Genomic DNA, 56,304 nt, shown 5'->3' with positions numbered 1-56,304 from the left:
CGCCGGACCCTCCGACCTATGACGTGACGAGTTTCGTGCAGGCACACTTGTCCCCGTGATTCGGACGCAGGGGCTCACGCACGTCCACCTGATCGTGGGCGACCTGGAATGGTCGCTGCGCTTCTACCGGGACGCGTTCAGCATGGAGGAGCAGTTTCGAGACGGGCCGTCCCTCGTGTTCTTGCGGACACCCGGCGCAGCGGACTCCATCACCTTGAACGAGCAACCGAACGATCCGCGCATCGGGTCGGGTGGCGTCGATCACTTCGGATTTCGTCGTGCCGATGGCCAGGATCTGGACGACGCCGTGCGCCAGGTTGAGGCGGCGGGCGGTCAGCTCGTCGAGCGCGGTGAGCATCAACCCGGGGTGCCGTACGCGTACGTCGCAGATCCGGACGGCTACATGATCGAGCTGTAACTAGGCGGTCACTTCGTCGATGATTCGGCGGGCCTCGTTGGCGTTGCGGGCTGCGCAGTCGATGCGGGCATCGGAGCCTCCTACTGCTGTCTGCACTCGTTGTACGTCAGTCCGGGCAAGATGACACGCGTACACGAGCCGACCTGAGGGGTGGAGATGGCGGACGACCAAGCTTGGGCGATTCGGTTGCGGATGTTGGGGATCTGGACCTTCGGGTTGGGATGGGTTGCCACGATCATCGTCGCCTCAGGTGCCGACTCGTTTCGCGACGGACTCGCCGTCGTGATCGCGTTAGGTGCGAGCGTGTCGCTCGCCGCGGCGGCCATCTTTGGCGTCGGCGCCTACGTCGGCAGGTCAGCCCACCACGACCTATAGAGAGCGAGTCACGCGCCATGCGTTCCGCACGGATGGAGGACGGCGCCCCGTCGTCCCGGCGGTGAACAGACCGCGCGACGAACGCTGAACTTCGTCAGTCGTCGATGGCGGGGTGCTCGACGGCGTGTTGGATGCCGCGCACGATGGCTCGGCCGACGTCACCGGCTCGGGCCACGAGGGTGCGCATCGCCTCGACATCGTCGTCGGGGACCACGTCGACGACTACCGCGGTCATGTGCGTCTCGCGCAGCGCGCCGTAGGCCCGGCCGCATACGCCAGCATCGGTGGGCAGGATCGGGGCGAGGGCCTCGTGGATCGCGGTGGCGATGGCGAAGCCGGCTTCGGAACGGAAGTCGCCGGTGGAGAAGTAGGCGCAACGGCACAAGGCGTCACCGGTGCGCAGCGTGAGGAAGAGGTCGGCGCCGAAGCGGTTCGCCTCGTCGGCGATCACCGCGTCGTCCTCCCCTGAGGAGTCGAGCACGGCGTCGGCGCCGGCGTCGACGAGGGTCTTCGCCACCTGCTCGGCCAGCGCGCCCAACCCAGGGGCCGCGGCCACGTAGACCCGCCGCCCCGCCAGGTGGCGCGGCCCGGCGAGGAGCCGCTCGCGCTCTCGGATCGACGCGGCGGAGCCGTCAGCGAAGGAGCCAACCCGCTCGAGCGCCGCGAGTGTCGTCGACCCGCAGATGCCATCCGGCCGGAGGCCCGACGCGCGCTGGAACTCGACGAGCGCTTCGTACGTCTCGGCGCCGAGGATCCCGTCCTCGCGGCTGGCGTCGAAGCCGAGCGCGTTCAGGCGGCGTTGGAGCCCGGCCACGTCGTCGCCGCGGAGCATCGGGCGGCGGAAGTAGAGGAGGCGGTCACCGAGCGCGAAACCACTCTCGACGAGCGTGTTCCACGTCTGGCGCCCGACGATGCCATCGACGCGCAGCCGCCGCGCCGCTTGGAACGCGCGGACCGCGGCCGCGGTGCCGTCGCCGAAGTCGCCGGGATCGTCCGGTCCGATGTCGTGGCCGAGCGCGACGAGCCGCGCTTGGAGGTCTCGGACCGCCTCGCCGCGGCTCGCGTGCCGGAGCTCAGCGGGCATGGGGACTCCTTACCCGGAAGGGTTACCCCACGTACTCGGCGAGCTCCTGGAGCAGCTGGCCCTTGCCCTTGGCGCCCACGAGGCGCTTCACGGGCTCGCCATCCTTGAACACCAGGAGGGTGGGGATGCTCATCACGTTGTACTTCATCGCTGTGCTCGGGTTGTCGTCGACGTTGAGCTTGGCGATGTTCAGCTTGTCGCCCTGCTCCGTGGCGATCTCCTCGAGCACCGGGGCGATCATCTTGCATGGACCGCACCACTCCGCCCAGAAGTCCACGAGGACCGGCTTCTCGGCGGCGCCGACGGTCTCGTCGAACGTGGCGTCGCTGAGGGTCTGGATGTTGGCTCCCACGGGGCTTCCTTTCGGGGCAGGGCGGTGAAGTGTACCGACGGGTCGAACCCCGACTCGGCTCTCGGGATTCCTGCTCTTCGGGAGTTGCGGTTACCCGTGTTCTCGGGCTGCGAGCCAACGCTCGGCCTCGATGGCGGCCATGCAGCCGCTCCCCGCGGCCGTGACGGCCTGACGGAACACGTGGTCTTGGACGTCGCCGGCTGCGAAGACGCCGTCGACCGATGTGGCGGTCGAGTCGGGGGACGTGATCACGTAGCCCGCATCGTCGAGGTCGATCTGACCCTTGACGAGGTCGGTGTTCGGGGTGTGGCCGATCGCCACGAACAGCCCGTCGAGATCGAGGCGCGACTCCTTGCCCGACTCCGTGTCGCTGAGGCGGACGCCCTCGACGCGCTGGTCGCCGAGCACCTCTTCGACGGTGGAGTTCCACTTGAAGTCGATCTTGTCGTTGGCGAAGGCGCGCTCGGCCATGATCTTCGACGCCCGCAGCTCGTCGCGCCGGTGGATCACGGTCACGTTCGTGGCGAACTTGGTGAGGAACAGCGCCTCTTCGACCGCCGAGTCGCCGCCGCCGACCACACCGATCGGCTTGCCCCGAAAGAAGAACCCGTCGCACGTCGCGCACGTGGATACGCCCTTCGCGAGGAGGCGCTGCTCCGACTCCAGGCCGAGCATCTGTGCGCTCGCGCCCGTAGAGAGGATGACGGCGTCGCCGCGGTATTCGGTGGAGCCGACCCAGGCCCCGAACGGCGGTTCGGAGAGATCGACCCGGTCGGCGTCGGCGGTCACGAACTCGGCTCCGAAGCGCACGGCCTGCTCGCGCAGCTTGGTCATGAGATCGGGCCCCATGACCCCGTCGGGGAAGCCGGGATAGTTCTCGACGTCGGTGGTGAGCATGAGTTGCCCGCCGGCTTCGATGCCCTCGATGACGACCGGCTCGAGCAGCGCGCGGGCCGCGTAGATCGCCGCGGTGAGGCCGGCGGGACCGGACCCCAGGATCACGACCTTGCGGTCCTCGCTCACGATTCGTCCTCGTCCTCGTCGTCGTCCTTGGAGGGGCGCGCGCGCCTCGACCAGCAGAACGCGCCGGCGAGCACCAAGATTCCTCCGCAGATCCCGTAGGCGCCCCACACCTCACCGGTGAGGATCACGAGCCCGCGGAACGCGCCGATCACCAGGAGCGTGAGCGCGGTCCCGATGAAGAAGGTGGCGAGCAGGCCGTAGACGACGGCCTTGGTGGCCTTCTGCGCCGGAACGACCGTCTTGTCACGGACCGCACCGACGACACGTTCGATCGTGTCTGCGGCTTGTTTCGGCCAGTCGTCCGCCATAGGACGGGGAGCGTACCTGGCGCCTGATCCGTGTCCCCAGGCTGGCGTGGTCAGGTCGAGCAGGGGGGAACGATGAGCGCGTCGGTCCCGCCCGGCACGTCGTCGCCCCGGGCCTCGTCGCCCGCGCGGCGCTCGTAGAGGTGCATGCCGCGCACCTCGAGGAGGAAGCAGTAGTCGGCTTCGATGCGGGTCGCGAGGCTCGGATACCGGCGTATCGGGGCCAGCCCGGCGTCCTTGAGGTCGGCGGGCGCGGTGTCGAGCACGAGCTGGGGCGGGTGGGCGTCGAAGTCGGCGACGAAGTCGTCCCAGTTCTCACGGTTGGCCCGCTCCGGCCGCGCGCGGGTGTCATCGCGGCTCGGCTGGACACCGGCGAGGAACGACATCGTGGTCACGAAGCGCGTTGCGGGCAGGCGGTCGGCTTCCCAATACACCTCCGGCGCGAGCCCCCAGACGAGCAGACGGTCGTCAGGCTCCGAATGGCCGCGTACCGCGCGCGCCGCGGCCCGGGAGATCTCGGGGCGGATGAGGTCGGCGGGGTCGGCAACGAAGCCCACGATCGCGCAGCCGACCGCGATGGCGCCGGTCGCGGCGAGCGCCGCGACGCGGATCGCCGTGGCCCGGCGTGCGAGTGCGCCCGCGATGAGCAGGGCCGCGGCCGGGGCGAGCTGGAGGAAGTAGTGGCCGTAGAAGCGCCACCCGACCGACAAGCTGATGACGCCGGCGAGGAGCCAGAGCCACAGGTCGGTGTCCCGATTGGGCGCCTCGCGCTCGCGACGGTGGTCCCGCCACGCAACCACGAGCAGCAGCACGATCGGCGCGTTGAGGCCGATCCAGATCCCCCACTGCTCGAAGAAGACCTGGACTGCCTCGCCGATCGGGGGCGGCGACGCGAAGTCTCCGTTGCCGAGCACGTTCCAGCGCAGGTACTCGCCCACGCCGACGAGCAACGCGGTGATCGCGATCGGCACCGCGAACCCCGCGCCGACGAGCGCGACCGAGCGCAGCCGTTGCCGCCCGCGATCGCGGAGCGCGAGATACGCGATCGGGAGGAGGATCGTCCCCCCGGTCTGCTTCACCAGCACGGCGAGCGCGGCCGCGACGCCCGATCCGACCCACCGCGCGCGCCGAGCGAGCATCACTGCGGCCACGGTCGCCGGCAGCATGAAAAGCTCGAAGTTGGCGGCCTGCGCGTCGCCGGGAAGGAATGCGACGCTCGCGAACAGGCAGAGCACGCCAGCAGCCCGCCCCGCCCGCTCGCCCCAGCGCGCGCGCCCCTCCAGGTAGGTCAGGAACGCGGTCAGTGCGAGCGCGAGGATCGCCAAGACGCGCGGACCCTCGACGGTGCCGTCACCGCCCACCTCGAACGCGCCGGCATAGAGGTAGGGCACGATCGGTGCCTTGCGGTCAGTGGTGTCGTCGTAGACGGACCCGCCGTCGAGGATGACGCGGCCCTGGGTTCCGAGGAAGGCTTCGTCGGGGTTGAAGAGATCGACCGCGAAGGCCGCGGCGTGGAGCGCCACCGCGAGCAGCAGCAGGAGTCCGAAGCGGCGGGCCGCCTCCAGCTTCGAGGGCCCGGTCACGCGCAGGATGCTGGCACAGGCGTCGCAACGACCCCGGCCAGCGGTGGTCGGTGGGTCAGCCCTTCGGCAGCCGCACGTTCGCCAGCACGCCGCACGTGTCGGCTTGCACCACGACGGCGAGCGCCTCGCCGGCCGGTGATGTCCCGATCACGACCGTGACCGCGACGCCGTTGTAGGTCCCGATCCCCAATGCGCTCGGTGCAACCAAGCCGAACGTCTCGGGTGCGTTCGCCGCGCAGGGGTAGCCGATGATCGTGCTGTCCTCGGTCGGACCCGCGGAGCGCTGGAACCCGACGTCGACGGCATCGCGCAGATCGGCCGGCTTGGTCACGTCACCGAGGTCGCCGAGCGGGGTGACGGGGATCGCGCTCGACTCCGCCGCCCCGGCCGGCGTCAGCCTCTCGGCCTCGGCCTCGGCGTCGGGGCTGACGCTGGGCGTGGGCGCCCGCTGCGCGGTCGTGGCGTCGGGCTGCTCGGGCGCGGTCACCAGCACAGCCCCGACCAGAGCTCCGATCGCGATCGCCGCCGCGACCGACGCGACGCCAATGAGGCGTGAAGGACGCGGCAGGGGGCGATCCAGGGCCTCGCGGACCATGCGACGCCGCGTGACGTCGTCGAGCGGCGGCACGGTGAGGAGCTCGGCGAGAGCTTCGTCGCGCTCGTCGGTCTCGGCGGGGTCGTGGGGTTCGTTCATGATCCTTCGCTTGGACGCTCGGCGGGGGTGGTGGAGTTCCCGAGCAGCTCGGCGAGCGCGGCGCGGCCCCGTGCGATCCGTGAGCGCACCGTCCCGGGTGGCACATCGAGCACGTCGGCGATCTCCGCGTAGTCGAGGTCGCACAGGTCGCGCAGCACGACGGCCACTCGGAACTCCTCGGGTAGTCGAGCGAGCGCCGCGTCTACGTCGAGGCGGGCGCCGACGCGATCGTCGATCGCCGAGCCACCACCCACCGGCTCGGGGAGGTCTTCGACAGGCATCGGCCGGCGCCGCCGCCGGCGCAGCTCGTCGAGCGCGGCATTCGTCGCGACGCGGTAGAGCCAGGTCGTGAAGGCTGACCGTCCGTCGAACCGGCTGATGCCACGCGTGATGGAGACCAGCGCCTCCTGGGTCGCGTCGAGCGCGTCTTCGCGGTGCCCGATGACGCGGCGGCAGATCGCGTGCACGCGGTCCGCGTGCCGGTCCAGCAGGATCTCGAGCGACCGGCGGTCACCGCGCGCCGCGGCCCGGGCGAGCACGTTGTCCTCGACGACCGCCGCCGCACCACCGGCCCGGACGCCCGCCCGGGGCGCGCCCGCCGAGGCCGTGGGGTCAGCCAACCCGAACCTCGAGCACGTCGAGACGATTCGGGTTGCTTGGGACGCGGGTGATCCACAGCAGGATCGCGCCCACGTCGCCGACAGCGTCGAAGTCGAAGACGGCCGTCGCACCAAGACCTTCCAGCGACGCGACCGATGAACCCCACCCCCCGAGGGTGGATGCCGGACTGGTGGCGACGTAGATCTCGGCGCTCCAGTCCGTGCCACCCGCGGTCACCTCGACCGAGGACACCTCCGCCAGGCCCGAGAGCTCGATGACGAGACCGACGCCTTCCTTCCCGCCGAGCTCCTGCGACGAGTACGTCTCGGTGGTCCAGGCGGTGTCCGAGTTGCCGTCGATCGCGTTCCCGGCTTCGTCGGAGTGCTCGCCGTCGCCGCCCAACGGGTCGAAGTCGTCGGCCCCCACGATCTGCACGACCGTGTCGCTGCTGCCGCCCTTGTTCTTCGTGAGGTCCTGCACGAGCAGGTAGCCACCGCCGGCGCCGCCGCCGAGCAAGATGGCGCCGAGGATCGCCCACGGCCAGGCCGCGCGCTGGCGCTGCGGCCGGGGACGCGGTTGATGTGCACGCGCAGGTGATGCCTCCGCCGGCTGCGGTGGCGGCGCGAGCGATGCGCGCGACGCGGTGTGGTCGGTCTCGACCGGGAGCTCGTTCCCTCGGAGCGCGGCGTCCAGGGCTGCGGCGAGGGCGTGCGCACTCGGCCATCGCTCACTCGGGTGGATCTCCAGGCTGCGCGCCACGATCGACTGCACCACGGGTGGCACCGCGTCGGGCAACGGATCGGGCGCAACGCTGAGCCGCGCGAGCGCGGCACTCATCTCCGTGTCGCCGTGGAACGGGAGCGACCCCGCGAGCATCTCGTGCAGCAGAAGGCCGACGGCGTACACGTCGGCCCGGCCGTCGGCTGGCTCGCCGCGCACTTGCTCGGGCGCCAGGTAGCGGGCCGTCCCGATGATCGTCCCCGCGCTTGTGAGGTCACCAGTGCCGGAGGCCTTCGCAATGCCGAAGTCGGTCACCTTGACCGGGCCGTCGGGCGGGACGAGCACGTTCGCCGGCTTGATGTCACGGTGCACGATCCCGTTTCGGTGCGCTTCCTCGAGCGCCGCGGCGACGCCCCGGGCGATGCGCAGCGCGCCCGGAACCGGCAGCGGACCACGCTCGTCGAGCAGCGTCCGCAGGTTCGGACCGTTGACGAGCTCCATCACGATGTACGCGGTGCCGTCATCCTCGCCGGTGTCGTACGTGGTCACGATGCCGGGATGGGCGAGCCCCGCCGCCGACACGGCTTCGTTGCGGAAGCGCGCTCGAACGGCCTCGTCGACCGAGAGCTCGGGATGCAGCGTCTTCACCGCGACCTTGCGGGCGAGGAGCGTGTCCTCGGCCACCCACACCGTCGCCATTCCGCCACGCGCCAACCGGTCCACCAACCGATACCGATTGTTCAGCACCCGTCCAGGCGCGGCAGCACTCGACACCCGCTCACGCTACCGGCCGTCACCACCATTTGACGCTTCGCCCCGTTGCGCGGGGCACCCACTCAGCCTGCAGGAACCGCCGTGCTCCGCAGCCGGTTCTTGCGCGCGTTCGGTTCCGGCCCCAGGACGCCGGCGCCCGCTGCACAGCAAGGGCCTAACTTCGGGCGAGCCCCTGCTCCCGCCGTCCGCCAAGGCGGACCGGCGTTCGGGTCTTCGACCCGGGTCTCGCCCGATCGGCCTCACATGCTGCGCATCGGGAACCGACCCTCGGACCTCATGCGCGCCGGCGAGTGAGTGATGTCTGGCACGGCTCCCGCAGGCAGTGCTGAACGCGCGCGCCAACGTGCGCGAAGTCGTGTGTGTGCGCGGGTGCGCTACGAGTTGGCTTCTTGGAAGGTGACGCCGATTACTCCTGGGCCGGCGTGGGTGCCGATGACCGGGCCTACGACGCTGATGACGATGTCGTCGCGGGGGACGATCGGGTCGAGCAGCTCGACGAGCTCGTCGACGTCGTCCGCTTGTCCGTGCAGGACGGACACGGAGTCGACCGGCTGCGCGCTCACCTTGTCGGCCAACAGGCGAAGGGCCTTGGAGCGGGTGCGGACGCGGCCGGACTCCTCGACGGCGCCATCACGCACCTCGACGACCGGCTTGATGGAGAGCATCGTGCCGAGCAGCGCGCGTGCATTCCCGATGCGCCCGCCGCGCTTGATGAACTCGAGGGTGTCGAGGCTGCCGAACAGACGGGTTCGGTCGCGGCGGTCGATCACGTCGGCGACGATCTCATCGATCGGGTCACCGGCGGCGCCGCGCCGCGCCGCTGTCAGGACGAGGCTTCCGAGCCCGAGCGAGCACGTCATCGAGTCGATGACGTGGATCGGGCATTCGCCGCCGACCGCGCTTGCGGCGAGTTGCGCGGCCTGCATCGTCGCCGAGAGCCGTGACGAGAGGTTGACGCACACGATGCCGGTCGCGCCGTCTTTGATGAGGTCTCGAAAGCGCGCTTCGAAGGCTCCTGCGGACGGCGCCGACGTCTCGGGGAGCGCCTCGGTGACGCGCAGCCGGCTCCAGAAGTCGTCGACGCTCAACTCGTCGCGGTCGACGAACTCCTCAGCGCCGAAGCGGATAGTGAGCGGGACGATCTCGATGCCGAGCGGTCCCACCAGGTCCGGTGGTAGATCGCACGCGCTGTCGGTGACCACCCGCACGCCCATGCGCTCATCATGCCTTGTCCGGCGCCGGCGGCGGAGGGGACGAGCGCCCGCGGCTGCGGCGTCTCCGTCGGAATCGCCGGAGCACCAGGTCGAGCACCTCCGAGAACTCCTCGACGCGCAGCGCGAGGAGCCCACCGATCGTGATGGCACCAGCCACGCCCAGACCGAGCAGCGTCGACACCAGCGCTTGACCGGACGTGTCCCACCCGTTGGCCTTGCCGATGACCCACGCCGCGGTCCCGGCCACGACCGCAACCGCGATGACGCGAATGCCGACCAGCTCGATCCCACGTCCGCGAAGGCTTCCGATGCGTCGGCTGAGCGCGAACAAGGTGACCCCAGCCCCGACGGCGTACGCGCCCGAGTGCGCGAACGACAACCCGGGGATGCTCAACCAGTCGAAGAGCGCGATCGCCAGCACGATGTTCAACGCGTTCTGGAGGCAGCCGAAGAAGAACGGACGCTTCGTGTCGTCAAGCGAATAGAAGGCTCGCAGCGTGAACAGGTAGGTGGAGAAGAACGGCAAGCCAACCGCAAACCCGACGAGCGTGTCCGCGACGACGTCGGCGTCGGCGCTCGTGAACGCACCACGTTGGAAGAGCGCGGTGACGATGGGGCGAGCGAGCGCCACCGCTACCGCGGACGCGGGGATCAGCACCGTGAGCGTGAGCCGCAACGTTCGAGCGAAGCGGTGCCGCAAGGCCGGACGGTCGACGCGTCGGCCCGCGGCGGCAAGCTCCGGCGCGATCGCCGTCATGATCGGGAACCCGAGCAAGCCGTACGGCAGCACGAACAGCAGGTATGCGTTGAAGTACACGAACGCGCCGCCATGACCGGTCGCGAGCTCGACGCCGTTCGCCAGCACGATCACCGTCCACAGCGCGACCTGGTTGGCTGCGACGTACCCAATCGTCCACCCCGAAAGCCGCATGACGCGCCGAACCGCGTCGTTGCGCCAGTCGGCGAGGAAGCGGAGCCGTACCCCGGCCGAGCGCAGCGCAGGGATGAGGACCAACCCCATCGCGGCGATGCCGGCGGTCGTGCCAAGTCCGATGAAGAGCAACAGCCCGTCGTCCTCGAGAATGCGACGCACGGTGAACGGGCCGTCGACGACGCGTGGCAACGCGAAGAAGATCCCGATCACCACGATGTTGTTGAGCATCGGTGCGAGCGCGGCCGCTGCGAACCGCCGTCGGGCCTGGAGGATCGCGGTCGCCAGCGCCGTCAGGCCGTAGAAGAGCATCTGGGGCATGAAGACGCGCACGAACGCCGTACCGAGCTCCTGCTGGTCGGCGCGGATCCGGCCGGGCACTTGGAGGAGATAGACGCGCACGATCAGCGGTGCCGCCACGACGCCGATGATCGTGATCGCCAGCAGACCGAGCATCGACACGGTGAAGACCGCGCTCGTTGCGTCGTCGTCGCGATCGTCGAGGTGACGCACGAACTGCGGCACGAGTGTGGCGGTCAGCACGCCTCCGAGCAGCAGCTCGTACACGATGTTCGGCGTCTCGTTCGACCAGGCGTACACGCCCGCAAGCGAGGTTGCCCCGAGCGCGTAGCTGATCGCGCTGACGCGCACGACGCCGGTCACGCGTGACAGCGCGGTGCCGAGCCCGACGATTGCCCCCGAGCGGAGCAGCTTGGCCGTGTCGTGGCGACCCTGCTCGGGCCTGGCTTCGGTCATTCGGCGTCAGCCGTTGTGTGCACGAGACGGCGAGCGCGATCGCGGCGGATGTGGATGATCCACCAGAGCGCCAGGAAGCCGGCGGCACTGATGATCAGCACCAAGCCGACGGTGCTCACTTCGGTGGCCTGCACCTCGAGCTGCGCCTGCGCGATCGTGAGCACACCGTTCGGCGAACGTACGGTGACGCGCAATGGAAACGAGCCCGAGGTGCGGGCCTCGACCGCAAGCCGCACGGTGGTGTTCTCCGGCGCGAGCTGGACGATCTGTTCCAGGCCGTCGGGGAACGAGAGCTTCGGGCTCTCGAGATCGATGCGGACGTTCACCGTCTCGCCGGTGCCGTTCCGGAAGGTGAGCGGGATGTCGCCTGAGCGATCGGTGAGCGTGATCGTCGAGGCATTCGGAACATCGATGCGGGCGAGGAAGGCGTTGATCGCCGCGTCCACGCTCGCGAGCTCCAACGCCGCGCGCTCGGCGCCGCCCGGACCGCTCCATGCCGACGATACGGAGGAGAGGAGCGAGTAGTCGGCGACCTCACCTCCGGGTGCGCCCGGCGCAGACTCCCGGAAGGACGCCAGTCGCAAGCGAACGTCGTCGTAGGCGGCTGCGCTCACCGGAGGTGCGGGTGGGTCGTACGGGTTGAGCTCACGCGTGACGTTGGTGCCGTCGTCGTTCGTCTCCGTTGGGATCTGCTCGAACACGTCGTTCACCGTCACGGGACGCAAGAGTGGGTGCGCGCGCAGGCCCGAGAGGACCGCGTCGATGAGCTCGTCCGGTGGATCGAGCGTGGCCGAGTTGAGGATCGCGACCGCTCGAGCCTGGTCCGAGTCTTGGAACGCGACGACCGAGAGGCCTGCGAGCAGTCGCTGAGCGCGCAACGCTGGCGCAAGGTCTGCCGCGAGCAATCGGGCCAAACCGGAGTCGGCGGCGATCGCGGACACCGTCGTTTCGCTCGCGGGCACGAGCGACGGCGGTGCCTCGAGGATGAACGGCTGTGCGCCACCGCTGGACGACGAGCGGGCCACGAGGGCGTCTTCCTCCACCACGAGACGGTCGACGCTGCCGGCGCGGAGACGTTGAAGCGCGGCGCCGTCGATCGGACGAGCCACCGCGGTTGTGGTGTCGAGGCGCGTCCCGAAGAACCGGCGCAGCGCCTCGTTGCCCTCCACGATCTGGGTGTCGACAACCGCGACCATGCCGGCGCGGAGGAGCGACGGCAGGTCCACCGGCACGAACGTCCCCGCGATCATCTGGTGCGTGCCGTTCGCGCGCTGGATCGAGCTCACGCCGTCGGCCAGGGACTGCTCGTGTTCGACGCTCGCGGCCCAGGACTGCACCGTCTCGGGCCCCGGCACGATCGTCATGGGCACGCCGGAGGCGCGGTCGAGTGCCGCGGCCTGGCGGCCGAGTCGCCCGTCGGGTGCGAACTGCTTCTCGACGACGGGGTCAGGACCGTCGCCGGGCAGGATCGCGGGCGCCGCGCTCAGCGGCCACACCCACGCGACGCCGAGCGGGCTCGTGACCGCGTCGGGGCTGCCGAGCGGCGCGACGGTGGTGAGGTAGGTGACGAACCCGGCTTGGGTGTTGTCGTCGGCATCGCGCAGCTCGACCTCGAGCGGGTACACACCTGCCCGCGGCGCTCTGAGGGTCTCCACGAGCCGCGCGCCACCCGAAACCTCGAGACGGAACGCAAGGTCGCGGTTGCCTTGCGCGTCGACTGAGAGCGCGTCGACGGGGACGACGACCTGATCGAGGAAGGAGCCGAGCTCCTCACCGTCGAGGGTGCGGTCGAACTCACTGCGCGAGTCGATCGACGAGTACGACACCACGCTGATCGTGAACCCAGCACCGGCATCTGCACCGTCGAGCGCGAGCTTCATGTGGACATCGCCGCCGACAAGCGTCCACGGATCCTGAGCAGTGAGGGTGAGCGAAGGCTCGACGCCGGCGCCGGCTGGTGTTGCGTGGAGCAGGCCAGGGGCGATCGCGGCGACCAGAGTCACCGCGACGCGCCAGGCGCGACGCGTCCCGCTCACAAGGCCCGGTCGAGCACGCAGAGCCCGACCGGGAGGTGTCGGAATCCGCAGGATTCGTAGAGGGCGAGCGCGCCGTCGTTCTCCCACTGCGTGTTGACGAGCGCGCGATGCGTGTCATGTCGGTCGAGCCAGCGCAGCGCATCGATGACAAGGGCACGGCCCCAGCCGTTCCGCCGCGCGTCGGGGTGCACCGCCACGCGCTGGAGGTAGCCGCGCCGACCCGCACGACCGGTGATGGCGTAGGCCACGGCTCCTTGACCATTCGGGTCACCGACGCGGAACCTGACCGCGGGAGTCGCGTGGAGCGCGTCGGTCAGCCCCTCGGGATCCAGACGCCAGAAGTCGTCGAACGCGTGCCCATCGAGCTTGAGAACGACCGACCGGTCCGTGCGCCACGCACGCCGGAGCGCGAGCTGGTCGTCGCCTGGCGCGGGGACGTGGCACAACGTGTGCTCCAAGAGGTGGAGGCGCTCACGAACACCGAAGCCGGCGTCGACGAACGGCAGCGAGTCTCCGGCGGTGAGCGCGCTGGTCACCACGGCGGCGTAGCCAGCCCGACGTAATCGTTCCACGCCTTCCTCGACGTCAGCCCGTGGTGGTGGTGTGCCCTCGGCGAGTACGAGGTGCGCGACGTCGCCGCGTCCGCGCCACGGCGTCACTCGAGCCCAACCGAAGGAATGACGTCGTGCCCGCTCACCCCTCGTGTGCTCGGCCACGGCTCGGGAGCGTACCCGGAGGCGTCGCGGGCCTACCTGTGGGTCTGGGAGCGTCGACTTGTAACGTCGCGCGCGTGCTGCTGGTTGCCGACCATGCCGAGTTCGCGGGTCACGACCCTGGTCCTGGGCATCCAGAGCGAGTAGAGCGGCTTAGCGCGGTGACCGAGGGCGTGCGCGCAGCCCGCGTCGACGACGCAGTCGTGGTGCTCCCACCTCGTGCCGCGACCCGCCACGAGATCGAGCGGGTGCACGACGCTGCGCTCGTCGACCGGGTCGAAGAGCTCTGCAATCGCGGCGGCGGTGTCATCGACATGGACACCGTGGCGTCGCGCGGCTCGTGGGATGCCGCGATCCATGCCGCGGGCGCAGGGCTGGCCGCGATCGACGCGCTCGAGCGGGGCGAAGCGCACGCGGCGTTTCTCGGGCTGCGCCCCCCTGGTCACCATGCGACGGGTCGGACGTCGATGGGTTTCTGCCTCGTGAACAACGTGGCGGTGGCTGCGGCCGCACTCGCCGAACGTGGTCAACGCGTCGTCGTGGTCGACTACGACGCGCACCACGGGAACGGGACCCAGGACATCTTCTGGTCCGATCCGCACGTCTTCTATGTGTCGATGCATCAATGGCCCCTGTACCCAGGGACGGGCCGCATCGACGACACGGGCGCAGGACCGGGCGAGGGCACGACGTGCAACTTCCCCCTGCCGGCCGGGGCCACCGGCGACATCTACCTGCGTGCGTTCGACGAGGTGGTCGAACCGCTCGTGGAGCGCTTCGCGCCTGACTGGGTTCTCGTCTCTGCCGGGTACGACGCGCACCGCGCCGATCCGCTCGCGGGTCTGGCGCTCAGTGCGGGCGACTATGCAGCCCTCGCCGCGCGCTCGGTGGCTCTCGCTCCTCGAGGTCGAGCGGTCGCCTTCCTCGAGGGCGGGTACGACCTCGAGGCACTGCGCGACTCGGTCGCGGCCACACTCCCGGCCTTGCTGGGAGAGTCGGTCAGCGCATCCGAGCCCCAGACCTCCGGTGGCCCCGGCGGGGCGGTCGTCGAAGCCGCACGCGAGGTGCACCGACTCGACTGACTGCGGACGGCGTTTCAGTCCAGCCCCCGGAAATGTCGATATCCCCGTGTGCTGGATCTCGAACGGCTTCTCCGGTTGGCGGTCGAAGCGCGCGCGTCCGACATCCACCTGAAGGTCGGCGCCCGGCCCTATCTGCGTGTCGACGGCCTGTTGCGCGAGTCGGCACTCGATGTGATCGAGCCCGAGGACACCGAGCGAGCCGTCGCCCGTGTCCTGCCTCCCGAGCGAGCCGAGGCACTGGCGGCTCACGGCGAGGCTGACGCGGTCTACGCCCTCCAAGGGATCGGGCGCTTCCGAGCGAGCGCGTTCCGTCAACAGGGGCGAGTGGCGCTGGTGCTGCGCAGGATCGTGCCGGGCGTCCCTGGAGTGGATGCGCTCGGCCTCCCGTCGGCCGCGGCGAAGCTCACCGAGGCGCCGTCGGGCCTCGTGCTCGTGGCCGGCCTCGCCGGATCGGGCCGCACGTCGACCGTCGCCGCCATGGTCGGCCAGGTGAACGCGTCACGCCCCGCCCACATCGTGACGATCGAGCAGCCCGTCGAGGTCGTGCACGCCGACAAGCGCGCCGTGGTCGATCAGCGCGAGGTCGGTGTGGACACCGAGAGCTTCCAGGTCGCGCTCGCCGCGGTTGCGCACCAGGATCCCGACGTGGTGGTGGTGGGCGCCCTTCCCGACGCTGACACCGCGATGAGCGCACTCGAGGTTGCCGATGCCGGGCGCTTGGTGATCGCAGTCGCGCAAGCCGTCAGTGCGGCCGACGCGGTCACCCGGCTCGTGGACCGATTCCCACCCGCGCAGCGGTCGCCGGTGCGCTCACTGCTCTCGCGCACGCTGCGCGGCGTGCTCTGCCAACGACTTCTCCCCCGTGCCGGCGGTCGCGGCCGCGTCCCTGCGGTGGAGGTGCTGGTCGCGAACGGACCCGTCTCGGAAGCGGTCGCCGACTCCGACGGCGCGGCGCGGCTCGACGCGCTGATTGCCGAAGGGGAGATGTGGGGCATGCAGACGTTCGACCAGAGCCTCGCGAACCTCTACCGACGCGGCCTCGTCGCGCGCGACCACGCACTGGCCAACGCAACCTTCGAGCCAGCACTCTCGGTGATGCTCGACGAAGCCGACCGAGCCCGAGCCACCGCCACCACCGCACCACCCCCCATCCCCGCGCCCGTCGCGTAAACCACTCGCCCCCGCACGAAGGTTTGACGCGGGGGGTCGAACGGCTGCGGTGGGGAAGGGGGAAGTGGTTGGGTGGTTAGGAGGTCGGTGCTGGTTCGACGGCTGCGGGGGATTCGCCGTTGGTGTCGGGCTTGAGCATCTCGGCGAGGCCGCCGATGGCGCCGAAGAGTCCTGACATCTCGGTGGGGAGGAAGATCTTGGTTGCCTTGCCGTCGGCGATCGCTCGCAGCGCTTCCATGTACTTGAGTGCGAGCACGTCGCTCGTTGCGCCGCCTTCATGGATGGCTTCGAACACCGAGCGCACGGCGGCAGCCTCACCTTCGGCCACCGTGGCTTGCCGGATCTTCTCCGCAGTGGCGATCCGCTCGATCGCTTGTCCGCGACCCTCGGCCTCGAGGATGGCTGCCTGCTTGTCGCCCTCGGCTCGCGTGACGGCAGCTTCTCGCACACCGAGTGCTTCGGTCACGACGGCGCGCCGGTCGCGCTCCGCCTTCATCTGGTGGTGCATCGACTGCACGACGTCGGGTGGGGGATCAATGCGCTGGATCTCCACTCGGACGACCCGCGTGCCCCACTTGTCGGTCGCGTCATCGAGGATCTCACGCAGCTTCGTGTTGATCGTCTCGCGCGACGTGAGTGCGGCGTCCAACTCCATGTCGCCGATCACGTTGCGCAGGTTGGTCTGCGCCAGCTTGGTGATCGCGAGCTGGAAGTTGGCGATGTTGTACACGAGTCGCTGCGGGTCGGTGGCCTCGTAGTAGATCACCGCGTCGACCGACACCACGACGTTGTCGGACGTGATCACCTCCTGCGGAGGTACGTCGGTGACCTGCTCGCGCATGTCGACGAGCAGGATGCGGTCGATGAACGGGAGGATCATGCGCAGTCCGGGGTTCACCGCCAGCTTGAACCGCCCGAGGCGCTCGACGACACCTCGCTGGTACGGCCGCACGATGCGAACGGTCTTGGACGCGATCAGGAACAGCAGGAGCAGAACGACACCGACCACGATCGGGACAGTCATGGAAGCTCCTTCAGCTCTCGCTTGTACGCGCGGGCACGACGACGAGCCGGGTGCCACGAACCGCGATGACCTCGATCGCTGCTCCGAGTGGGATGACCTCATTGCCGTCGGTCTCGGCCCGCCACTCGTCGCGCTCGACCCTCACCCGACCGGTGGCGTGGGGCTCGCCCGGGATCTCCTCGATCACCATGCCGGCCCGACCTACCCAGCGAGTTGCACCCTCCTGGGCCTCATGGCTCGGCTGACGGGCGAGCCGTCGGCCGAGCGGGGCGAGCAACGCCAGGGCTCCGGCCGATCCGACAAGGGCGAACGCCCATTGGAGGCCGACCGATGCGTCGAGGAACGCCGCGATGGTCGCGAGGAGCGCCCCGACCGCGAACGACAGCACGAAGAACGTGCCGGGCACGGCGAGCTCGCCGACGGCGAACACAACCACGAGTCCGAGCCAGATCCAACGCCAGGTTTCGATATCCATCCAGCGCGGACCGTACACCTCGTCGACAAACTGCCACCCCGAGGTTTTCCCGCGAGAATGGCGTACCCATGGAGGTGCCCCCGCGGCTAGCCCGCTTCTACGAGCCCGGGGCGCCGACCCGCGAGTTGGCCGAGCGCTTCGTGGCGGCCGGGTTCCGCTGCTACCTCGTGGGTGGCCCGGTCCGTGACGCCTTTCTCGGGCGAAGCGACCCCGATGCTGATGTCGACCTCGCGACGAGTGCCCGACCCGACGACATCGAGCGGATGTTGCGGTCTTGGGCGGATCATGTGTGGCTTCAGGGGAAGCGCTTCGGCACGGTCGGCGGCGAGAAGGACGGCACCAAGTTCGAGATCACGACGTTCCGGGGCGACGTGTACCACCCCGACAACCGCAAGCCCGCAGTCGCGTTCGCCGATGACATCAGGGCCGACCTCTCTCGACGCGACTTCACGATCAACGCGATGGCTCTCGCTCTCCCCGAGCCGCACCTCGAGGACCCGTTCGACGGCGCCTCGGATCTCGCGGCGCGCGTCCTGCGCACGCCGCTGAAACCTGAGGTGTCGTTCACCGACGATCCACTACGGATGCTGCGCGCCGCACGGTTCGTGGCCGCGCTCGACCTTGAGCCCGTGCCCGAGCTCGTTCAGTCGATCGAAGCGTTGCGTCACCGCTTGGAGATCATCAGCGCCGAGCGCATTCGCGACGAGCTGTCGCGGCTGCTCGTGCTCCCCGACCCCAGCAAGGGACTCTGGCTGCTGTGCAGCACGGGGCTGTCCGACGAGTTCCTGCCCGAGCTCAACGCCATGCGGCTCGAGCAAGACCCGATCCACACACACAAGGACGTGCTTGCGCACACGATCGCCGTGGTGCAGAACACTCGGCCCGAGCTACGGGTCCGCCTCGCCGCGCTGTTCCACGACATCGGCAAGCCCAAGACGCGTTCGTTCGCGCAAGGCGGCGTGAGCTTCCACCACCACGAAGTCGTCGGTGCGCGCATGACCGAGGAGCGGATGCGAGCCCTCAGGTTCCCGAACCACCTCATCGAAGAGGTCACGAAGCTGGTGTACCTGCACCTCCGCATCCACACCTACGCGATGGGGTGGACCGACAAAGCGGTGCGCCGCTACGTGCGCGACGCCGGCGCGCTCCTCGACGACCTCAACCACCTGCAGCGCTGCGACTGCACCACGCGCAACAAGCGCAAGGCCGCCGCGCTCGGACGGCGCATCGACGACCTCGAAGCCCGCATCACTGAGCTGCGGGCCAAGGAGGAGCTCGACTCCATCCGCCCGCCACTCGACGGGCGACAGGTGATGGACTTCCTCGGGGTCGAGCCCGGCCGCGTCGTCGGCCAGGCGCTCGAGTTCCTCCTCGAGCTCCGCCTCGACGAAGGCCCGATCGACGAGCCCACCGCCTACCAACACCTCGCCACCTGGGCCCGCGAGCACGACATCACCCCGCGCATCTGACTCCGTGTGCGCGCGCTTCGCGCACGGCTCCCGCAGGCAGACCACAAGGCCCGCGCGACGATGGCGAAGCGGTTACTCATGCGTTCCGGTGGTGTCGGCGGGGATGGCTGGGTCTTCGGTTGGTGCGTGGTGGAGGGCCTTTTCGACCTGGTAGAGGACAACGAGGAAAAAGGTCACGAGCAGGCCGAAGGCGAGGTCGATGCGGAGACCGCCGCGCACGAGGTCTTCGGCCTGCTCGCTCACCGCGAAGAAGATCATCGCGAACAACACGTTGTGGAACACCTTGCCGAGGAAGAGCGGAAGCGCGATCCGGCGGACTCCGTACTTGATCATCGCCAACGGGATGATCACGGTGTCGTCGGGGAGCACCGAGCCGGCCCACATGAACACGATCCACTTGATGTGGCGCGGCTTCTCCTCCGCTTGACGCTCCACCCATCGGTAGAGCCCGCTGCGGTGGAGGTTCGGCTTCTTGCTCAGCACCCGATGCGCGACGTGGTACTTGATGATCTCGCCGAACCCCGCGCCGACGCCGGCCGCGACGCCGAGAACGAGCATGTCGAGCACGCTGGCGCCGCCGAGCGCGGCTGACAGCAGCGGCAGCGTGTACGGGATCTGGATGAACACGGCGCAATTGGAGACGAGCGCGAGCACGAAGATGCCGATCGCGCCGAGACCTTCGGTCGCGTCGAGCACGTCCACGACCGCGTGGTCGAGGTCGCCGAGCACGTGGGTGCGGTCAAGCGTGATCAGCACCGCGAGCGCCACGACTCCGATGGCGAGGTACTTGAGCTCGATGCGGTGGCGGCGGCTCCAGGCGCGCATCTCAGCCGTACGTCGCCCGCCACGCCGAACGGCGCAAGAGGCGGCGGGTCCACGCCCGCACGAGCCAGTGGATGCATCGGTAGGTGAACCACCCGAACGCGGTGCGGGGTATCGGCACGGAGCTGCTCGCGCGCGCATCGGCGACGGCCACCGCCGTGAGCTCGGCGACGAGCGCGGGGTCCCGGGTGAAGACGTTCAGTTCCTTCTGCGCGACCGCCTCGATCTCCTGGTAGTTCAGTGACCCGAAGGCCGCGATCTTGTCGTCCACCACGAGCAGTTTGGCGTGGGTCATCCCGTCGGAGCCCGGATAGCCCAGCACCTCGATATTCGCATGGCGTAGGCGTCGTCGGAGCTTGCGCACCCACACCCGGTTGTGCAGGTGGTTGGGGTGCAGCGGCGTCACGAGGAGCACGCGTACGCCGCGCTGTGCGGCGGCGAGGAGCGCGGTCTCGATGCGGTCGCCGCACAGGTAGGGCGATTCCATGACGATCTGACGGCGCGCTCCGGCGATGAGATCCAGCGCGGCGTCGAGAATGGTTGGTCGCCCGGGGCTGTGGTTGAGCACGTAGTCACCATGGTCGCGCCGCTCCGTGAGAGCGATGGTCTCGCCGGACCACGTGCTCGCGAAGTCGGCCCGCACGTCGCCCACCACGGGGCCCTCGACCCGCACCATGAAGTCGTGCCAGGCGTAGTTGTGCTCGGACACGTTGAGCCCGCCCACGTAGGCGATGCGGTCGTCGAGGATCACCATCTTCTTGTGATCGCGGAACAACAGGTAGCGGTGGAAGCGACCCGCCGGGTTCACCCGTCGGATCGGGATGCCGTGGGACTCGAGCTGATCGAGCAGCTCGGTCCGGCGACGGCGCTCGGTCGTGAGCACCTTCCGACCGCGGATGGAGAAGGGGTACACGTCGTCGGCAATGACCTCGCTGTACCCGTCGAGGATCACCTGCACGTCGACGCCCGCGGCCGAACGATCGAGCAGGAGGTCGGCGAGGACGCGCCCGGCGTCGTCGCCCTCGAACGTCGAGAACTGCACCCGCAGGGACTGGGTGCACGCGGCGACGTCGGTGCGAAGCGCGTCGACGAACGCCTCAGCTCCGACGAAGACGCGTTGGTCCGAGGCGGCGGCCACCGCCTCGGTTTACTCGCCTTTTTGCGCCGCAGGTACCTGCGTCGCGGTCACTCGCCTCTGGCGAAGGCCTCGACCATCTCGCGGGCTTCCTCGTCGCGGTACTGCACCGGTGGCGACTTCATGAAGTACGCCGAAGGGCCGAGGAGCGGTCCGCCGATGCCCCGGTCCATGGCGAGCTTGGCGCAGCGCACCGCGTCGATGATCACCCCGGCCGAGTTCGGCGAGTCCCAGACCTCGAGCTTGAGCTCCAGGTTGAGCGGCACGTCACCGAAGTTGCGGCCCTCGAGCCGGATGTAGCACCACTTCCGGTCGTCGAGCCACGGCACGTGGTCGGACGGGCCGATGTGGACGTTGTCGGCTTCGACCGGCGTGTCCATCTGGCTCGTGACCGCCTGGGTCTTGGAGATCTTCTTGGACTTCAGCCGCTTGCGCTCCAGCATGTTCTTGAAGTCCATGTTGCCGCCGAAGTTCAGCTGGTACGTGCGGTCGAGCTCGACGCCACGGTCCTCGAACAGGCGCGTGAGGATGCGGTGGACGATCGTGGCGCCGACCTGGCTCTTGATGTCGTCACCCACGATCGGGATACCGGCGTCCTCGAACTTCTTCGCCCACTCGGGATCGCTGGCGATGAACACCGGGATGGCGTTCACGAACCCGACGCCGGCGTCGAGGCAGGCCTTGGCGTAGTGCCGTTGGGCGTCCTCGGAACCGACCGGCAGGTAGCTCACGAGCACGTCGGCCTTGGCGTCGCGCAGCGTCTGCGTCACGTCGACGGGCGCCGCCGGCGACTCCTCCACGGTCTCGCGGTAGAACTCGCCGAGGCCGTCGAACGTGGGGCCTCGCAGCACCTGGATGCCGAGGCCGCCGATGTCGGCGAACTTCACGGTGTTGTTCTGCCCGGCGAAGATCGCCTTGCCGAGGTCGAGGCCGACCTTGGCCGCGTCCACATCGAACGCCGCGACGAAGTCGACGTCGCGCACGTGGTAGCCGCCGAGGGCAACGTGCATGAGCCCGGGCACCTCGTCGTTGGGGTCGGCGTCGCGGTAGTACTCGACGCCCTGGACGAGGCTGCTCGCGCAGTTCCCGACTCCGGCGATCGCGACCCGGACCTTCTTGCCATTGGTGTTCGGCGCACTCATGCGGTAGCTCCTTCCTGACCCAACAACCTTTCGGGGCCGCGCTCGGCGGCGATCAGCTCTTCGACCCACTCGAGGTCGCGGTCAGTCGCCCGAGCGCGGTGCTCGATCAGTGACGTGAGATAGCGGTCTTGACTCCGCGGGCGCCCGCCGCGGTCGTGGCGCGCGTCGGATCCACGCACCCGGTCGACGCGGGTTCGCAGTGCGTCACGCCGGCGCTCGAGAAAGCGGAGCCGCGCCTCGGCCGGCGCGTGGCCGCAGAACGCGAGCTTGATGGCGAAGCCCTTGTCGTCGTCGGCGCGCTCGTCGTCGGCGAGGAGGAGCTCCACGAGCAGCGCCTCGCCGCGCTCGGTGATGCGGTACGCCTTGCGGGTCCGACGGCTGCCTTCGGCCCGGCGAGTCCCGGTCCGGCGGCGGGCGGCAGCGCGGTCCCCGGTGATCGAACCGGTGGGGACCGGTGCGGCGGTGAGCGCAGGGCCCGGCTCGACGCTCTCGATCGCGCCTTCTCGCTCGAGCCTGCGCAACGCCGGATACAGCGAGCCGTACGAGACGCCCCAGAGGAACCCGAGGGTCTCTCCCAGGCGCTTCTTCAGCTCGTAGCCGTGCAACGGCTGCTCCTTGAGCAGACCCAGAACGGCGAGCTCCAGCACGGTGGACTCCTGGTGGCGGTGGGGCGTGAGGGGCGATATATCGATTCGATATATCGAAGTGCAAGTATGAAGCATCCTGGGCCTCGGGTCAAGCCTCGGCGGACCCACCCGGCCCGGCCGATCGGACGCGCGCGATCGGTGGAGGCGCTGCATACACTCGCCGCCGATGGGCGACATCGAGTACGTGCTGGCCCGCCGGGCCGTCCTGCGTGACTTGCGCAGCGGGCGACGCGAGCGGATCGACGTCTGCGATGCCCACCCCGAGCTGCTCCGCGCCGGGCGCAACGTGGGCGATCCCGCCGACGGCGATTGCCCCGTCTGCGGCTCCGCCCACCTCCGGCTCGTGTCCTACGTCTACGGCGACGCCCTCCGCCACGCCAACGGTCGCTGCATCACCTCCGACGTCGAGCTCGAGCGGCTGTGCGCCGCCCACGAAGAGTTCTCCCGCTACATCGTCGAGGTCTGCCTCGACTGTCGTTGGAACCACCTCCAGCGCCACGAGCTCCACGGCCGCCGCTACGCGGTGTAGCCCTGCGGTGCCAGAGGCACTCGCCAGGGAGCGAGCGCCTCGAAGAGCGGCGCCGGGTATCCCGGCGCCGAGTGAGCGAGCGAGACAATTCGGGTATCCTCCTGGCGTCGCCGGGAGCCGTCCGTGCCCTGGACGACGGAGGTCACGAGATGGCCGCTGAGGCTCGTCCCAAGGCCCGTGTCACTGCGCCCGCGGTTTCGGCGCGCAAGTCACACGAAACCCCACTCGTCATGGTCACCGCGTACGACGCGCCGACGGCGCGCATCGCGGACGCCGCCGGGGTCGACATGATCCTGGTGGGCGACTCGGTCGCGAATGTGGTGCTCGGGTACGAGGACACGCTCCAGGTCACGACCGACGACATCGCTCACCACGTCGGAGCGGTGGCTCGAACCGAGCCCCTGGCCCTCGTCGTCGGCGACCTCCCGTGGCTCAGCTACCACGTGTCGACGTCCGACACCGTGCGCAACGCGGCGACGCTCGTTCGGGCGGGTGCAGGTGCGGTGAAGCTCGAGGGCGGGCGCAAGCGCCTCGAGGCCGTGCAGGCCATCCTCGACGCCGAGATCCCGGTGATGGGCCACCTCGGCCTCACGCCCCAGTCCGTGCATGCGCTCGGCGGCTTCCGGGTACAGGGCAAGGACCTCGACACCGCGCGCACGATCGTGGACGACGCGGTCGCGCTCGCCGAGGCTGGTTGCTTCGCAGTCGTGCTCGAGTGCGTGCCCGACGCCGTGGCCCGGCTCGTGACCGACACGATCCCGGTGCCGACCATCGGCATCGGGGCAGGCCGCCACTGCGACGGCCAGGTCCTCGTGATGCACGACCTGCTCGGCCTCGAGCAGCGGGCGACGCCGAAGTTCGTCCGGCGCTACGCCGACCTTGCGACCGATGCCATCGCCGCGGTGACGCAGTTTGCCGACGACGTGCGTACCGGTCGGTTCCCGTCGAGCAGCGAGACGTACCACGCCGCGGACACGGTGAGTGAGTCGCTGAACCTCTATACCGGCGACGCAGGCGAGGACGCCCCGAGCGAGCGCACGCCTGCCTAGAAGGAAGATCGACCCGTTCATTGTCGTGACGTCGATCCTCAAGTTGACAGCGGTCGTCCTCGCCGCGGTGTTCGTGAACGGCGGAGAACTGGCTCCGGGATCGCGCGGTGCAAGGATCGCCGAAGCGGTCATCGACGCCCGAGCGGCTGATGAGCCTTTCCCGCATCTCACGGAGACCCGCCTGAAGGTCGGAGGCACACGCCGGCGCGTGGTGGTCGCCGACGGTTCGGGCGAGCGTTCCGAAGGAATGCGTCGACGCGAGACGCTCGGGCCCTACGACGGCATGCTCTTCGCCTACCTCGAACCGGTGCAGATCTCGTTCACGATGTCGACGGTGCCGGTCCCGCTCGACATCGCCTTCTACGACGCCAAGGGGAGGTTCGTCTCGCGGCTGCGCATGGAACCGTGTGCCGGCAGCGAGGAGGACTGTCCCGTGTACCGCGCCGACGGCGAGTTCCGGTACGCGCTCGAGACCCTGGCCGGGGATCTCCCGCGGGGAGGTTTGCGCGCGGCCGCCTGAGTGCCGAGCCCACCTGTCACACCCTGCTCCTACGGTTGTCGGGATGGCACTGCGTCGATCGTCACCGTCCCATTGGGGTCTCAGGCCTGCCACTGGTAGCCTCGACCCCTCGACATCCCACCTGCTCCCACGCCCGGCCCTGCCGGTGACGTCGGGAGCCCACCGGGACCACCCGGCGGTCCGAAGGAGGCACGGCTGAATGCGGCCGTACGAGGTCATGGTCATCTTCGACGCGGACGTGGAGCCCGACCTCATTCGGGCCGCGGTCGACCGCCACGCGAAGTCGCTCACGTCGGCTGGTGCCGAACTCGGCACCGTCGATCACTGGGGCAAGCGGCGGTTCGCGTACCGACTCAAGCACCGGTGGGAGGGCTACTACGTCGTCCTCCAGGCCCGAGCTGAGCCGGCTGCGATGGACGAGCTCGGCCGCGTGCTCTCGCTGGCCGACGAGGTGCTCCGCCACAAGATCCTGCGAATCCCCGAAGCGGTGTACGGCAAGACCGCTACGACGAGCTCGTAGCGGCGGACGAACGAGCAGAGAGGTCCAGATGGCCGACAACACCGTCACCGTCGTTGGGAACGTCACCCGCGACCCCGAGATGCGTTACACCGCGGGCGGCGCCGCCAACTGCAGCTTCGGCATCGCCGTGAACCGCCGGTGGATGAACCGTCAGACGAACGAGTGGGAGGAGCGCGTCAGCTTCTTCAACGTCGTGTGCTGGCGTGAGATGGCCGAGAACGTCTCCGAGTCGCTCGGCAAGGGGGCGCGCGTGGTCGTGACGGGCCGCCTCGAGCAGCGATCGTGGGAGACCGACAACGGCGAGAAGCGCAGCGTGGTCGAGATCGCGGCCGATGAGGTCGGTCCGAGCCTGCGCTGGGCGACCGCGACCATCACGAAGAACGAGCGCCGCGGCGGCGGCGCTGGTGGTCCTGGTGGTGGCGGGGGAGGCGGCGGCGGTGAGCCGGCGCGCACGCCCTCGGCACCCCCGGCCGACGACTTCGGCGAGGAGCCCTTCTAACCATGGCCCGACCGAGAACACGCACGAAGCGTGAGGACCGCGACCGGCGTCCGAAGAAGAAGGTGTCGATCCTCGACCAGGAGTCGATCGAGTGGATCGACTACAAGGACGTCAACCTGCTGCGGCGGTTCATGTCCGAGCGGGCCAAGATCCGGGCGCGCCGCGTCACCGGGAATGACGCCCAGCAGCAGCGCGCGGTCGCGAAGGCGATTCGTGTCGCCCGCGAGATGGCCCTGTTGCCGTACTCGGTGCGCCAGGTCACGCACCGCTCGAAGGGCAAGCGCGGCGACCGCGATGGCGGCACGCTCCGCGACTTCCGCGATCAGCCCCGTACGGGTGGTGGCGACGGGATGGATGCGCCTCCCGAGCCCGCGCCTGACCTGGCGACAGCCGAGCTCGACCTTGATCTCGATGCGGCCATGGCACCTCCGTCTCCCGAAGACATCGGCACGGTCGAGGTGGACGACGCGGTCGCCGTCGAGGTCGATGTGCCGGCTGAGGACGCGTCGTGAAGATCGTCTTGCGAGAAGACGTCGACAACCTCGGACACAAGGGTGACCTGCTCGAAGTGGCCGACGGGTACGCGCGCAACTACCTCGTCCCGCGCGGTCTGGCGCTCAAGGCGTCGAAGGGGATCGTCAAGCAAGCCGAGGCGATGCGGAGGAGTCGTGAGGCACGCGACGTGCGCGACCGCGCCGGGGCCGAGGAGGTCGTCGTGCGTCTCGCTGGCGTCCGCATCGAGATTCGCGCCCGCGCGGGCGCGGGCGGCAAGCTGTTCGGCTCGGTCACGTCGGGCGACATCGCCGAAGAAGTGCTCGCGCAGAGCGGCGTCGAGCTCGACCGCCGAAAGATCGAGCTTTCTGAGCCGCTCAAGGAGCTCGGTGCCGCCGAAGTCGCGGTGCGGCTCCACCCCGACGTGAGCGCGACGCTCCAGGTCGAGGTCGTCGCCGGATAGGCGTAAACGCCAGTTGACCAGCGCCTTCGCGCTGTCACACCCCGCCGCGATCATCGTGGCATGGACCAGTTCATCCACAAGCCTGTGGATATCCAAGCCCTTGGTCCACAAGGAAATCGCTCTACCAATCCCCAGGCGCAGCGGCGGATACTGCGCGCTCACGCATCCAGCGGTTACCTCCGGCGAGCGATGCCGGGACAGGGGGAGGGGACGCGGTGGTCCAAGCGCTAGAGCCCGTGCAACGGCGCGCGCCGGGCCGCGTCCCTCCGCACAACCTCGAGGCGGAGGAGTCGCTCCTCGGCGCGATGTTGCTCTCGCGCGACGCGATCTCGGCGGCCACCGAAGCGCACGTCGACGCCAGCGACTTCTACAAGCCCGCGCACGGACACGTGTACGAGGCCGTGATGTCCCTCTACGGACAGGGCGAGCCCGTCGACCCGGTCACCGTCGCCGACGAGCTCCGGCGCGCGGAGCTGCTCGACGCGCTTGGAGGGCGCCAGACACTGCTGCGTCTCCAGACGGGAACGCCGGCGTCGGCGAACGCCAGCCACTACGCCACGATCGTGAACGAGCTCGCGCTGCTCCGGCGCCTCATCGCGGTCGCCGGCGACATCGCGGAGATGGGATACGACGACTCATCGGAGGTCGCGGAGACGCTCGACCGCGCCGAGTCCCTCGTGTTCGAGGTCGCGGAGCGGCGCGTGTCCGAGTCCATGGTGGGTGTGTCGGTCGCGCTGCAGGACACGCTGGACCAGCTCGAGGCGCTCTACGGGAGCGAGGGCGAGATCACCGGTGTGCAGACCGGCTACCTCGATCTCGACCACCTCTTGCTTGGCCTTCAACCGTCGAACCTGATCGTGGTCGCGGCACGACCGGGGATGGGCAAGTGCGTCGCCTGGGACACCCTCGTCATCGACGCCGCCACTGGCGACCTCCGAACTGCCGAGCAGATGCATCGTCTTGGCCAGGCCGGCACGTCCGGGCAGGTGCTTGCGCTTGGTAACGACTGGAAGCTCGCCCCTGCAACCCCGTCGGCATTCATCGATGACGGTGTCAAGCCTGTCTTCCGCGTCGTGACGCGGTCAGGTCGCGTCATCCGCACGACGGCCTCCCACCCGTTCCTCACACCAGTTGGTTGGCGCCCGCTCGCAGATGTGGCCGTGAACACACGGGTCGCGGTACCGCGGACGATCCCTGTCTTCGGAAACGAGGCGATGCCAGAGGCCGAGATCGTGCTCCTGGCGTTTCTCATCGGTGACGGCTGCCTTCGGAACACCAGCCCGAGAATGACAACCGCGTCTCCTGCCGTGCTGGCAGAGCTGACCGAGCAATGCGAGCAGCTCGGGGCTTCCGTCCGTCCGAATGGGAAATACTCGTATCGGCTGGTGACGCGGCGCGGAGCGCCCAACCCTGTCATCGACTCCTGCCGCCGCCACGGCGTGTGGGGCAAGACGGCGCACGACAAGCGAATCCCCGAAGCGATCTTCCGGCTGTCGCGGGAGAACCTCGCCCTCTTCCTCAATCGGCTGTTCGCGACCGACGGCTCGGCGTGGGTCGACAAGAACGGATTCACGCAGATCGAGTACTGCTCGGTCTCAGAGCCACTTGCGCGGGCGGTGCAGCACCTGCTGCTTCGCTTCGGCGTTCTCTCTCGTTTGCGATCACGGAAGATCGCGTACAAGGGGAGTCGCCGGCCCGCGTGGAGCGTCGGGATCACCACCCACGAATCGCTGCTCACCTTCTGCGACCAGATCGGCATTCTCGGGCGCGAGCCCGCTGTCGAGCGAGTGCGTGCAGCCGTGAGCGGTCGTTACGCCAACCCAAACCTCGACACCCTGCCAATCGAGACGTGGCAGCGAATCCTCGCCGTCAAGGGCCAACGGTCGTGGGCGTCGATCTCGTCCGCCGCCGGGCGCGCTCGCAATCACAACTGGCACGTCGGACGTCGATCCCCGGGGCGGGGCATCGTCGAGGAGCTCTCGACGGTCCTCGAATCCCCGGATCTTCAGAAGATCGCCTCCTCCGACATCTATTGGGACGAGGTCGTTTCGATCGACTTCGATGGAAACGAGCAGGTCTACGACCTGACCGTGCCCGAGCTGCACAACTTCGTTGCCGGCGACGTCGTCGTTCACAACTCGGCCTTCGCCCTCGGCGCCGCGGCGAACGTCGCGATGACCGCCCGCCGCCCGGTGATGTTCTTCTCGATGGAGATGGGTGTGCTCGAGCTCACGAAGCGGCTGCTCGCGGGAGAAGCGCGCGTCGATGCTCGTCGTCTGCAGACCGGTGACATCCCCGAAGCCGACTGGGGCCGGCTGTCGCACGCGGTCGGCCGGCTGGCCGAGACGCCGCTCTACATCGACGACAACCCCCATTGCACCGTCATGGAGATGCGAGCGAAGGCCCGTCGCGCCAAGGCCCGCCACGGTGATCTCGGGCTCATCGTGGTCGACTACCTCCAGCTCATGACGCCGAGCACCAGCAAGCGCATGGAGAACCGGCAGGTCGAGGTGGCGGAGATCTCGCGTGGCCTCAAGATCCTCGCCCGCGAGCTCGACTGCCCGGTCATGGCGCTCTCGCAGCTCAACCGCCAACTCGAGTACCGCCAGGACAAGCGCCCGATGCTGGCCGACCTTCGTGAGTCAGGCGGCCTGGAGCAGGACAGTGACGTCGTCCTCTTCATCTACCGAGATGAGGTGTACAACCCGGAGTCGGAGCAGCGCGGCAGCGCCGAGATCATCGTGTCGAAGCACCGAAACGGCCCGACCGGCGTCACGCGGCTCGCGTTCCTCGACCACTTCGTGAAGTTCGCCAATATGGCGAGGGAGTAGCCGAATCGTTGGCTGATGTCGTGCGCGGCGTCGACGGCGTCCGGCGCTGCTCGTGGGGTGCGGCGCCACCGGAGTACGCGGCCTACCACGACGACGAGTGGGGCCGACCGGTCACGGACGACACTCGGATCCTCGAGAAGGTTTGCCTAGAGGGCTTCCAGTCCGGACTGTCGTGGCTCACGATTTTGCGCAAGCGAGAAGGATTCCGAAGCGCGTTCGCGATGTTCGATCCGGCCACGGTTGGCGCGTTCGGGAAACAGGAGTTGAAGCGCCTCCTCGGCGACGCAGCGATCGTGCGGCACCGGGGCAAGATCGAAGCGGTGATCGCCAACGCGGTCGCCACGGTTGAGATCCAGCGGGAGGGCGGATCGCTGGCGGCACTGTTTTGGTCGTTCGCACCCCGGCCGGCCACCCGGCGCCGAGCACCGAGGACGCTCGCCGAGGTCCCCGCGGCAACCGAAGAGTCCGCCGCGCTTTCGAAGGAGCTCCGGCGCCGCGGCTTTCGTTTCGTCGGCCCTACCACGGCCTACGCCGCGATGCAGTCGCTCGGCCTCGTGAACGACCACCTCGTGGGGTGCGCATCTCGACCCCGGTGCGAGGAAGCGCGGCGCGCGGTTCCTGCGGCGTTGTTCGCGTCGGCGAGCTAGCAGCGCGACGATCCAGCGACCCGCCCTCACCCGGTGAAGTTTTGCGCGCCGCTCGTGGTGAACCTGCTGCGATACGTGGCAAAGCGGTCGCGCAATGCCCCGGCGTCCAAGCCCAGCGCGTCGAGGTCGTACCGGTGTCGGCCGTGCTCTCCGTGTGGGTGCTCCGCGAGGTATCCGCGCATCGCAGACTCGGCGCTGGGCGTGAGCTCGTCGCCACCGCGCTCGTACACCGACCGAACCGCGGCGATCGGGTCGGCAACGAGGTCGTCGTACGCGACGTCCACGAATATGGCGTCGTCGTGGGTGCCGCGCCAGGTCATCACGCGCTCCACGAGCTCGGCGGCGACCGCGGTCCAGTGCGCGTTGATGTACGCGCCGTGGTCGGCGTCGCTGAACGTTCCCGAGAGCGAGCGGACGAGGCTGCACAGCGAGGCGACCACGGTCACCGGGTCGCGGTGCGTCATCACGAGCCGAGCGTCGGGGTAGCGCGCGAGCAGGGCGTCGAGTTCGAGGCAGTGCTGCGGCGTCTTGAGCGCCCACCGCCCCGGCGCGCCCGACTGCAGCAGGCACAGCACATCGTGGTGGTACTCGTAGGCCGAAGCCTGGTCGCACGCCAGCAGCCACTCGCCGTACGAGGGCACGTTGGCGACGCACTCCCACAGCAGGCTCTTGAAGTCCTGGGCCAGCACGGCCACGCACTCGGTCGGTCCATCCGGCGCTTCGTAGTGGATGGCACGGAACCCCGGATTCAGCGCGTCGAGCATGCCGGCGTCCACCCGGGCGGCCTCCACGCGCGGATCGGTCGTGAATGTCGCAGCCTGCGGCGGGGGTACGGAGTCCATTGCCTCCCATCGCATGAGCGACCGCGTGGCCGGGTCGCGGTGGAAGAGCTCGCTCAGCAGGGTCGTGCCGGTGCGCGGAAGGCCCAGCACGATGATCGGCCGCTCGACCGGTGCGTCGCGCAGCGTCGGGTGCTCCTTCAGCCAGGCAGTGACGCGCAGCCGGTTCACGAGGCATTTCGTGATCTGAGCCTCGATCGCCACCGCGCCCAGCTCCGAGAGCTGGGCCTCGTCGTTCAGCGACCCGATGAAGTTCTCGAGGCCCTCCCGAAACGAGTTCGCCCCGAAGTCGTCGATCCCGGCCTGGTCGCACGCTCCAGCGACGACCGCGGCGAGGTCCACGACGTTCATGGTGTCAGTCGCGGCCGGCGATCGCTCGGTCTGTGCCCGCAGACTCCAGCTTCGTTCGTGGGTCGGAACCTGTCGCACGGGGCGTCCGAGATCCACCACATCGTGGGGAGGCGCTCGTATCCTGCGGCACGCGAGCCCGTCGGACTCGCGTGCAAAGGAGGAGTCATGCTCGCACTCAGTGCACTTGGCGCAACGGTCACGGCGATCTTGTACGTCTTGTCGTTCGCGGCGTTCGTCATGGCCGCGGTCGGCTGGAGCCACGCGAGGTTGTCGAACCTCGTGGCGATCGGCCTGGCCCTGTACGTGTTCGTACAAGCTTGGAACGCAGTCGCGGCCGCCTGACCGGGGCCCGACGCGGCCGAGCGCCGGCCACGGGGCGTGGGAATCGATGCGCGTCATCCTCGCACCGGTTACCTTCCCGGCCGATAGAAGGTCACAACTCGTGACCATCCACATTTCCGTCGAGAAGCACTTCTACGCTTCTCGACGGCCCTCATCAGAGGGATCACAGGAAAAGGGGGGCGAAGTGCTCGCCATTGACCAGCTTGGTACCACCGTTACGTTCATCTTCTACGCCGTTGCAATCGTTGCCTTCGCGCTGGGCGCGCTAGGCGTTGCGCTGCACGAGAAGGTGTCGAACCTGGTCGCTCTCGGCCTGTTCGCTGCTTTCTTCGTGCCGTTCTGGAACTCCATGGCGGCTCTCTAGAAGACACCGAGGGCGTGTCGGGGGGGGGGGGGCCCCCCCCCCCCCCGACCACCTCACTCGAACAGCGTGAGGTCGGCGGGTGCACCGCCGCGAAGCGCTTCGAGATCGATCTCCACGCACACCACCCCGCGGCTCTCGGCGAACACGCGGGCCTGCGGCTTGATGCGCGTCGCCGCGAGCATCCCGAGCGTGGGCGCGAGCGTGCCGTCACGATCCAGGCGCTCCTGGTAGCGGAGCAGCTGCTCCACGCCGGCGATCTCGCCGACGCGCTTCACCTCGACCACGACCGCACGTCCGTCGCCGTCGCGGCACAGCAGGTCCACCGGCCCGAGATCGGTCGGGTACTCCCGGCGCACCAGCTTGAGGTCCTCGCGTAAAGCGGCGACGCGGGCGGCCAGCAGCTCTTGGAGCTCGGTCTCCACTCCGTCCTTGGCCAGTCCGGGATCGTCGCCCAACTCGAACTGCTCGTCGAAGAGCACGTCGTGGAGCTCGATCCTCAGCTGCTCACCCCGCGGGTTCGTCACGCTGATCGTGCCGGCGCCCTCGATGATCGTGCACGGCGGGTTCATCCAGTTCAGCGGCTTGTAGGCCTTCGCGTCGGCGTGGATGGCGATCGACCCGTCGGCCTTGAAGACGATCAGGCGCCGCGCCCTCGGGAGCCGGGCGCCGAGCCGGCCGTCGTACTCCACCGAGCACTCGACGACGACGAGGCGCACCGACGCGTTGTACCACGACCCAGTGCTCCTTCGCCGGAACGTCGTCGCCCTCTACGATGCCGCGGTCGAGCACCGCCGACAGGAGAGGGAGCCGTGTTCGCCGCAGTCTCCGACACCGCGTACGACATCGTGCTGGTCCTGCACATCCTCTGCGCCATCATCGGGTTCGGGGGCGTTGCCCTTGCCGGCATCTACGACCAACAGTCCCGGGCTCGTGGGGGTAGCGAGGGGTTCGCCATCTTCCAGGCCAACCTGCTGGTGACGAGAGTGGCTTCGTACTTCATCTACGCGGTCTTCCTCCTCGGGATCCTGCTCGTGCTGCTCAGCGACGACGTGATCGGGTTCGGTGACACGTGGATCTGGCTGGCCATCGTGATCTTCGTTGCCGCCGTCGGTGCAGTCCACGCCCTGCTGTTCCCGCGGTTGAAGCGGGTGGAGGGCTTGTTGGCGGGACTTCTCTCGGCCGTGCCCCCCGCGGGTGCCGGCGGCCCGCCGCCCCAGGGCGCCGAGCTCGCGCGGGTCGGCAGGCAGGTCGGGATCATCAGCACCGCGCTCAATCTTGCGACGCTCGTGATCCTCATCCTCATGGTGACCAAACCGGGCATCGGTGGCTGACACGATCGGCAGGCGGCCGCCGACCACCCGTACCATGACGGCGTGGACTTCTACGGCGACGTCCTGCTCGAGCTCATCACCGCGACCGGTGCTGCGCTCTTCGTCGCCAACGCGTACGCGCTCTTCAAGCGGCGCGGTGATCGTCAACGTGCCGCGCGCGAAGACGTGAAGCGGGCACGACCAGGCAGCCCGGTTCGCTCGCAGGTGAGAGTGGCCACCACCGGCAACCTGGCGCAGGTGCCCGTCGGCCGTAGCGTTGCGTACATGATGATCGGCCTCCTCGTCTTCGTATGGGGAATCGCGAGCATCACCACTTGATCGTTGTCTTGGAGGGACCATGACCGGACCGACGGATCCCGACGCAACCAAGCCGTTCGAGGGCGACGCCACACAGCCGGCCACGCGCGTACCCGACGCCACCGAGCCAGTGACCCGGGCACCCGCCGGACCACCGACCGGAAGACCGCCGCAGGGACCGATCGACTACGACGACGATGACGATCGCCGGAGCTGGTGGCCGATCGCGGCCGGCGTCCTCGTGCTCGGGATCGTCGTCGGCGTGGGCATCGCGCTGCTCGCCGGAGGTGGTGACGATAAGAAGAGCGCCACCACGACCACGTCGAGCTCGACCACGACGTCGTCCACCACCACGACCACGGGGCCGCCGCCGACGTCTCCCCCGACCACTCCGCAAGCACCCGGCCAGGTCACCAACGTCGTCGGCGAGCCCGGCGGTGGGAGCGGCGAGGTGAGCCTCCATTGGGACTCGGTGCCCGGGGCCGCGACCTACCGCATCTACCGGACGTTCACGCAAGGCACGACGGGCTCGCTCGTCGCCACCGTGAGCGACCCGTCATACGTCGACGTGCCCGGACAGAAGGCCTACTACCAGGTGAGCGCGGTGGGCTCGGGTGGGCTCGAAGGGCAACGCTCGGTGGAGACGTGTGGCGCGCCCGTCGGCGAGATGTGCTGATCGCGCCAACGGGGAACGGCTACTCCGAGACTGCGAAGTGCCCGAGCCAGACCGGTGCGATGTTGGGGTCGATCACCATCGAGTGGAACCGACCCGACTTGAGCTTCGCGGCGTCGATGCCCTCGCCTTCGCCGGGCACGTGCCCGCCGCTGCCAAGGTCGTCGACTTGGCCGGTCTCGAGATCCACGCGGTAGAGCTCGTTCGTGGGGTTCGACGTCGAGATCCACGCGTACCCGCCGGACACGTCACACCCCTGGGCCTTGTCGACGAACAGGCTCATGGCGATCGGCTCGAGCGGCGCCCAGTCCTTGCGGACGTCGTAGCGCAGCAGCTCTTGCCCGCCGAAGTTGTCGAACGAGTAGGCGATCATCGTCTTCGGGTCGACGGTGACGAATGAGTTCTCGTTCTGTGCGACCGTCACATAGTCGACGAGTTCGAGCGTCTTGAGGTTGTAGCGCGCCGTGACCTGCTCCCCGCGTGTGTAGTCCCCCTGCTCGAGCGGCGCGTAGATGAACTTGCCCACCACGTCGATGTCGCCGACGTGGTTGTAGCCCTGGGTGGCGAGCTCGCTCGGGATCGGTCGCCGGTTGACTTTCACCTCTTTGAACTTCTCGTCGACCCGGGCGATGAGGAAGCGCGCGGTGACGATCCAGCCGCCCTTCACCCGCGCGATGCCCTGCGAGTACGCAGCGGAGATCTCTTCTTCGGACTTGAGCGTGGCCGCCGGCGCCGCCGCGGCAACTCCCGCGGTGGCGAACACCGTCACCAACGCCGCCGCGATCAGCCCATGAACCCGCATCCCCCCGAACACGCCGCGGACACTACGCGACGCGGCGCAGCATCGCCCAGACGCGCGCCGGGCCGACGTTGTACTCCTCGTCGACCACAAACCCATGATGCATGTAGAGGGGGAGGTTGCGCGGGTTCGACGTTCCCAGGAACGCCGGAACGCGCGCACGATCAGCCTCGTCGAGCCCGACCTTGATCAACGCGGATCCGATGCCCTGGCCCTGACGGTCGGGGCCCAAGCTCACGACTTCAGTCAGAACCCAGAGCGGGTGGCGGGAATCGAACCCGCGTTCTCAGCTTGGGAAGCTGATGTTCTGCCGCTGAACTACACCCGCGAGAAGCCCGCGAGGCTATCCGAGCGTCGCCTGGGTCAACGTCAGGATGCTGGGCGGTACGTGCAGATGTGGACGCCGGTGCTCGAGGTCTTCGTCGAGATCAGTTCGAGCCCGTGGGCCTTGCCGTCGTCGGGGAAGAGTCGTTTGCCGCCGCCCAGCACGATCGGTTCGATCACCAGCCGGTACTCGTCGACGAGGTCGTTGTTGATGAGTTGCGACGCAAGGTTGGAGCTGCCCATAACCTGGATATCCGCCCCGCTCTGCGCGCGAAGCTTTCGCACCTCGGCGATGGCGTCGTCAGCGGGGAGCAACGTCGAATTCGTCCACGTGAGGTCCGCCTGGGACAGGGTTCGGGACGCGACGTACTTGGGGATCTCGTTCATGCGGTCGGCGAAGGGATCGCCGGCGCGACCCGGCCACGCGGCCGCCATCGTCTGCCACGTACGACGGCCGAGAGGAGCGCTTCCGTCGTCTCCATGACCCCGCCGATCGCGGCGCCCATCGTTTCCGGGTCGAAGTACGGCATCGACCAGCCGCCGTTCTCGAAGCCGCCCTCGGTGTCCTCGTCTCGCCCTCCCGGAGCCTGGACCACCCCGTCGAGGCTCACGAAGTCACTGACGACGATGCGCACTGTCCGTTCCCTTTGAGCCGCGAGAAGCCAGCGAGGGTAGCGCGGGTCTGCGGCGTCAACCGTTTAGGCTCCGCCGCCGTGGTCTTGTCGGACGTGACGATTCGCGAAGAGCTGGCGGCGGGGCACATCGTGATCGACCCGTTGATGGACGACGCGATCCAACCCTCGTCGGTCGACCTGCGCATCGCCCGCTACTTCCGGGTGTTCCGGAACGATACGACGCCGTACATCGACCCGAAGCTGCCGCAAGAAGATCTCACCGAGCTCGTCGAAGTCGCCGACGAAGGCGCGTTCATCCTCCACCCGAACGAGTTCGTGCTCGCCAGCACGCTCGAGCGGGTGCAGCTCGCCGACGACATCGTCGCCCGGCTCGACGGGAAGTCGTCGCTGGCGCGACTGGGACTCCTCACCCACGTCACGGCGGGCTTCGTCGACGCCGGCTGGGACGGGCATCTCACGCTCGAGCTCTCGAACGTCGCCACGCTCCCGATCGCGATCTATCCCGGGATGAAGATCGGTCAGATCTCCTTCCTGCGCATGACGACGCCCGCTGAGCACCCCTACGGAAGCAAGAAGACGGGATCCAAGTATCAGGGCCAGGAGGGGCCGACGCCGTCGCGCTACTACCTCAACTTCGAGGACAAGAAGTAGCGGCTAGCGCGCCGCCGACGCGAGGAAGTCGCGGAGTGGCGCGTCGGTGACTCGGATGATCCCGCCGAATGGGAAATCGAGGCTGACGACCAGGGCGAACGTCACGAAGATCACGAGCCCGAGCGTCGACACGATGAAGAGATGTGACTTTCGGTGCTTCGTGTCGAGCAGCGTTGCGATGCCCATCACGGAGACGCCGACCACGAACAGCATCCAGAACAAGGTCGTCGGCACGGCGGGGCGGGCCGCGTCGATCAGCTCGGCCTTGGTCCGCACGACCTCGTCGAGCGAGCGCAAGCTCGCGTCGTACGCCGCGCGTTCGGCCACGCTCGTCGGTTCGGTCGCCTGCACCGCGCGGAACACACGGTCGAGCGCCCGGTCGGTCGAGCGATCCGGCTTCGCATCTTCCTTGAGCCGGGGGATCTCGGAGCGCATGCTGACCCGCGCGTAGTGGCGCGTGGCGGCCCGAACTCGGATCTGGTCCGAGCCCGGGAAGTCGCGGCTGTTGGCGTCGATCACGGCGAGTGCCGCGGCCTTGCTCGACACTTGCGCCTGGGTTTCGTTCAACCGCGTGTACTCGTCGATGATGACGAAGCCGATCAGGATGGCGTAGATCGTCGCGATCACCTGGAGCATGACGCCAGCGGTGTGCGTTGCCCGCTCGCGGGTGTCGGGCGCCACGTAGCGACGCATCAGCGCGTCGAGCAAGAACGTGACGATGAGGCCTGCCGCGATGAAGATCGGGAACAGCACGTAGGCGGGTTGACCCGCCAGCCACCGAAGCATTCGTGTCCCCCCGCGTGCGCGATCGAGCTAGGTAACCGGTCGGGCCGGAGCTGCTTTCGTCTCGCTGGTCTCGATCGCCTCGAGCAGCACCTCGGCGATGTCCTGCACCTTCACGTCCTCGTCGCGCTGCTTCTCCTTGACCCCGTCCTCCATCATCACGTAGCAGAACGGGCACGCCACCGCGATGCGCGACGCACCGGTGGCGAGAGCTTCTTCCGAGCGCTCGGTGTTGACCTTCTTACCGACGCGCTCCTCCATCCACATGCGGGCACCACCGGCGCCGCAGCACATGCCTCGCGTGCCGTTACGCGGCATCTCGACAATATCGATGCCGACCAACGAGCCGACGACCTTGCGCGGCGCGAGATACACGTCGTTGTGCCGCCCGAGGTAGCAGGAGTCGTGGAACGTGATGCGCTCCTCGAGCGACGCGCCGTCCATCGAGAGCCGGCCGTCGTCGATCAGCTCCATGAGCAGCTGCGAATGGTGGACGACGGCGTAGTCGCCACCGAGCTGCGGGTACTCGTTCTTGAGCGTGTTGAAGCAGTGCGGGCACTGCGTGACGATCTTCTTGACGCCCATCCCGTTGAGCGTCTCGATGTTCTGCATTGCCAGCATCTGGAAGAGGTACTCGTTGCCGGACCGGCGGGCCGGGTCGCCCGTGCACAGCTCGCTCGGTCCGAGGATCGCGAAGTCGATGCCGGCGCGTGTGAGCAGCTTCGCCATCGCGCGGCTGGTCTTCTTGTTGCGGTCGTCGAACGATCCCGCGCACCCGACCCAGTAGAGGTACTCATGGTCGAGGGAACCGCTGCCGTCGACGATCGCCACACCTTCGAAGTCCTTGGCCCAATCGGCCCGCTCCCCCTGGTTCATCCCGTAGACGTTCGAAGAGTTCTCCATCGACCGGTACGTGTTGCCGAGCTCGGTGGGGAAGTCGCTCTCCATCAGGGAGAGGTACCGGCGCATGTCGAGGATCTTGTCGAGGATCTCGATGTTCACCGGGCAGATCTCGTCGCATGCCTTGCACGTTGTGCAGGCCCAGAGCTCCTCGGAGGTGATCCGCTCGAAGACCGAGTTGACGGTGATCGTGATGTCGCGGTCGATGCCGACGGGCGGAGAGACCGGCGGTGTGCTCGTGGCGGCCATGACCTCGCCCACCTTGAGCACGATCTCGCGCGGGTCGAGCGGCTTGCCCGTCGCGTGCGCGGGGCAGACAGAGGTGCAGCGCCCGCAGATCGTGCACGCGTCGGTGTCGAAGAGCTGCTTCCAGGTGAAGTCCTCGACCGTGGACGCCCCGAACGTCTCGAGGTCGGTCTCCATCAGGTTGGGCATGGGCTTCATCGCACCCTTGGGCCGGTCGGTGGCCCGCAGGTACATGTTCATGGGCGAGGTGATCATGTGGCGCAGCTTCGTGGTGGGGAGGAGCACGAGGAACGCCACGAAGGCGGCGAAGTGCACGATCCACGCGACGCGGTGCGCGTCGACGAGGGTGCCGATCTCCCACCCGTCGACGAGCTCGGCAACCCGGTAGCCCGCGAACGACCACTTCTCGAACGGCTGCATGCCGTCGAATGCGATCCGGAACCCCTCGGTGAGGAAGCCCGTCACGCCGATCGCGAGGAAGGTAGTGAGGATCGCCGCGTCCTCGGGCTTGGTCTTGATGCGGATGCGGTACGGGCGCTGGCCGTACCGACGGGCCATCGCCCAGACGATGCCGACCATGAACACCACGCCGAACAGGTCGGCGGTCGCGGCGTACCCCTTGTACACGTCGCCGTGGAGGAACTTGAGTTCCTCGGGCATCTGGTGGTCGATCTCGAGGATGACGGTCGCCGCGAAGAGCACGAGGAAGCCGAAGTAGATGCACGAGTGCATCACGCCGGCGGCGGGGTCGCGCAGCAGTGTCTGCATCCACACGCCGGCACGGAAGTCGCGCAGCCGTCGGTGCACGTTCTTCCTGTTCGTGCTGCGGTCGTCGGGCTGGCCGCGCTCGTAGTTGCGGACGCGCACAGACACCAGCCACGTAACGGCCAGGAGCATCACGACGATCACGCCGTAGAAGACCCAATAGATGGCGTCAGGCACATTGACGAACACGTGCCGACTGATTGGGGAGTCGTCCTCCCATTCCGTCAGCCTCGGGATGATGCCCGACGCGAGCGCGCCGAGCGCGGCGAGCACACCGACGGCGAGGACGAATTGGTGCGGCTTCGGCCGGCGCACGGCCGAGAACCTAGTGCTCAGCCAAGCAAACGCGGCGATTCGAGAACCGCGGCACCCGAAGGGTGCTCGCCAGGAGCGAGCGACGGCGGCGCAGGTACCCTGCGCCGCCGCGAGCGACGAATGCTATTGAACGGCTTGGGCGTCGTACGCGCGCAGCCGTCGGGCGATGCCGGCGAGGAGCTTGTGCGCGAAGCCGGGGACCTCATCGATCAGCGCGGCGAACTCGCGCTGACCGAGCACCACGAGCTCCATCGGCGTAGACGCCGTCACGGTGGCGTTGCGAGGAGCCCGGTCGAGGAGGGCGAGGTCGCCGAAGAAGTCGCCCGGTCCGAGCGTCGCGACTTCCTGTCCGTGGCGGGTGACCTTGGCGTTGCCGTCGATGATCACGAAGAACTCGGCGCCGGCGGCGCCCTCGCTCACCAGGACCTTCCCGGTGTCCACCCGGATGTCCTCCGCCCGCCGCGCGACCTGCTGGAGGTCCTTCTTGGAGCAGGCCGAGAACAGCGGGACCTCGGCCAGGTGGTCAACGAATGAATCCTTCGCCATGCGGGGAATCTAGCGATAGCCGTGCCCGCGTGCGCCGTTGGCCCCTCGGGGCGAAAACCTGGACTCGCAGGAATAGCGACCCGCCGGGGAAAGTTGATACCTTCACACTCAAGTCTGTAGACCCGGAGGAACCACCATGCCCAGAGCCGTAGGCATCGACCTCGGTACCACGAACTCGGTCGTCGCCACCCTCGACGCGGGGGAGCCGACCGTGATCCCGAACTCCGAGGGCCAGCGCACGACGCCGTCGGTCGTCGCGTTCTCGAAGACCGGCGAGGTGCTCGTCGGCGAGGTCGCGAAGCGCCAGGCGATCACGAACCCGGATCGCACGGTCCGCTCGGTCAAGCGCGAGATGGGCACGAGCTGGTCGATCGAGATCGACGCCAAGAAGTACACGGCCCAGGAGATCTCGGCCCGCATCCTCCAGAAGCTCAAGCGGGACGCGGAGGCCTACCTCGGCGACACCGTCACCCAGGCCGTCGTCACCGTGCCCGCCTACTTCGACGACGCCCAGCGACAGGCCACGCAAGAAGCCGGTCAGATCGCGGGCCTCGAGGTGCTGCGCATCATCAACGAGCCGACCGCGGCCGCGCTCGCGTACGGGCTCGACAAGGACACCGACCAGACGATCCTCGTCTTCGACCTCGGTGGCGGCACGTTCGACGTGTCGCTGCTCGACATCGGCGATGGCGTCTTCGAGGTGAAGGCGACAGCCGGCAACACCCATCTCGGCGGTGACGACTGGGACCAGCGCGTCGTCGACTGGATGGTGCAGGAGTTCAAGAACGCGCACGGCATCGACCTCTCGGCCGACAAGATGGCCGCGCAGCGGCTCAAGGAAGCCGCGGAGAAGGCGAAGATCGAGCTGTCGTCCACGCAGGAGACGTCGATCAACCTCCCGTTCATCACCGCGACCCAGGACGGGCCGCTGCACCTCGAGCAGTCGCTCACGCGATCGAAGCTCCAGGAGCTGACCGCCGACCTGCTCGAGGCCTGCAGGGGCCCGTTCGATCAGGCAATCCGCGACGCGGGCATCGACACGTCCAAGATCGACCACGTCATCCTCGTGGGTGGTTCCACGCGCATGCCCGCGGTCGTCGAGCTCGTGCACGAGATGACCGGCAAGGACCCGCACAAGGGCGTGAACCCCGACGAGGTCGTGGCGATCGGCGCGGCGATCCAGGCCGGGGTGCTCAAGGGCGACGTCAAGGACGTGCTGCTCCTCGATGTCACGCCGCTGTCGCTCGGCATCGAGACCAAGGGTCAGATCATGACCAAGCTCATCGAGCGCAACACCACGATCCCGACGAAGCGGTCGGAGGTGTTCACGACGGCCGACGACAACCAGTCGAGCGTCGAGATCAAGGTGCTCCAGGGCGAGAGCGACATGGCGTACCGCAACAAGACCCTGGGCACGTTCCAGCTGGTCGGCATCCCGCCCGCTCCGCGTGGTGTCCCACAGGTCGAAGTCACCTTCGACATCGACGCCAACGGGATCGTGCACGTCTCGGCGAAGGACCTCGGGACGGGCAAGGAGCAGCAGATGACGATCACCGGCGGCACTGCGCTCGACCGCGACGAGATCGACCGGATGATGAAGGAAGCCGATGAGCACGCCGAAGAGGACAAGCTGCGCCGCGAGGCGGTCGAGTTCCGCAACAACGCCGACTCGCTCGTGTACCAGACCGAGAAGCTGCTCAAGGAGCAGGCCGACAAGGTTGGCGACGACGACAAGGCGAAGATCGACGCCGCACTCGGCGAGCTCAAGGAAGCACTCACCGGAGAGGACATCGATGTCATCCGGGCCAAGCACGAGGCGCTGATCCAGGCGAGCCAAGAGTTCGCGCAGCGGCTCTACCAGTCGGCTCAACAGGAGCAGGCGGCCGACGGTGCGGATGGCGGCGGTGCCGACCCGGCGGCGTCCGATGACGAGGTCGCCGACGCTGAGATCGTCGACGAGGGCGAAGAGCGCAGCGCGTAATGGGCGACGAAGCCATGGACGAGCACGCGGAGGAACCCGGCTCGGTCGAGGAGGCAGAAGCTTCGGTCGAGGAGGATCTCATCGCGCTCTCGAAGGAGCGGGACGACTTCCGCGAGCTCGCCCAGCGCGTCCAGGCCGACTTCGAGAACTACCGCAAGCGCATGCTGCGTGAGCAGACCGAGAAGATCGAGCGCGCCAACGAGTCGCTGATCGAGCAGCTCCTCCCCGTGCTCGACACCTTCGAGCTGGCGCTGGCCAATCTTCCCGAGACGGACGAGCAGGTCCGCAAGGGCGTGGAACTCGTGTACGCCGATTTGCTCGGCGTGCTCGAGAAGGCGGGGTTGGAGCGCATCGACGCGCTCGGCAAGCCGTTCGACCCGCACGAGCACGAAGCCGTGGCGCAGGAAGACGGCGAAGGCGACCCCGTGGTGTTCGACATCCTCCGACCGGGTTACCGCCTGAAGGGCCGCGTGCTCCGACCGGCGACGGTGAGGGTCACGCGCTCGGAGGCTTGAGGTGAGCGACCGCGGCGCACGTACCGTGCGACGCAGCTCACCGTGGCCCGAGCGGCCCGGCCCGCAGGGCCGAGAGCGGAAGAGCTGACATGGCGCCGCAACGCGAATGGTTCGAGAAGGACTACTACGAGGTCCTGGGGCTGAGTGCGAGCGCGACCGACAAGGATGTCCAGAAGGCCTACCGCAACCTCGCCAAGCAGTATCACCCCGACGCGAACTCGGGCGACGCGGCCGCGGAGGAGCGCTTCAAGGAGATCTCCGCGGCGCACGAGGTGCTCGGCGATCCCGACCGCCGCAAGGAGTACGACGAGGTCCGCCAGATGGTCGCGACCGGGCGCGGCCCAGGGGCCGGCGGATTCGGCGGCCGCGGCTTCGAGGGCGCGACCTTCGACTTCGGTGAGGGGGGTGGACTCGGCGACCTGTTCGGTGGCTTGTTCGGAGGCGGTGCGGGGCGCCAGCCTGGGCGTCCACCGACTGCGCCTCAGCGCGGCCACGATCTCGAGACCGAGCTGCGCCTCGACTTCCTCGACGCCGTACACGGCGTCACCACTTCGGTGGCGCTCACGTCTGACGCGGCGTGCTCGAAGTGCGGTGGCAATGGCGCCGAGCCGGGAACGATGCCCGAGCGCTGCGCAACCTGCGGCGGCAGCGGATCCGTGGCCGTCGACCAGGGTCCGTTCTCGTTCTCCCAGGTCTGCCCGACGTGTGGCGGCCGCGGACAGATCGTGACCCACGCGTGCTCGAAATGCCGCGGGACCGGCGTCGAACGACGGCGCCGCAACGTGAAGGTCAGGATCCCGGCCGGCGTGCGCGATGGCCAGCGGATCCGCGTGAAGGGTCGTGGCGGGGCCGGACGCAACGGCGGGCCGCCGGGTGACCTGTTCGTCGTGGTGCACGTCGGCAGCCACCCGATCTTCGGTCGATCGGGAGCCAAGGACCTCACGGTCACGGTGCCAGTCACCTTCCCCGAGGCGGCGCTCGGCGCGCAGGTGAAGGTGCCCACGCTCGATGCGCCGGTCACGGTCAAGGTGCCCGCCGGCACCGAGAGCGGAAAGACCGTGCGCGTGCGCGGGCGCGGCATCAGCCCGGCCAAGGGCAACGACGGCGACCTTCTCGTGACCTTCGAGGTCGTCGTGCCCAAGAAGCCCAACGCTGACCAACGCGCCGCGGTCGAAGCACTGGCCGAGACGCTGGACGACGACCCGCGCGCGCACCTTGGAGTGTGACGATGACGAGCCACCGCGAACCCACCCCGCACGAACGCTCGCTCTACATCATCTCCGTCGCCGCGGAGCTGGCCGGCGTGCACGCGCAGACGCTGCGCATCTACGAGCGCAAGGGATTGATCGAACCGGCCCGCACGCAAGGAGGGAGCCGGCGCTACTCGGATCGCGACATTGAGCTGCTCCGTCGGATCCAGGAGCTGACGAACGAAGGAGTCAGCTTGGTGGGCGTGCGCAAGATCCTGGAACTCGAGGACGAGCTGGCGCGGATGCTCACGAGGATCCGCGAGCTCGAGCAGGCACTGGCGCAGAGGCGCGCCGCGGCACGTGGCGCCGCTAGCTAGAAGTGATCGACTCGAGGAACCGGCGGAGCTCTGCCTCGGTGGGAGCGGTGCGCGGCTCGCGGACGGTCACGATCACGTACAGAGGCCGACCGCTGTCCGTCGTTCCCACGTACTCGATGATGCGCTTCACGGGTTCGGTCGTCGTGTCGACCAGCTCGAGGCGGAACGCCGGGCCGCTGGCGAGGCGCGTCTGCTCGGCGGAGACCATCCGGAAGTCGGCGAGCTCGGCGACCACCTGCTCGGTGGTCTGGTTCGCCAGCACGTGCAGTGCCGGCAACGGCACGGGCGCGGGGTCGGTCTTGACCTGCACCGTGTTGGTCTCGAGCGCGCTGGCGTTCGCGTTCGACACGACGAACCGAACGCCGACGCCCGGTGTCTCCTTGTCCACCCGCCACTCGTGTGGATACCGAAAGCGCAGCTCCGCGTCGGTATCGGCGAAGCGGATGGTCGACGCGAGCCGGGGCCGCTGCTCCTCGCCGAGGGTGGCGGTGCCCATGCCGGCTCCCGCCGCGAGCAGGATCACGGCCGCCGCGAGCGCCGCCCACGTACGCCGCGACAAGTTCCGAGGCTTGGAGGTCGCCGACGCGCTGTCTTCGTCGGGCTCGCCCGGCGCCTCGAGGCGAGGGACCGGCGCGAGCACTCGGGGGGCCGTCGAGATCGGACCGATCGCCGCGGGCTCGCTCGAGAGCGCCGGGGCCTCGCCGCGCGGGTCGGGCGCCGCGAGGTCGCCGATCCCCGCGTGCCAGGAGATGGCCTCGGAGCCCGGTTCGAGCCGGGCGATGCGGGCCGTCCAGGCGGCGCCGTCCCACCAGCGCAGGCGGGTGGGGTCGAGCGGGTCCGGGTGCCAGCCAGGTCCGGCCGGCCGCGGCGTGGTCGGGGTGGCTTCCCAGTTCACAATGGTTCGAGGATGGCACAGCATGGGCATTTCGACCGGGAATCCCCCCGGAGACGGAATGGCAAAGTTGATGGTGGTGTTATCAACTTAGACCGTACGTCCGAGATGAGGCTCGCATGGCACTTGACCCGAACAAGCTGACCCGCAAGACGGGCGAGGCCCTCCAGACCGCGCAGTCGCTCGCGCGTGAGCGCAACCACGCCCAGGTCAGCGCCGAGCATCTGCTCGCCGCCCTGGTGGGCCAGCCCGAGTCGGTCGTGCTACCCGTGCTCGAACGCCTCGGGGTGACGCCGTCAGCGGTTCGCGATCGGGTCGACGAAGCGCTCTCGAAAGTGGCCCAGGTCTACGGCCAGACCGCGCAAGCGCAGCTCTCCCCCGAGACGTTCCAGGTGCTCGAGACCGCCGATGCGCAGCGCACCGAGCTCGGTGACGACTACCTCTCCACCGAACACGTCCTCCTCGCGATGACCGAGGTCGTCGGCGGCGTCGGCGATCTGCTCCGCAGCTTGGGTGTCACCCGCGACGCCGTGCTCGGCGCGCTCAAGGACGTTCGTGGCAGTCACCGCGTTACCAGCGAGAACCCCGAGGACCAGTACCAGGCGCTGGAGCGCTTCGGGCGCGACCTCACGGAGGAAGCGCGCAAGGGCAAGCTCGACCCGGTCATCGGGCGCGACGACGAGATCCGGCGTGTGATCCAAGTGTTGTCGCGCCGCACCAAGAACAACCCGGTGCTCATCGGCGAGCCCGGCGTCGGCAAGACCGCGATCGTCGAGGGGCTCGCGCGCCGCATCGTCGAGGGCGACGTGCCGGAGTCGCTGCGCAACAAGCGACTCATCGCGCTCGACATCGGCGCGATGGTCGCTGGCTCCAAGTACCGCGGTGAGTTCGAGGACCGGCTCAAGGCCGTGCTCAAGGAGATCACCGACGCCAACGGCGAGGTCATCTCGTTCGTCGACGAGCTCCACACGATCGTCGGCGCCGGCGGCGCCGAAGGCGCAGTCGATGCCGGGAACATGATCAAGCCGATGCTGGCGCGCGGCGAGCTGCGCATGGTGGGTGCGACCACGCTCGACGAGTTCCGCAAGTACATCGAGAAGGACCCCGCGCTGGAACGGCGCTTCCAGCAGGTGTTCGTGGGTGAGCCGTCTACCGAGGACACGATCGCGATCCTGCGCGGGCTCAAGGAGCGCTACGAGGTGCATCACGGGGTGCGTATCCAGGACGCCGCGCTTGTGGCGGCCGCGGTGCTCTCCGACCGCTACATCACCGGACGTCAGCTGCCCGACAAGGCGATCGACCTGATCGACGAGGCCGCGTCGCGCCTGCGCATCGAGATCGACTCGATGCCGATCGAGATCGACGTGGTCGAGCGGCGCATCCGCCAGCTCGAGATCGAGAAGGCGGCGCTCTCTAAGGAGACGGACGCCGGGTCGAAGCAGCGCCTCGCGGCGATCGAGGCCGAGGTGGCCGAGCTCGCCGAGGAGCGCGACGCCATGGTGGCGCACTGGCAGAACGAGAAGGACGCGATCACCGAGATTCGCGCCCTGAAGGAGCAGCTCGAGCAAGCGCGCAACGAAGCCGAGCGGGCCGAACGTGAAGGCGACCTGGAGAAGGCCGCGCAGCTCCGCTACGGCACGATGCGCGACCTCGAGCAGGAGATCGAGGAGAAGACCGCGCGCCTCGACGAGCTCCAGCGCGACAAGAAGATGCTGAAGGAAGAGGTCGACGAGGAAGACGTCGCCGAGATCGTCTCGAAGTGGACGGGCGTCCCGGTGACGCGCCTGCTGGAGGGCGAGGTCGCCAAGCTCGTGCGGATGGAGGACGTGCTCCATTCACGGGTCGTGGGTCAGGACGAGGCGGTGAACGTGGTCGCCAACGCGATCCGTCGATCGCGAGCCGGTCTGTCGGACCCCAACCGACCGATCGGGTCGTTCCTGTTCCTCGGTCCCACCGGCGTCGGCAAGACCGAGCTCGCGCGCAGCCTGGCCGACTTCCTCTTCGACGACGAGCGGGCGATGGTCCGCATCGACATGTCGGAGTACCAGGAGAAGCACAACGTGTCGCGCCTCGTGGGCGCGCCTCCCGGATACGTGGGCTACGACGAAGGCGGCCAGCTCACGGAGGCCGTGCGTCGCCGCCCGTACTCAGTCGTGCTGCTCGATGAGATCGAGAAGGCGCATCCGGACGTGTTCAATGTGCTCTTGCAGGTGCTCGACGATGGTCGTCTCACCGACGGACAAGGTCGCACGGTCGACTTCTCGAACTCGGTGCTGATCATGACGTCCAACCTCGGCGGCGGTGCCGACGAGCGGACGATCATGAACGTGGTGCGCAGCCACTTCAAGCCCGAGTTCCTCAACCGCATCGACGAGATCGTGACGTTCCATCCCCTCACCGAGGCGCACATCCGCGAGATCGTGGAGTTCCAGGTGGAGCACCTCCGAGCGCGGTTGGCCGAGCGCAACCTCGGCATCGAGCTCACCGACGCCGCGCTCGAGCACATCGCAACAGTTGGATACGACCCCGACTACGGGGCGCGACCGCTCAAGCGCGTTCTCCAGAAAGAGATCGCCGACACCGTGGCGCTCGGCTTGCTGAAGGGCGACTACTCCGACGGCGACGTGGTGGTGGTCGACGCATCCAGCGACGGCCAGCTCACCTTCAGCCGCAAGCAGGCCGTCAACGCCTGATCACTCCGGCGTCGAGATGTTCGTGATCTCGACGTAGACCGAGTCGGCAGGCCGGGTCTCACCGGGCTGCGGGGCCGCAGCAGTGATGACGAGTTCGAGTGTCGCGCCAAACGCGGCGGTCGACGCGGTCACCTCGACCCGCAAACGACGGGCCGCTTCCGGCGGTACGTGGCGAAGCTCGAGCGTTCCATTCTGCGCACCTGCGGTCACGTCGCGCTTTCCGAGGAAAGAGCGGACCTCGAAGCCGGCGTCAGAGGTGCGCACGGTCACAAGGAACGAGTCAGATTCCGCGCCGTCATTCTGGATGCGCACCGAAAAGGCAAGCCGATCATCGACGATCATGCTTCGCTGCTGCCCGACATTCGTGCTGCCGTAGAGATCGTCGCCGGTGAGGACCGCGCCGGCGCGGCCGACGATCATCACGTCGGGTTGTGAGTTCACTTGCCCGGCCGCGGCCGCAGGTGAGAGCGCCAGCGTGAACGCGACCGCGAGGATGACTCCACCTCGCGACACGCCACCGAGCGTAGCCTTCGACCGTGGCGGGTCCTTCGGGCGACGCGATCGAAGCGACCGAGCAGTGGTTCGTCGGGCGAGGGCTCCCGCACTTCATCTTCCGGTACAGCGCGTCACGTGACGTCTGGACCCGCGCGGCGCCACTGCTGACCCTCGTCGCACTGGTCGAGGTCGTGGTCAACGCACCGAGCGCCGACTTCGAGGTGTGGGTCAGTGTGCTGGTGAGCGTTGCCGCCTTCATGGCGGTGATCGCGGTGTGGGCGGTCTCGAACCGCCTCCGTAATCGTCCGCTCTTCGCTCGCCCGGAAGACGTCGGCCCCGTCGAGGTCGCGTTGTTCGTGGTGCTGCCAGCGCTGGTACCGATCGCGACCGACGGTCAATGGCGCTCAGGGCTCGTCACCGGCGGAGCGAACCTGGCGCTGCTGCTCCTGATCTACGTCACGACCAGCTACGGACTGATCCCGATGTCGCGCTGGGCGCTTGTGAACGGCGCTCGCCAGATCCTCTCGGTGTCGGCAGTGCTGATGCGCGCACTTCCTTTGCTGCTCCTCGTGGTGATCGTGGTCTTCTACACGGTCGAACCGTTCCAGATCGCCCACGAGCTCCCGACCGAGCTGATCGGTGTGGCGGTCGCGTTCTTCCTCGTCCTTGCCACCGGGTTCGCCGCGATCCGCGTGCCGCGCCAGGTGGGCGAGCTCTCCGACGGCGAGTCGTGGCAGGCGATCCGGGCGCGTGCCGGCAAGACGCCCGCGGCGCCGTTGCGTCGGAGCCTCCCTGCGCGTCCGGCGTCACCGCCGCGCTTGACGAGGAAGGAATGGCTCAACGTCGGTCTGGTCGTGATGGCGAGCGAAGCCATCCTCGTGCTGATCGTCGGCGCGGCGATGTTCGGTTTCCTCGTCGTGCTCGGCGTGCTGACCGTTCCGACCGAGCTCGCACGTGTGTGGATCGGTGAGCCACCCGATGTGCTCCTCTCGTTCAGCTTGTTCGGTGCCGACCTGTCGCTGACGTCCGAGCTGCTCGAGGCGGCCGGCTTCCTTGCCGGGTTCACCGCCCTCCAGTTCACGGTGTCGCTGCTCTCCGACGAGACGTACCAGAAGGAGTTCCTTCAGGATCTGCGCGAGGAGCTGCGTGAGTCACTCGCGGTTCGGGCCGTCTACCTCACGGTGATGATCCGTCGCGCCCGAGCGAGCGCCAGAAACGAATGACGTTCGTCCACCGACCTCCGACTACCCTGTCCCCAACGTGACTGCAGTCGCGTGTGCCGCCACCACCGTGAGCCGGAGGCCCTCTTGCCTGGCACGGTGATCGTCGGAACCCAATGGGGCGACGAGGGCAAAGGTCGCTTCACCGACTACCTCGCCAAGGAATCGACCCTCGTCGTCCGCTATCAGGGCGGGCACAACGCCGGCCACACGATCGTGGTCGAGGGCCAGGTCTTCGCTCTCCAGCTCGTGCCGAGCGGTGTGCTGTACCCGTACGTCACGCCGATCATCGGCAACGGCGTCGTGGTGGACCCGGGCGTGCTCATCGCCGAGCTCGACATGCTCGAAGGCAAGGGCGTGGACACGAGTCGCTTGGTCGTGTCGGGCAACGCGCACTTGATCATGCCGTACCACCAAGAGCTGGACCGAGTGACCGAGCGCTACCTCGGGAAGAACAAGCTCGGCACCACGAAGCGCGGCATCGGCCCCGCGTACGCCGACAAAGCGCTGCGCGTGGGCTTGCGCGTGCAAGACCTGCTCGACCCCAAGATCTTCCGCGAGAAGCTCGACCTCGCACTCCGTGAGAAGAACGGTGTGCTGGCCAAGGTGTACAACCGGCTCCCGCTGGACGGCGACGAGATTGCCAAGGAGTACCTGGCGATGGTGCCGCGCCTCGAGCCGATGATCGCCGACACCGTCCACATGGTCCACGACGCGCTGGACGCCGGCCAGCAGGTGCTCTTCGAAGGCGCGCAGGCCACCTACCTCGACCTCGACCACGGCACGTATCCGTTCGTGACCTCGTCGAACCCGGTCGCCGGTGGGGTGTGCACAGGCGCGGGTGTGGGTCCGCGGGCGATCGACCGTGTCATCGGCGTGTCGAAGGCGTATACGACGCGCGTCGGCGCCGGACCGTTCCCCACGGAGCTGCTCGAAGGCGATGAGATCGGCGAGCTGCTCGTGGATCGAGGAAATGAGTTCGGTACCAACACTGGGCGCCGACGGCGGCCGGGGTGGCTCGACGGCGTGATGCTGCGCCACGCGGTGCGGCTCAACAGCTGCAGCGAGGTCGCGATCACCAAGCTCGACGTGCTCGCGCCCCTGGCCGAGCTCAAGGTGTGCGTGGCATATGAAGGGGAGGACGGCACGCGCTACGACCATGTGCCGTACCACCAGTCGGTGCTGCACAAGGTTCGTCCGGTGTACGAGACACTGCCAGGCTGGCAGAGCGAGATCACCGAGGCCGAACGCATCGAAGACCTCCCCGCGGCCGCGCGCGACTACGTGCGTTTCATCGAGAAGCTCGCCGGCGTCCCGATCAGCTTCGTGTCGGTCGGCCCCGGACGCGAACAGACAGTCGTTCTTCCCCGCGCCGCTTGATGCGCGTCCTCGTTGTCGGCGGTGGCGGGCGGGAGCACGCGCTGTGCTGGGCACTCGCACGCAGCGATTCCGTGGAAGAAGTCGTCGCCACGCCGGGTAACCCCGGTATCGAAGGCGTAGCGCGCTGCCTGCCGGTCGACCCCAAAGACCCCGCTGCCGTCGCGCGGCTCGCGGACGACGTGGACGCTGACCTGGTGCTCCCCGGATCCGAGGACACCCTCGTTCGGGGCGTCGTCGACGCGGTGCAGGCACGCGGGCGCCATGCATTTGGGCCGGTCGCGGCGGCCGCCAAGCTCGAGGGCTCCAAGGCGTGGATGAAGGAGGTGGCCGCCGCCGCCGGCGTTCCAACCGCGCGTCACGGCACCTTCTCAGCGGCTGATCAGGACGCCGCGTTCGTCTTCCTCGAGTCGCTCGACGGTCTGTATGTGGTCAAGACCGACGGCCTGGCCGCAGGCAAGGGCGTGATCGTCACCGAATCGATCGCGGAGGCACGCGATGCAGTGCGCGCCTACTTGTCAGGCGACGCGTTCGGCGACGCTGGTCGCACCCTTGTGATCGAGGAAGGGATGCGGGGCCCCGAGCTCTCGTTGCTGGTGGTGTGCAACGGTGACGTTGACGCCGCGGTACCGCTCGCCCCCGCCCAGGACTTCAAGCGCGTGCACGATGACGACGCGGGACCGAACACCGGCGGGATGGGCGCGTACTCACCGGTTCCGATTGCGGGCGATGACATCGTGGAGGAGGTCATGTCCAGGTCGGTGCGACCCACGCTCCATGAGCTCAGGGCGCGTGGGCTCGAGTACCGCGGGATTCTCTACGCCGGCCTCATGCTCACCGTCGACGGGCCAAAGCTCGTTGAATACAACGTGCGTTTCGGTGACCCCGAATGCCAGGTGGTGGTTCCGCGCCTGGAGACCGACCTGGGCGAGCTCTGCCTGGCCGCGGCACGCGGCGAGGCCTTGCCCGAGGTGCGATGCGTCTCGGAATCGTGGGTGACGTTGGTCCTCGCCTCCGAGGGCTACCCTGCGTCCCCGCGCACCGGGGATGTGATCGACGGACTCGACGAAGCGTCCGGGTTGCCCGGCGTCGTGCTCTTCCATGCGGGCACCGCGCGTGCTTCGGATGGTCGCCTCGTCACGAATGGCGGCCGCGTGCTCGACGTCACCGCGTCCGCCGAGAGCCTCAGTGAGGCTCGCGATCGCGCCTATCGAGCCGCGGCGCAGATCAGTTGGCCGGGAGTGCACTTCCGACACGACATCGCCGCAGCCGCGGCGGTTCCAACATGAGACACGGCGGCACCGGAGGTGCTCCCAGTCGCTGGCGAGCGTCCCGAAGGGTGGCGCCGGACGACGAGTGGCTTCGCCACTCGTCAGCCATGAGACGGAGCCTGCGGAGTCGACCGGAATGGTGGTTCCCGGCGCCAAGCGAGCGCGACCTAGAAGAGGTTGGTTGGGCGCTTCTGAGCCCGACTCATGCTCGTGACGTTGTTGCGCCGTCCACCGGGGGCGCGTACGCCGGCGGCTACCAGGGCGCACGTGATGCAGCGGGTGGGCTGGCGCTTGCGGGTGGTCGGAACGAGACAATGCGAGCACCAGAGCTCACCGCAGTCGTCGCACTTGCCGACGGCGCGCGCAGCAAAGTGGTTCGTGCACGCGCCCACCACGGCACCGTGGCCGACTGTCGCTTCCCGCTCCTCCGCTTGCACTCCGTAGCCTCCCGTCGGTCTTGCATCGTCGCCGTGCCCCGCGACAGCTCGCCCGGGGCCGACCGGTCGCCCCTACAGTGTCGGCAGGGAGGGATCAGCCCTTGATCGCCCGCTACGCCTTATCTCCCATGGCGGACCTGTTCGCCGACGAGGCCCGGTACGCCACCTGGCTCGAGGTCGAGGTGCTCGCGGCCGAGGCTCAGGCGAAGCTCGGGGTCGTGCCGCCGGAAGCTGCGGCGGCCATCCGTGAGCGGGCCGGATTCGATGTCGCGGCGATCGAGGCCAGGGAGCAGGTCACCGAGCACGACGTGGCTGCCTTCGTCGACGTGGTCCAGGAGCGGGTCGGCGCCCCCGACGGCACGTGGTTGCACCACGGGCTCACGTCGAGCGACGTCGTCGACACCGCGCTCTCCGTCACCCTCGTGCGCGCGTGCGATGTGCTCCTCGAGGCCCTCGAAGGGCTCGAAGGAGCCATCGCGAAGCGAGCGGGTGAGCATCGCGCCACGCCGATGGTCGGCCGGACCCACGGCATCCACGCCGAACCCACCACGTTCGGGGCAAAGGTCGCGCTCTGGGCGCTCCAGGTGCGTCGTGACCGCGCCCGTCTCACGCGAGCCCGCGAGGCGGTCGCGGTCGGCAAGCTCTCGGGCGCGGTCGGCACCTACTCCAACGTGGCCCCCGAGGTGGAAGCCTATGTGTGTGAGCACCTCGGGCTGCGTCCTGTCCCTGCCACACAGGTGCTCGCGCGGGATCGGCACTCCGAGCTGCTGTACGCGTGTGCATCGATCGGGGCCGCAGTGGAGTCGTTCGCGCTCGAGATCCGTCATCTCCAGCGCACCGAGGTCGGCGAGGTGGAGGAGCCGTTCCGAGCCGGGAAGCAGAAGGGCTCGAGCGCGATGCCGCACAAGCGCAACCCGGTGAAGTGCGAGCAGATGTGCGGGCTTGCCCGTGTGCTGCGCGCCAACGTGATACCGGGACTCGAGGACATCGCCCTGTGGCACGAGCGCGACATCTCGCATTCGTCGGTGGAGCGGATCGTGCTCCCCGACTCGCTCCAGCTCGCCTATTACGTCGCCGTGAAGTTCCGTGCGATCGTGGAGGGAATGGTCGTGCACCCCGAGCGCATGCTCGAGAACCTCGACGTGTCGCACGGCCTCGTGTTCAGCCAGCCGGTGCTCCTGGCGCTCGTCGAAGCCGGCGTGACGCGTGACGACGCGTACCGAATCGTCCAGCGCAATGCCATGCGCACCTGGGAGGAGCGCCGCCCGTTCGTCGACGTGCTGCGCGAAGACAAGCAGGTGAGTTCGGTGCTCGATGGCGATCGGCTGGCCGCATGCTTCGACCTCGACCACGCGCTGGCGAACGCCGGGCGGTCGGTCGACGCGCTGGGCGACGGGGGTACCCCGACGTGACCCGTCTCGCGCTCCCTCATCGGTACACCGGCAAGGTGCGTGACCTCTACGAGGTCGATCACGACCGAATGCTCATGGTCGCGTCGGACCGGATCTCGGTGTTCGACGTGGTGCTCGGTGACGAGGTCCCCGACAAAGGGCGCGCGCTGACCGGGCTGTCGACGTTCTGGTTCGAGCGCACCGGGGATCAATGGCCGAATCATGTGGTCTCGTCGGACCCCACCGACTTTCCTGAGACTGCGGGTCCCGAGGTCGGGGGTCGGGCCATGCTCGTGCGGGCCGCGCGCCCCATCCGGCTCGAGTGCATCGCGCGCGGGTACCTCTTCGGATCGGCCTGGTCCGAGTACGACGCGAACGGCACCGTGCACGGAGCGGCGCTTCGTTCGGGGTTGCGCCAGGCCGAACAACTCGACGCACCGATCTTCACGGCGACGACCAAGGCCGAGGCCGGCCACGACGAGGCGCTCACCGACGCGCAGGCCGCCGCGCTGGTGGGCGACGACGTGTTCCAGCAGGTGCGGGAGACGACGCTGGCGATCTACGGGTTCGGCGTCGACCACGCCGCGGATCAGGGTCTGATCCTGGCCGACACCAAGCTCGAGTTCGGCACGATCGACGGCGCGCTCCTGGTCATCGACGAGATGATGACGTCCGACTCCTCGCGCTACTGGTCCGCCGAGGACTACGCAGTGGGTACGTCACCGCCATCGTTCGACAAGCAGTACGTGCGCGATCACTACCTGGAGATCGGTTGGGACAAGCAGGCGCCTGCGCCTGCGCTTCCGCCTGCCGTGATCCAAGGCACCCGCGCTCGCTACGTCGAGGCGTACGAGATGCTCACTGGCACGAGCTTCGCCGAATGGCACGGTGCGGCCGGATGAGGTTCGAAGCGCACGTCGAGGTGACGCACCTCCCGGGCATCGCCGACCCACAAGGAGCGACCGTCGAGCGCGCCCTCCCGGCGCTCGGGTACACGAACGTCTCGGAGGTTCGGATCGGCAAGTCGATCCGGCTCGTGGTCGACGCGCCCGACGCAGCCAGTGCGCGCGATCAGGTCGCGGAGATGTGCGATCGGCTGCTCGCCAACCCCGTGATCGAGGCGTACGCGATGGAGATCACGGAGCTCGCGGCCACATGAGCGCTCGCGTTGCCATCGTGGTCTTCCCCGGCACGAACTGCGAGCTCGACGTCGCTCATGCCATTGAGCAGCTGGGCGGCGCGCCCCAGCTCGTGTTCCACACCGAGACGAGCCTCGGCGGCGCCGACGCCGTGGTCGTGCCGGGCGGGTTCGCGCACGGCGACTACCTCCGCACGGGCGCGCTCGCGAGGTTCTCTCCCGTGATGGCCGCGGTCGCGGAGCACGCGGCAGCACGCGGACCGGTCGTGGGAGTGTGCAACGGCTTCCAGGTGCTCACCGAAGCCGGACTGCTGCCGGGTGCGCTCCAGAGGAACGCGGGCCTGAAGTTCCTGTGTGAGACGGTCGAGTGCCGCGTCGAGACGCGTCGATCCGTGCTCACGGCCGGCGTGACGCCGGGAACGGTCCTGCTCCTGCCCATCAACCACTTCGAGGGCAACTACATCTGCGATGAGGCGACGTTGGAGCGGCTGCGCGCCGATGACCGCATCGTGCTGCGCTACGTGCACAACCCGAACGGCGCCCTCGACGACATCGCGGGGATCTCCAACGAGCACGGGAACGTGGTCGGACTCATGCCGCACCCCGAGCGCGCGAGCGACCTCGTGCTCGGCTCGGCCGACGGCGTCGTGCTGCTGCAGTCGCTGCTCGACGCCGCGGTTGCCCGCTCTGCTGCCGCCTGACGACGGACAGCACGTGGGCATGCAGAACGAGATTCACGAGCAGCTGTCCGAGCAGGCACGCACCATGTATCCCGACACGGTCGCCGTCGGTCAGCTGCACTGGCCCGACTACTTGGCGGGCGTCGGCGACTCCGATCGAGAGCTCGTGAAGTTCACGAAGCAAGAGAAGCAAGCCATGCAGGACCGTGCCGGAGGGTTCCCCGCGACGGTCGTGCTCGTCGTCACGCCAACGCAGCTGTTCGTGTGCGCGTACAAGTCGGCACGGGGCGTCGCCGAGCTCAAGAACGACATCAAGGGCTGGAGCCGCGACCAGCTGCGCGTGGCGGTCTCGTATCCGTATGGAAGCGCCGACTACGCCCGCATCGAGCTCA

At 68.5% G+C, this 56,304-nt stretch carries 60 protein-coding genes, 1 tRNA gene and 2 pseudogenes (1 of these 63 only partly in view); 33 read left to right on the top strand and 30 right to left on the bottom strand.

The window, feature by feature from the left end; all coding sequences use genetic code 11:
• Positions 1-55: 55 nt before the first annotated feature.
• Together WEE69_05355 and WEE69_05350 are read left to right on the top strand one after the other, a co-directional pair.
• Positions 56-418, top strand: a complete 363-nt coding sequence (locus tag WEE69_05355) for a VOC family protein (protein ID MEX1144714.1) — start codon at positions 56-58, stop codon at positions 416-418.
• 156 nt (positions 419-574) lie between these two features.
• Entirely contained in the window at positions 575-793 is a 219-nt protein-coding gene (locus WEE69_05350; GenBank protein MEX1144713.1) for a hypothetical protein, read from the top strand.
• A 94-nt stretch (positions 794-887) separates the two neighbouring features.
• Here the strand turns inward: WEE69_05350 and WEE69_05345 are convergent, their stop codons facing one another.
• The 12 genes from WEE69_05345 to WEE69_05290 all read right to left on the bottom strand — a co-directional run bounded on the left by WEE69_05345 (position 888) and on the right by WEE69_05290 (position 13,581).
• Positions 888-1,877: a peptidoglycan-binding protein gene (locus tag WEE69_05345; protein MEX1144712.1), complete on the bottom strand. Its 990-nt coding sequence runs from the start codon at positions 1,875-1,877 to the stop codon at positions 888-890.
• 22 nt (positions 1,878-1,899) lie between these two features.
• Complete coding sequence (gene trxA, locus WEE69_05340; protein ID MEX1144711.1) at positions 1,900-2,229, bottom strand: thioredoxin; 330 nt, start codon at positions 2,227-2,229, stop codon at positions 1,900-1,902.
• A 90-nt stretch (positions 2,230-2,319) separates the two neighbouring features.
• Positions 2,320-3,252, bottom strand: a complete 933-nt coding sequence (gene trxB / locus WEE69_05335; protein ID MEX1144710.1) for a thioredoxin-disulfide reductase — start codon at positions 3,250-3,252, stop codon at positions 2,320-2,322.
• A complete protein-coding gene (locus WEE69_05330; GenBank protein MEX1144709.1) occupies positions 3,249-3,560 on the bottom strand; it encodes a hypothetical protein in 312 nt (103 codons plus the stop codon). Before WEE69_05330 ends, trxB begins: the two co-directional genes overlap by 4 nt.
• 50 nt (positions 3,561-3,610) lie before the next feature.
• On the bottom strand, positions 3,611-5,140 hold the full coding sequence (locus WEE69_05325; GenBank protein MEX1144708.1) for a glycosyltransferase family 39 protein: 1,530 nt from the start codon (positions 5,138-5,140) through the stop codon (positions 3,611-3,613).
• 55 nt (positions 5,141-5,195) lie between these two features.
• Entirely contained in the window at positions 5,196-5,834 is a 639-nt protein-coding gene (locus tag WEE69_05320; GenBank protein ID MEX1144707.1) for a hypothetical protein, read from the bottom strand.
• Positions 5,831-6,454 (bottom strand): sigma-70 family RNA polymerase sigma factor, encoded by a 624-nt coding sequence (locus tag WEE69_05315; protein MEX1144706.1) that lies wholly within the window; start codon positions 6,452-6,454, stop codon positions 5,831-5,833. Before WEE69_05315 ends, WEE69_05320 begins: the two co-directional genes overlap by 4 nt.
• Positions 6,447-7,928: a protein kinase gene (locus tag WEE69_05310; GenBank protein MEX1144705.1), complete on the bottom strand. Its 1,482-nt coding sequence runs from the start codon at positions 7,926-7,928 to the stop codon at positions 6,447-6,449. The genes WEE69_05315 and WEE69_05310 overlap by 8 nt, the downstream gene beginning before the upstream one ends.
• Before the next feature lie 374 nt (positions 7,929-8,302).
• A complete protein-coding gene (locus tag WEE69_05305) occupies positions 8,303-9,142 on the bottom strand; it encodes a DegV family protein (protein MEX1144704.1) in 840 nt (279 codons plus the stop codon).
• Between the two features lie 7 nt (positions 9,143-9,149).
• On the bottom strand, positions 9,150-10,829 hold the full coding sequence (gene murJ, locus WEE69_05300; protein MEX1144703.1) for a murein biosynthesis integral membrane protein MurJ: 1,680 nt from the start codon (positions 10,827-10,829) through the stop codon (positions 9,150-9,152).
• Positions 10,826-12,865 carry a DUF6049 family protein gene (locus tag WEE69_05295; GenBank protein MEX1144702.1) on the bottom strand — a complete coding sequence of 680 codons (2,040 nt, stop codon included), beginning with the start codon at positions 12,863-12,865 and terminating at the stop codon, positions 10,826-10,828. The genes murJ and WEE69_05295 overlap by 4 nt, the downstream gene beginning before the upstream one ends.
• Positions 12,862-13,581, bottom strand: a complete 720-nt coding sequence (locus tag WEE69_05290; protein ID MEX1144701.1) for a GNAT family N-acetyltransferase — start codon at positions 13,579-13,581, stop codon at positions 12,862-12,864. The genes WEE69_05295 and WEE69_05290 overlap by 4 nt, the downstream gene beginning before the upstream one ends.
• Before the next feature lie 74 nt (positions 13,582-13,655).
• Here WEE69_05290 and WEE69_05285 point away from each other — a divergent pair, with 74 nt between their 5' ends.
• Together WEE69_05285 and WEE69_05280 are read left to right on the top strand one after the other, a co-directional pair.
• On the top strand, positions 13,656-14,660 hold the full coding sequence (locus WEE69_05285) for a histone deacetylase (protein MEX1144700.1): 1,005 nt from the start codon (positions 13,656-13,658) through the stop codon (positions 14,658-14,660).
• 48 nt (positions 14,661-14,708) lie between these two features.
• The gene (locus WEE69_05280) at positions 14,709-15,830 is read left to right on the top strand and encodes a PilT/PilU family type 4a pilus ATPase (protein MEX1144699.1); all 1,122 of its coding nucleotides are present in this window, start codon (positions 14,709-14,711) and stop codon (positions 15,828-15,830) included.
• 76 nt (positions 15,831-15,906) lie between these two features.
• Here the strand turns inward: WEE69_05280 and WEE69_05275 are convergent, their stop codons facing one another.
• Together WEE69_05275 and WEE69_05270 are read right to left on the bottom strand one after the other, a co-directional pair.
• Positions 15,907-16,854, bottom strand: coding sequence for an SPFH domain-containing protein (locus WEE69_05275; protein MEX1144698.1), 948 nt, complete (start codon positions 16,852-16,854; stop codon positions 15,907-15,909).
• Positions 16,855-16,864: 10 nt separating this feature from the next.
• Positions 16,865-17,329, bottom strand: coding sequence for an NfeD family protein (locus tag WEE69_05270; GenBank protein ID MEX1144697.1), 465 nt, complete (start codon positions 17,327-17,329; stop codon positions 16,865-16,867).
• Positions 17,330-17,397: 68 nt separating this feature from the next.
• Here WEE69_05270 and WEE69_05265 point away from each other — a divergent pair, with 68 nt between their 5' ends.
• Positions 17,398-18,798 carry a CCA tRNA nucleotidyltransferase gene (locus WEE69_05265; GenBank protein ID MEX1144696.1) on the top strand — a complete coding sequence of 467 codons (1,401 nt, stop codon included), beginning with the start codon at positions 17,398-17,400 and terminating at the stop codon, positions 18,796-18,798.
• Between the two features lie 72 nt (positions 18,799-18,870).
• On the opposite strand, the gene WEE69_05260 is transcribed toward WEE69_05265, so the two are convergent.
• Genes WEE69_05260 through WEE69_05245 form a run of 4 tightly spaced genes read right to left on the bottom strand, consistent with a single transcriptional unit; the run spans position 18,871 to position 22,544 of the window.
• On the bottom strand, positions 18,871-19,623 hold the full coding sequence (locus WEE69_05260) for a hypothetical protein (GenBank protein MEX1144695.1): 753 nt from the start codon (positions 19,621-19,623) through the stop codon (positions 18,871-18,873).
• A gap of 1 nt (position 19,624) precedes the next feature.
• Positions 19,625-20,758, bottom strand: coding sequence for a phospholipase D-like domain-containing protein (locus WEE69_05255; protein ID MEX1144694.1), 1,134 nt, complete (start codon positions 20,756-20,758; stop codon positions 19,625-19,627).
• A gap of 47 nt (positions 20,759-20,805) precedes the next feature.
• Positions 20,806-21,897, bottom strand: coding sequence for an inositol-3-phosphate synthase (locus tag WEE69_05250; GenBank protein MEX1144693.1), 1,092 nt, complete (start codon positions 21,895-21,897; stop codon positions 20,806-20,808).
• Complete coding sequence (locus WEE69_05245; protein ID MEX1144692.1) at positions 21,894-22,544, bottom strand: helix-turn-helix transcriptional regulator; 651 nt, start codon at positions 22,542-22,544, stop codon at positions 21,894-21,896. The genes WEE69_05250 and WEE69_05245 overlap by 4 nt, the downstream gene beginning before the upstream one ends.
• 166 nt (positions 22,545-22,710) lie before the next feature.
• Here WEE69_05245 and WEE69_05240 point away from each other — a divergent pair, with 166 nt between their 5' ends.
• From WEE69_05240 to WEE69_05200, 9 genes and pseudogenes are all read left to right on the top strand, one after another.
• On the top strand, positions 22,711-23,073 hold the full coding sequence (locus tag WEE69_05240) for a DUF5318 family protein (GenBank protein MEX1144691.1): 363 nt from the start codon (positions 22,711-22,713) through the stop codon (positions 23,071-23,073).
• A gap of 71 nt (positions 23,074-23,144) precedes the next feature.
• Positions 23,145-24,122: a 3-methyl-2-oxobutanoate hydroxymethyltransferase gene (gene panB, locus WEE69_05235; GenBank protein MEX1144690.1), complete on the top strand. Its 978-nt coding sequence runs from the start codon at positions 23,145-23,147 to the stop codon at positions 24,120-24,122.
• A 25-nt stretch (positions 24,123-24,147) separates the two neighbouring features.
• Positions 24,148-24,642, top strand: a complete 495-nt coding sequence (locus WEE69_05230; GenBank protein MEX1144689.1) for a DUF192 domain-containing protein — start codon at positions 24,148-24,150, stop codon at positions 24,640-24,642.
• A 199-nt stretch (positions 24,643-24,841) separates the two neighbouring features.
• Positions 24,842-25,162: a 30S ribosomal protein S6 gene (rpsF, locus tag WEE69_05225; protein MEX1144688.1), complete on the top strand. Its 321-nt coding sequence runs from the start codon at positions 24,842-24,844 to the stop codon at positions 25,160-25,162.
• 28 nt (positions 25,163-25,190) lie between these two features.
• The gene (gene ssb / locus WEE69_05220; GenBank protein MEX1144687.1) at positions 25,191-25,661 is read left to right on the top strand and encodes a single-stranded DNA-binding protein; all 471 of its coding nucleotides are present in this window, start codon (positions 25,191-25,193) and stop codon (positions 25,659-25,661) included.
• Positions 25,662-25,663: 2 nt separating this feature from the next.
• Positions 25,664-25,909: pseudogene (gene rpsR / locus WEE69_05215) on the top strand (30S ribosomal protein S18).
• A gap of 260 nt (positions 25,910-26,169) precedes the next feature.
• The gene (gene rplI / locus WEE69_05210; protein ID MEX1144686.1) at positions 26,170-26,616 is read left to right on the top strand and encodes a 50S ribosomal protein L9; all 447 of its coding nucleotides are present in this window, start codon (positions 26,170-26,172) and stop codon (positions 26,614-26,616) included.
• 215 nt (positions 26,617-26,831) lie between these two features.
• Positions 26,832-29,447, top strand: coding sequence for a replicative DNA helicase (gene dnaB / locus WEE69_05205; protein ID MEX1144685.1), 2,616 nt, complete (start codon positions 26,832-26,834; stop codon positions 29,445-29,447).
• A gap of 8 nt (positions 29,448-29,455) precedes the next feature.
• A complete protein-coding gene (locus WEE69_05200) occupies positions 29,456-30,094 on the top strand; it encodes a DNA-3-methyladenine glycosylase I (GenBank protein ID MEX1144684.1) in 639 nt (212 codons plus the stop codon).
• Positions 30,095-30,120: 26 nt separating this feature from the next.
• On the opposite strand, the gene WEE69_05195 is transcribed toward WEE69_05200, so the two are convergent.
• The gene (locus WEE69_05195) at positions 30,121-31,284 is read right to left on the bottom strand and encodes a sulfotransferase (protein MEX1144683.1); all 1,164 of its coding nucleotides are present in this window, start codon (positions 31,282-31,284) and stop codon (positions 30,121-30,123) included.
• 165 nt (positions 31,285-31,449) lie between these two features.
• Here WEE69_05195 and WEE69_05190 point away from each other — a divergent pair, with 165 nt between their 5' ends.
• Positions 31,450-31,626: a hypothetical protein gene (locus WEE69_05190; protein ID MEX1144682.1), complete on the top strand. Its 177-nt coding sequence runs from the start codon at positions 31,450-31,452 to the stop codon at positions 31,624-31,626.
• A 100-nt stretch (positions 31,627-31,726) separates the two neighbouring features.
• Positions 31,727-31,990, top strand: a complete 264-nt coding sequence (locus WEE69_05185; protein ID MEX1144681.1) for a hypothetical protein — start codon at positions 31,727-31,729, stop codon at positions 31,988-31,990.
• A gap of 53 nt (positions 31,991-32,043) precedes the next feature.
• Here the strand turns inward: WEE69_05185 and nucS are convergent, their stop codons facing one another.
• Positions 32,044-32,706 carry an endonuclease NucS gene (gene nucS, locus WEE69_05180; GenBank protein ID MEX1144680.1) on the bottom strand — a complete coding sequence of 221 codons (663 nt, stop codon included), beginning with the start codon at positions 32,704-32,706 and terminating at the stop codon, positions 32,044-32,046.
• 93 nt (positions 32,707-32,799) lie between these two features.
• On the opposite strand from nucS, the gene WEE69_05175 reads away from it, so the two are divergent.
• Genes WEE69_05175 through WEE69_05165 form a run of 3 tightly spaced genes read left to right on the top strand, consistent with a single transcriptional unit; the run spans position 32,800 to position 34,294 of the window.
• Positions 32,800-33,321 (top strand): DUF2269 family protein, encoded by a 522-nt coding sequence (locus WEE69_05175; GenBank protein MEX1144679.1) that lies wholly within the window; start codon positions 32,800-32,802, stop codon positions 33,319-33,321.
• Between the two features lie 42 nt (positions 33,322-33,363).
• Positions 33,364-33,639 carry a hypothetical protein gene (locus WEE69_05170; protein MEX1144678.1) on the top strand — a complete coding sequence of 92 codons (276 nt, stop codon included), beginning with the start codon at positions 33,364-33,366 and terminating at the stop codon, positions 33,637-33,639.
• A gap of 19 nt (positions 33,640-33,658) precedes the next feature.
• Positions 33,659-34,294 (top strand): hypothetical protein, encoded by a 636-nt coding sequence (locus WEE69_05165; GenBank protein MEX1144677.1) that lies wholly within the window; start codon positions 33,659-33,661, stop codon positions 34,292-34,294.
• A gap of 19 nt (positions 34,295-34,313) precedes the next feature.
• Here WEE69_05165 and WEE69_05160 read toward each other — a convergent pair whose 3' ends face one another.
• The 4 genes and pseudogenes from WEE69_05160 to WEE69_05145 form a co-directional block, all read right to left on the bottom strand.
• Positions 34,314-35,105, bottom strand: a complete 792-nt coding sequence (locus tag WEE69_05160; protein MEX1144676.1) for a hypothetical protein — start codon at positions 35,103-35,105, stop codon at positions 34,314-34,316.
• Between the two features lie 10 nt (positions 35,106-35,115).
• Positions 35,116-35,328: a GNAT family N-acetyltransferase gene (locus WEE69_05155; protein ID MEX1144675.1), complete on the bottom strand. Its 213-nt coding sequence runs from the start codon at positions 35,326-35,328 to the stop codon at positions 35,116-35,118.
• A gap of 19 nt (positions 35,329-35,347) precedes the next feature.
• Positions 35,348-35,418 (bottom strand) — tRNA-Gly (locus tag WEE69_05150).
• Positions 35,419-35,459: 41 nt separating this feature from the next.
• Positions 35,460-36,049: pseudogene (locus WEE69_05145) on the bottom strand (dihydrofolate reductase family protein).
• A 78-nt stretch (positions 36,050-36,127) separates the two neighbouring features.
• On the opposite strand from WEE69_05145, the gene dcd reads away from it, so the two are divergent.
• Positions 36,128-36,700: a dCTP deaminase gene (gene dcd / locus WEE69_05140; GenBank protein MEX1144674.1), complete on the top strand. Its 573-nt coding sequence runs from the start codon at positions 36,128-36,130 to the stop codon at positions 36,698-36,700.
• Positions 36,701-36,703: 3 nt separating this feature from the next.
• Here dcd and WEE69_05135 read toward each other — a convergent pair whose 3' ends face one another.
• The 3 genes from WEE69_05135 to WEE69_05125 all read right to left on the bottom strand — a co-directional run bounded on the left by WEE69_05135 (position 36,704) and on the right by WEE69_05125 (position 40,255).
• Positions 36,704-37,486 (bottom strand): DUF4239 domain-containing protein, encoded by a 783-nt coding sequence (locus WEE69_05135; GenBank protein MEX1144673.1) that lies wholly within the window; start codon positions 37,484-37,486, stop codon positions 36,704-36,706.
• A gap of 27 nt (positions 37,487-37,513) precedes the next feature.
• Complete coding sequence (locus WEE69_05130) at positions 37,514-39,709, bottom strand: (Fe-S)-binding protein (GenBank protein ID MEX1144672.1); 2,196 nt, start codon at positions 39,707-39,709, stop codon at positions 37,514-37,516.
• Between the two features lie 123 nt (positions 39,710-39,832).
• On the bottom strand, positions 39,833-40,255 hold the full coding sequence (locus WEE69_05125; GenBank protein MEX1144671.1) for a cyclic nucleotide-binding domain-containing protein: 423 nt from the start codon (positions 40,253-40,255) through the stop codon (positions 39,833-39,835).
• A 136-nt stretch (positions 40,256-40,391) separates the two neighbouring features.
• Here WEE69_05125 and dnaK point away from each other — a divergent pair, with 136 nt between their 5' ends.
• The 4 genes from dnaK to WEE69_05105 all read left to right on the top strand — a co-directional run bounded on the left by dnaK (position 40,392) and on the right by WEE69_05105 (position 44,318).
• Positions 40,392-42,236, top strand: a complete 1,845-nt coding sequence (gene dnaK / locus WEE69_05120; GenBank protein MEX1144670.1) for a molecular chaperone DnaK — start codon at positions 40,392-40,394, stop codon at positions 42,234-42,236.
• Positions 42,236-42,751, top strand: coding sequence for a nucleotide exchange factor GrpE (locus WEE69_05115; GenBank protein ID MEX1144669.1), 516 nt, complete (start codon positions 42,236-42,238; stop codon positions 42,749-42,751). The genes dnaK and WEE69_05115 overlap by 1 nt, the downstream gene beginning before the upstream one ends.
• An 89-nt stretch (positions 42,752-42,840) precedes the next feature.
• The gene (dnaJ, locus tag WEE69_05110; protein ID MEX1144668.1) at positions 42,841-43,977 is read left to right on the top strand and encodes a molecular chaperone DnaJ; all 1,137 of its coding nucleotides are present in this window, start codon (positions 42,841-42,843) and stop codon (positions 43,975-43,977) included.
• Positions 43,978-43,979: 2 nt separating this feature from the next.
• Positions 43,980-44,318 carry a MerR family transcriptional regulator gene (locus WEE69_05105; protein ID MEX1144667.1) on the top strand — a complete coding sequence of 113 codons (339 nt, stop codon included), beginning with the start codon at positions 43,980-43,982 and terminating at the stop codon, positions 44,316-44,318.
• Here WEE69_05105 and WEE69_05100 read toward each other — a convergent pair.
• Positions 44,311-45,213: a DUF2510 domain-containing protein gene (locus WEE69_05100; GenBank protein MEX1144666.1), complete on the bottom strand. Its 903-nt coding sequence runs from the start codon at positions 45,211-45,213 to the stop codon at positions 44,311-44,313. The genes WEE69_05105 and WEE69_05100 overlap by 8 nt on opposite strands.
• A gap of 116 nt (positions 45,214-45,329) precedes the next feature.
• Between WEE69_05100 and clpB the strand changes: the two genes are divergently transcribed.
• The gene (clpB, locus tag WEE69_05095) at positions 45,330-47,903 is read left to right on the top strand and encodes an ATP-dependent chaperone ClpB (protein ID MEX1144665.1); all 2,574 of its coding nucleotides are present in this window, start codon (positions 45,330-45,332) and stop codon (positions 47,901-47,903) included.
• On the opposite strand, the gene WEE69_05090 is transcribed toward clpB, so the two are convergent.
• Complete coding sequence (locus WEE69_05090) at positions 47,904-48,416, bottom strand: hypothetical protein (GenBank protein MEX1144664.1); 513 nt, start codon at positions 48,414-48,416, stop codon at positions 47,904-47,906. It lies immediately after the preceding gene.
• Between the two features lie 23 nt (positions 48,417-48,439).
• Here WEE69_05090 and WEE69_05085 point away from each other — a divergent pair, with 23 nt between their 5' ends.
• From WEE69_05085 to purD, 3 genes are all read left to right on the top strand, one after another.
• On the top strand, positions 48,440-49,621 hold the full coding sequence (locus WEE69_05085; GenBank protein ID MEX1144663.1) for a hypothetical protein: 1,182 nt from the start codon (positions 48,440-48,442) through the stop codon (positions 49,619-49,621).
• 84 nt (positions 49,622-49,705) lie between these two features.
• A complete protein-coding gene (locus tag WEE69_05080; GenBank protein ID MEX1144662.1) occupies positions 49,706-50,998 on the top strand; it encodes an adenylosuccinate synthase in 1,293 nt (430 codons plus the stop codon).
• Positions 50,998-52,284: a phosphoribosylamine--glycine ligase gene (purD, locus tag WEE69_05075; GenBank protein MEX1144661.1), complete on the top strand. Its 1,287-nt coding sequence runs from the start codon at positions 50,998-51,000 to the stop codon at positions 52,282-52,284. Before WEE69_05080 ends, purD begins: the two co-directional genes overlap by 1 nt.
• Before the next feature lie 149 nt (positions 52,285-52,433).
• On the opposite strand, the gene WEE69_05070 is transcribed toward purD, so the two are convergent.
• On the bottom strand, positions 52,434-52,703 hold the full coding sequence (locus tag WEE69_05070; protein MEX1144660.1) for a hypothetical protein: 270 nt from the start codon (positions 52,701-52,703) through the stop codon (positions 52,434-52,436).
• A 77-nt stretch (positions 52,704-52,780) separates the two neighbouring features.
• Here WEE69_05070 and purB point away from each other — a divergent pair, with 77 nt between their 5' ends.
• The 5 genes in view from purB to WEE69_05045 are tightly spaced (at most 13 nt apart) and all read left to right on the top strand, a layout consistent with a single transcriptional unit that may run on beyond the window.
• Entirely contained in the window at positions 52,781-54,115 is a 1,335-nt protein-coding gene (gene purB, locus WEE69_05065; protein MEX1144659.1) for an adenylosuccinate lyase, read from the top strand.
• A complete protein-coding gene (locus WEE69_05060; GenBank protein ID MEX1144658.1) occupies positions 54,112-54,996 on the top strand; it encodes a phosphoribosylaminoimidazolesuccinocarboxamide synthase in 885 nt (294 codons plus the stop codon). The genes purB and WEE69_05060 overlap by 4 nt, the downstream gene beginning before the upstream one ends.
• Positions 54,993-55,253, top strand: a complete 261-nt coding sequence (purS, locus tag WEE69_05055) for a phosphoribosylformylglycinamidine synthase subunit PurS (GenBank protein MEX1144657.1) — start codon at positions 54,993-54,995, stop codon at positions 55,251-55,253. The genes WEE69_05060 and purS overlap by 4 nt, the downstream gene beginning before the upstream one ends.
• Positions 55,250-55,933 carry a phosphoribosylformylglycinamidine synthase subunit PurQ gene (purQ, locus tag WEE69_05050; protein ID MEX1144656.1) on the top strand — a complete coding sequence of 228 codons (684 nt, stop codon included), beginning with the start codon at positions 55,250-55,252 and terminating at the stop codon, positions 55,931-55,933. The genes purS and purQ overlap by 4 nt, the downstream gene beginning before the upstream one ends.
• 13 nt (positions 55,934-55,946) lie before the next feature.
• Positions 55,947-56,304: the 5' portion of a hypothetical protein gene (locus WEE69_05045; protein MEX1144655.1), read on the top strand. The gene runs 86 nt beyond the window's last position; 358 of the gene's 444 nt are visible here — the first part of the coding sequence; the start codon lies at positions 55,947-55,949; its stop codon lies beyond the right edge, outside the window.

This window comes from Acidimicrobiia bacterium, from assembly GCA_040881685.1.
Taxonomy (GTDB): Bacteria; Actinomycetota; Acidimicrobiia; order IMCC26256; family PALSA-555; genus SHVJ01.
The sequence above is the reverse complement of the archived record's forward strand: the minus strand, read 5'-3'. Positions and strand labels throughout refer to the sequence as shown.

Excerpts from the sequence above, each read along its gene's own strand:
- WEE69_05350 (MEX1144713.1), top strand. The coding sequence starts at position 575 with ATGGCGGACGACCAAGCTTGGGCGATTCGGTTGCGGATGTTGGGGATC.
- WEE69_05345 (MEX1144712.1), bottom strand. The coding sequence starts at position 1,877 with ATGCCCGCTGAGCTCCGGCACGCGAGCCGCGGCGAGGCGGTCCGAGAC.
- WEE69_05330 (MEX1144709.1), bottom strand. The coding sequence starts at position 3,560 with ATGGCGGACGACTGGCCGAAACAAGCCGCAGACACGATCGAACGTGTC.
- WEE69_05320 (MEX1144707.1), bottom strand. The coding sequence starts at position 5,834 with ATGAACGAACCCCACGACCCCGCCGAGACCGACGAGCGCGACGAAGCT.
- WEE69_05305 (MEX1144704.1), bottom strand. The coding sequence starts at position 9,142 with ATGGGCGTGCGGGTGGTCACCGACAGCGCGTGCGATCTACCACCGGAC.
- murJ (MEX1144703.1), bottom strand. The coding sequence starts at position 10,829 with ATGACCGAAGCCAGGCCCGAGCAGGGTCGCCACGACACGGCCAAGCTG.
- WEE69_05275 (MEX1144698.1), bottom strand. The coding sequence starts at position 16,854 with ATGACTGTCCCGATCGTGGTCGGTGTCGTTCTGCTCCTGCTGTTCCTG.
- WEE69_05270 (MEX1144697.1), bottom strand. The coding sequence starts at position 17,329 with ATGGATATCGAAACCTGGCGTTGGATCTGGCTCGGACTCGTGGTTGTG.
- WEE69_05265 (MEX1144696.1), top strand. The coding sequence starts at position 17,398 with ATGGAGGTGCCCCCGCGGCTAGCCCGCTTCTACGAGCCCGGGGCGCCG.
- WEE69_05260 (MEX1144695.1), bottom strand. The coding sequence starts at position 19,623 with ATGCGCGCCTGGAGCCGCCGCCACCGCATCGAGCTCAAGTACCTCGCC.
- WEE69_05250 (MEX1144693.1), bottom strand. The coding sequence starts at position 21,897 with ATGAGTGCGCCGAACACCAATGGCAAGAAGGTCCGGGTCGCGATCGCC.
- WEE69_05240 (MEX1144691.1), top strand. The coding sequence starts at position 22,711 with ATGGGCGACATCGAGTACGTGCTGGCCCGCCGGGCCGTCCTGCGTGAC.
- rpsF (MEX1144688.1), top strand. The coding sequence starts at position 24,842 with ATGCGGCCGTACGAGGTCATGGTCATCTTCGACGCGGACGTGGAGCCC.
- ssb (MEX1144687.1), top strand. The coding sequence starts at position 25,191 with ATGGCCGACAACACCGTCACCGTCGTTGGGAACGTCACCCGCGACCCC.
- WEE69_05195 (MEX1144683.1), bottom strand. The coding sequence starts at position 31,284 with ATGAACGTCGTGGACCTCGCCGCGGTCGTCGCTGGAGCGTGCGACCAG.
- WEE69_05190 (MEX1144682.1), top strand. The coding sequence starts at position 31,450 with ATGCTCGCACTCAGTGCACTTGGCGCAACGGTCACGGCGATCTTGTAC.
- WEE69_05165 (MEX1144677.1), top strand. The coding sequence starts at position 33,659 with ATGACCGGACCGACGGATCCCGACGCAACCAAGCCGTTCGAGGGCGAC.
- WEE69_05135 (MEX1144673.1), bottom strand. The coding sequence starts at position 37,486 with ATGCTTCGGTGGCTGGCGGGTCAACCCGCCTACGTGCTGTTCCCGATC.
- WEE69_05125 (MEX1144671.1), bottom strand. The coding sequence starts at position 40,255 with ATGGCGAAGGATTCATTCGTTGACCACCTGGCCGAGGTCCCGCTGTTC.
- dnaK (MEX1144670.1), top strand. The coding sequence starts at position 40,392 with ATGCCCAGAGCCGTAGGCATCGACCTCGGTACCACGAACTCGGTCGTC.
- WEE69_05115 (MEX1144669.1), top strand. The coding sequence starts at position 42,236 with ATGGGCGACGAAGCCATGGACGAGCACGCGGAGGAACCCGGCTCGGTC.
- dnaJ (MEX1144668.1), top strand. The coding sequence starts at position 42,841 with ATGGCGCCGCAACGCGAATGGTTCGAGAAGGACTACTACGAGGTCCTG.
- WEE69_05105 (MEX1144667.1), top strand. The coding sequence starts at position 43,980 with ATGACGAGCCACCGCGAACCCACCCCGCACGAACGCTCGCTCTACATC.
- clpB (MEX1144665.1), top strand. The coding sequence starts at position 45,330 with ATGGCACTTGACCCGAACAAGCTGACCCGCAAGACGGGCGAGGCCCTC.
- purD (MEX1144661.1), top strand. The coding sequence starts at position 50,998 with ATGCGCGTCCTCGTTGTCGGCGGTGGCGGGCGGGAGCACGCGCTGTGC.
- purS (MEX1144657.1), top strand. The coding sequence starts at position 54,993 with ATGAGGTTCGAAGCGCACGTCGAGGTGACGCACCTCCCGGGCATCGCC.
- purQ (MEX1144656.1), top strand. The coding sequence starts at position 55,250 with ATGAGCGCTCGCGTTGCCATCGTGGTCTTCCCCGGCACGAACTGCGAG.